Genomic DNA, 54,629 nt, shown 5'->3' with positions numbered 1-54,629 from the left:
TGCGGCTCGCTCCGGCTCGTCACGCAGAGTTTCGGCCAAGGCCCGGATGAGGCTTGCGTCCTTCCTGGCGGCTTGGACTTCAACCCGTACGAGACCACGCGCTGCCGCGCGGCGGCGATGAGTCCGGGTTGCCTTTCGCTGAGACTTCGTTGCCACTGCTCACCTCAATTTCCGGTAATATAACCGGAAATATGCGTTTTGTCCAATTCGTGGCGTCGCGGCTGCCCCAAAACAAAATCCCCCGGCGGAGCCGGGGGCATCGTTATGATCTCTCGCTGATATCTTCGAGAGAAATCAGGAAACCTTGAGGTTCTCCGCGGATGTCTTGCCGCGGTTCTCCACGAGGTCGTATTCAACTACCTGGTTTTCATTGAGGGTAGAAAGTCCGGCACGCTCGACCGCCGAGATGTGGACGAATACGTCCTTGTCGCCGCCGTTCGGCTTGATGAATCCGTAGCCCTTGGTTGGGTTGAACCATTTGACGGTGCCCTTTTGTGGCATCCTCAGTCTCCTCCGCTAGATACTAAAAAGACGCGGCCGCTTTTCGCGTGCCACGTCACAAACGGGCTTCCGGAAGTCTGTTCGAGTCTTGAGCCTGTCGCGAAACGCACAGCCGAGCGGCCAATTCCGATTGTGTACGATATTCCAACACGAAAACCGTGCGCTCGCAAGCTGCGTGCAAACTTCAAGACTGCGCAGGAAATGGCCGCCCGCAATTTGTGACCTGTGGCAGCGGAACCACAATTGGAGGAATCACCCCGGCGAAAGCACGCGGACCGGTTGACCCCTCGTGGCAGTTCAGCACAAATCGTCGCACCTGCTCGCCCTCCGCGTTGTATTTTTGCGGGCCGCCATTTTGCTTCGGGAATAGTCGTCATGTGCTGCACTCAGCAGCCACAAGGGATACGGCAGACGATCGGGCTGGACCGTGTCCGCCGGATCGTGACGGCGATCGCCATGACGCTCGCGGTTGTTGCGATGCTGCCGGCGACCGCGGCCTTGGCGCAGACCCCGACGCCGACTTCGTCTCCGACGCCAACGCCAACGCCGACGCCCACCCCGACACCGTCCCCTTCGCCGTCCCCGGGCACGACGTCGACCAATGCCAACCAGTCAGCCGGCAACAGCACGCTCAATCTGGGTTCGAATTTTCTGGAGCGGCTGGGCGGTCAGGCCTCGAACGGCGTCAACCGGGCCTCCCGCACCAATCCCGGCGGCGGCGGTGCGTCGGAGAATGCGGAGGATCCGCGCTACCGCACCTGGTTCGAGGGTTACGGCATATCGGTCCGCACCGATCCGCAGGGTGATTTCGTCGGTGACAAGCGCACCACGTTCGGCGGTGTCGCCGGCTTCGGGGCGCGGGTCGCGCCAGGCGTCAACCTCGGCTTCTCCGTCGACCAGAGCCACACCGACATCGGCGTGCCGCTCGCGCTTCAGTCGGCGACACTCGACCTGACGCAGATCGGTTTCAACGGTTCCGTCGACAAGGGACCATGGACCTGGGCCTTCGCGCTGGTGCACGGTTTCGGCAAGGTCCATTCCAGCCGTGATACCGGCTTCGGCCTTGCCGTCGCGGGGTATCACGCCACAGTCGACGGTGCGCTCACCGAGATCAACTATTACTGGACCAAGGATCAGATGCGCATCGTGCCCAAGGGCGCGCTTGAATATGTGCGCGCCACTAGCGCGGCGTTCCAGGAAGCCGGGGGACTTGACCCACTCAACGTCGGCTCGAGCGCTATCTCGCGTGCGCGCGTCATGATCGGCGCCGAGGTCGGGCGTTACTTCATTTTCGATCGGAAAATCCTGGACCTCTCGGCCTACGGCAAGTTCGTCGACAATTTTTATCAGGACCTCGGCTCGGTGCAGGTCAGCCTCGGGACCCAGAACATCATCGTCCCCGGCATCGGCGAGAGCCGTTATGGCATGGACGCTGGCGCCTCCGCCTCGCTCAGCCTGAGCAATACCGCGCGGCTGTATGTCAATTACGACGGCAAGTTCCGCAACGAGCTGACATCGCACCAGGGCACGGTCGGCTTCGAATATCGGTGGTGAAGGAACCGCTCCGTCCCACTCATGTCGGCGTCGCCGCAACGTATCCGGACAATCCAAAGCCCTCTCGCGCCGCCGTCATCATCGGTACCAACGCGTTCGGATGGATGAAATCGTTGCGAAAGCAGGGATGGGTTTTGGGATCGAAGATCTTCTTCAGCCAGTCGACCACGATCTTGTGCCGCTCGGAGGTGCGGAACTCCTTGTGATAGGTGAGCCAGAGGTCGGCGTGGTGGCTGACGTCGAGGTCGACAGCGACGAGCGGCGCGCCGAGCGCGATCGACACCGTCGGCAGGAAGCCGATGCCGGCGCCGCGCTCGACCGCGTAGAGCACGCCGACGGACGAGTTGGTCTTGATCCCGACAATGCCTTCGAGCGATTTGAGCCCGAGCACGCGCGCATAGGCGCTGTCATCGACCTGTGGCGAGCTCTGCTTGATGATGCGATGGTTCGGCAATTCGGCAAGCGTCGCAGGCACGCCGTAGAGATTCGCATATTCCCTGGAGACGAAGGGGTAGATGTGCAACCGGCCGAGCTTGGCGACGATGAGATCGGGATTGGTCGGTGGCTCGAGCTGGATCGCGATGTCCGACTCCAGTCGTGCGACGTCGGCCTGCTCCATCGCACAACGCAAATCGACGGTGATCTTGCGATAGGTCTTCTGGAAATCGATCAGCCGCGGCAGAATCCAGAAATTGCCGGGACCTTCCGTCACCGCGACCCGCACGGTGCCCGACGTATCGTTCGATGCGCGTGAGGCGCGGCGGAAGACGTTGAAGGCGTGACGCTCCATATGCGCGACGTCGGCGATCATCGCGGTGCCTTCGTCGCTGAGCGTGAGCCCGCTCTGGTCACGCAGGAAAAGCTTGCAACCGATGCTCTCTTCGAGCCGGTCGATCCTGCGCATCAACGTGGTGGAGGTGAGCCCGAGCTCTTCGGCAGCGTTGCGGAAACTTTTAAACTTCGCGCAAGCTAAAAACAGCTTCAAATCGTCCCAGGACGCATTTAGCGCTTCTTCATGGTGCTGCATCATTGCAGCACCCCGGTGCAATACTTGCTGCATACTCCTGATCTCCAACCGCTAAGCTTCCGCTCGTTGCGGCGTACAAAACCCCTGAACGATAACGATAGAGGGACGACATGAGTATGGAAAGGGGCTCGTTTGCCGCGAGGCATGATTTCGATGCCTTGCCGCTCAGCCCCGAGGTGGATGTCCGCTGCGCGCATTTTTCCGAAATCGGTGCGCTTTCGGATATGGCGCACCGGCTGGTGCCGGGTGTGCAGATCGGGGCGGTTGAGCTTGCACGATATTTCGCCTTCGATCCGCAGAGCATCCTGACCTTCACCCGGAACGGCACTCTGCTGGGCGGCATGGCCTTCCTGTTCCTCAGCGATCGCGGGCATGACGCATTGCTGCTCGACGATATCTGCCTGACCGCGCCCGACACGCGCCATCTGGCCGCAGCGAATGAGGAGGTCTCTGCGATCTACATCTGGGCGATCGCCGCGACCGGCCGCGGCATCGCCGGTCTTGGCAAGGCTGCGGCTCATCTTCGCCAGATAAGGTTTCGCGACGCGGACTGCTATGCGCAGCCGTCAACCGTGGCCGGACGCGAAATCATGAAGGCGACGGGCTTCGAGCCGATCGCGAGCTTTCAGCCGGACCTCTGGTGTTACGAGCGACCGTGGCATCGGCAGCCGATGCGCATGCCTGGCGCGATCATCCAAGCAAGGAGTTTTTCAGATGCACGGCACTAGGATTCCTCTCGCCAAACCTGACTCCCGTGCCATCACCGTCCGCCTCGCGCGCGATCCGAGCGACCTCATGCTGGTCACGGCCATTCGCTCAGCGGTCTATCTTGCCGAGCAGGATTGCCCGTTCGAGGAGGAGTTTGACGGCAATGACATGGTTGCCGCGCATTTCATCGGCTATATCGGCAACGAGCCGGCGGGCTGTTTGCGGGTGCGCTTCTTCGGCGACTTCGCCAAGGTGGAACGGCTTGCGGTGCGTCACCAGTATCGGCGCTCGCGCCTCTCGTTCAAGCTGGTGCAGGCCAGCATCGACTTCGTGAAGCGCAAGGGGTTCCGTAAGATCTACGGCCAGGCGCAGGACCGGCTGGTGGACTTCTGGGCTCATTTCGGCGCCAAGCCGCTCGGCCATAACAGGAAGATCACCTTCTCGGACTTCTCCTACACGGAGATGCTGCTTGAGATCGAGCCGGGACCTGACGCAATCACGCTGGACAGCGATCCCTACGTGATCATCCGTCCCGAGGGCGACTGGGATCGTCCGGGCGTGCTGGACGCCTCGGCGGGGCGGGCGGTGACCTCGCCGCTGCGCGACCTCGCGCTCGCTGACCGCTGAAACTGGTGCAGCTCTGCGCAAGACAATGCTGGTCTCCCACGACGATCCGCTGGTCCTGGTCTGCGCGGACCTCCAGGCGGAATATCTGATCCCGGGGCGTCGCCACGTCATTCTTGACGGCGACACCGCAATCATGCACTGCCTGCAGTTGCTGGCGCTGTGGCGGAGCAACCTATGGCCGGTGATGCATCTGAAACGGGTTGCGGAGGCGGCCTGGTTCGATCCGTCATCCAGGCTGACCGATTGGATTGCAGAGGCCAAGCCCCGGCCGGGCGAGATGACGTTCGAGCACGCGTTGCCATCGGCTTACAGTTCGTCGCGTTTCGCCGACCACATGTCCAGCTTACGTCACGTGCGCTGCGTGATGACGGGCTTTTCCCTCGACGAGACCATCCTGGCCACCGTGGTCGAAGGGTTTCATCGGAGCCACCGCTATCGGGTGCTCGACGATGCCGTGGCTTGCTGGCAGCCGGTCACAGGCGAGGCGGCCGTCTACAAGCAGTCGGTGGTGAGTGTCATCGGCAATTTTGCTACTGTCCAGTCCAGCGCCGAATTGATCAGAACCAGCGGCGCCGTCGCGTTTAAAGCGCGATGAGATCAGTTAGGATGAATCGTCATCGCGCGTTAGGTTATTGTTTGAGCATGATCTCCGCGCAAACGCGTTTGTCGCGAGGGAAAACCGCTTCGCACTTTTCCGGATCATGGTTTAGGCGGACGCGATCGGCGGATGGACAGGCGGGACATTGTCACGGGGAAACGATCTCAAGGAGCTGGCGAGCGATCTGTCGCGTGCCCTCGAGGCGGCGCGCCGGATCGGTCTGCCCACGACCGTCTATTTGTTATCGATGGCCCTGGTCGAGGTGAGGGAAGCCATCGATGCTGCCGGCGATGACAACGACGGTGCGGCCTGACGTTGGCGTGCCAGCGGCCGAAGCGATCTCGTCAGGATCGACCGACAGCGCGCATCAGGATCCCTGATGCCTCGGCGCCGTCGTTATTGGCCGCGTAAGCAACAAACTGATCAGGCCGCACCAGGATCAGCTGCGCCTCGTATGTTTCGCGGCCGTCTGCGGCGGTATCCCTGATCACCTTCAGCGGGATGCCAAGCCCTGCGGCGGCTCGCTCGAATGCGGCCCCGGTGGTGCTTTCAGTCAGATCGATCAATGTGAAGCCGCTGCCGAGTTCCTCGAAGACGTTCTTGCCCGACGACAGAGATTGCGGTGCCAGATGATGGCCGGCGCGCGCGGCAGGGGTGTGCGAGCCGATCGCGCTGCTGACGCCGTCGGGTGGGCCGAATACGATCGGCGATCCCTCGTAGTTCGGCTCGAAGGCGTTGACCTCCGCGCGCGCGCCGGAATGTCGTGCGCGCCAGGCAGCCTCGAAATCCGCCCGATCCCGCGCCGGATCATGCTGCCGCAAAAAATCACGGTCGCGGAAGATCGATGCCTCGATGAAGTCGCGTGCGGTGGACGCGAAGACCGGGCGGCGCTCGGCGTCGTAGCTGTCGAGCAGACCGGCAGGGGCCCAGCCTTGCACGGTTGCAGCGAACTTCCACGCCAGATTGACCGCATCCTCGAAGCCGCTGTTGATGCCATAGCCGCCATAGGGCGGATGGCTGTGCGCGGCGTCTCCGGCGACGAAGATTCGGCCTGCGCGGTAGCTGTCGGCGAGCGTGAAACGCAGATCCCAGAATCCGATGTGCTCGAATTCGACGTCGAATTCCGCGCCTGCCGCCTCGTGAAGCAGGCGCCGGAAATCGAAATTGTCGCGGGTGGTACCAGTGGGGACGGGGGCGTGGAAGAACCAGGTGGTGCCAAGATCGACCCTGCCGAAGAATTTCCAGTAACCTTCGAGGTCCGGATGCAGCACGTTGTAGAATGACTTGCCCGGATACCTGCCGAGCAAGCGATGCAATTCGGTGGAACGAAACACCAGGAGGACCATCAGGCGATCGTGGTCGGCGCGGGTCTGGGTGATACCCGCCTGCTCGCGCACGATTGACCGGCTGCCGTCGCAGCCGACGACGTAATCGGCACGCAAGCTCTGCTTCGTCCCCTCGCGGTTGACGATTTCGATGACGACGCCGTCGGCTTCAGACCGCACCTCCTGACAAATCCATCCATAGCGCAGGTCGATGGCGGGAAGCTGCGCTGCCCGTTGCCGCAGCACGGTTTCGGTTGCGTATTGCGGCAGGCGCTCATTGTCGGTGAAGTAAAACGGCCGAACCAGTTCGCGCTGGAGCCAGTTGTAGTTGTATCCGCTGAGCAGCGTGCCGTGGCTGGTCATTCCGCCGATGCCATAATCGGGTGGAATGGTGCGAGCCGCCCGCAGCGCCGCCTCCGCGCCCCAGAAATGGAAATGCTCCATCGTTCGCTGCGTGAGGTTCTGCCCCTTCGGGATCGGCTGCGGCTGCTCATAGCGCTCGACCACGATGGTCTTGATGCCGCGCTGGCCAAGTCCTATCGCCAAGCCCATCCCGACCGGTCCGCCGCCGACGATCACGACGGGCGCCTCGTTGTTCGCCTGAGCCTGTGTCACGTCGCTTCCCCGTACCTGTCGTCGCACCCGGCGCGACTGTTTGTTCAGATGCGGCGTGAACGACATTTCGTCAAGTTAAATCTCAAATAATGAGATTACATGGCATCGTCTTCAGCCGCGGCTGAGATCTGCCGGGCGGCTTCACGGACCTCCGAACTGATGCGGTCGATCAATTCGCCATTGGCATGTTGTCCGCCGATCGTGATGCAGAGACTCGCGATCGGGTAGCTTGCGTCGAGAATCGGCGCGGCAATCCCGACAGCGCCGGCCGTCACTTCGCCGAAGGCAACCGCAACGCCCGCGCGACGCACGCGCTTCAGCGCGGCCATGATGTCGTCGGGCGTGTCGCCGAAGCCGACGCTGCGCAGATCATCGGCGTAGCGCGTGACCAGCGGCATGAGGCGTTGCTTGGGCAGGAAGGCCATGATCGATCGCGCGATCGCGCCACGTCCCATCGCCATCGGTCTGCCGCGCGGATAGCTGCTCGCCGGCGCAGCGGCGGATGCAATCGAGGCTACACACAGCATTTTGTCGCCATACCAGCGCACGATGAGCGCTGTGCCGGGATACGTCGCCGAAAGGCGCTCCAGGTGTGGCGTGGCGGTTGCGATCAGCGGATCGGAGCGGCGGCTGAGATAATCCATCTCGACCACGCGGGGGCCGAGCGCGAACCGCCCGTTGCGCGTCGGCATCACGAAGCCGCTGTCTTTCAGGCTCTTCAGGTAGCGATACAGCGTCGGCCTGGTGTAGCCGAGCTCCGTCATGAGTTCCTCGGGCGACCATTGCGGACGTGTCTCGGTGAAGAGATCGAGCAGGGCAAGGACCCGATCCTGACTGTTTGCCTTGACCAATGTCGGTGCGATCCAGCTTCGCGTCTGACCGTGTTATCGGCGTTCGGGGAGGCCGCAAAACAGCGAAATCATCGCCGCTTGCGCTAACAATAATCTCACTATAAGAGATTAATGAAAGAAAAATAGTGCAGGGATGACCGGGGAGGGCGCCCACATGGCCGTCACAGCAACGGGCGAGGTCGTATCCGATGCGGTCGACGTTCCCGCCTTTGTCGACCGGCAGCCGGTCGGTGCCTTTCAGCTGCGGGTGCTGCTGGTGTGTGCCGCGGTGCTGTTCATCGACGGCTTTGACACCCAGGCGATCGGCTATGTCGCCCCTGCGGTGGCGCAGGAGTGGAAGCTTGCGCGCGCCAGCCTCGGGCCGGTGTTCAGCGCAGGGCTTCTCGGTCTCATGATCGGCGCGCTGATTTTCGGTCCGATGGCCGACAGGATCGGCCGTCGCCGCATCATCCTCGCGAGCACGCTGGTGTTCGGCATTGGCACCTTGCTCACCGTGTTCGCGCCGGATGCAAATTGGCTGATCGCTCTGCGTCTGCTGACCGGGCTCGGGCTGGGCGGTGCGATGCCGAACGCCGTCGCGCTCACCTCCGAATTCAGCCCCCATCGCCGTCGCGCCACCCTTGTGATGATCATGTTTGCGGGCTTTTCGATTGGTGCGGCCCTGGGCGGGCTGCTCGCCGCCGCGCTGATTCCCGCCTTCGGCTGGCGCTCGGTGTTTCTGGTCGGCGGCCTCGTGCCGCTGCTGCTGCTGCCGTTCCTCTTCAAGGCGCTGCCGGAATCGATCCGGTTCCTGGCGATGGTCGGCGGCCGCGACCACGAGGTGGGCAATCTCCTGAAAAGGATCGCCCCGAATACGTCCTTCGCCGGCGAGGTGAAATTCGTGGTGCAGGAGCCGAAACTGGCGGGCCTGCCTGTCGCACATCTGTTTGCGGAGGGGCGCGGCTGGGTAACTCTGCTGCTCTGGATCGTGTTCTTCATGAGTCTGCTCGATCTCTATCTGCTGTCGAACTGGCTTCCCACCGTGCTGAACGATCTCGGCGTCTCGGTGTCGGCCGCCGCCGCGATCGGCGCCATGTTGCAGGTTGGCGGCGTCGTCGGCACCTTCACGCTCGGCCATTTCATCGACCGCTTCTCGTTTTGCGCGCTTTCGTTGACCTATTTCGTCGCCGCAGGTGCGGTCACAGCGATCGGGCTGGTCAGCCATTCGATCGTCCTGGTCACGATTGCGATCTTTGCATCCGGATTCTGCATCGTCGGAGGGCAGATCGCCTCGAACGCCTTGACGGCGACCTTCTATCCGACGGCGATCAGATCGACAGGCGTCGGATGGGCGCTCGGCATCGGCCGCATCGGCTCGATCGTGGGGCCGCTGGTCGGCGGGGCAATGCTGGCCCGCGAAATGGGGGCGCAGCCGCTGTTTGCCGCGGCGGCGGTCCCGGCGCTGGTGGCCGCGGGGGCGGCCTTTATGTTGGCCCGGCGGAATTAGCCGCGGGCCGGCCATATGCGGCAACGCCAGCGCTGCTTTCCTGCAACGCTCATGTGCGCCTGCTGTCAACGAAATGGCGTTGCAAGTTGCGGCGCAGCGCAATAGCCAAGGTATTGACGTTTTGTTTGGACAAGCCTCGTCTTCGGATGGAGGCTGCGTCACGATGTCCGATGACGCACCAGCTAGGGAATCCCCGCGATGACGATGCTGCCCAATTCGCAAGAAGCCCGCGATGTGGCCTACCAGCTCCACGCGTATACCAACGCGCGCGCCCATCAGCAGGCGGGTCCGCTGGTGATCGAGCGCGGCGAGGGGCCCTACGTGTTCGACGCGTCGGGCAAGCGCTATTTCGAGGCGATGGCAGGCCTGTGGAGCGTCGGGCTCGGCTTCAACGAGAAGCGGCTGGTGGAAGCCGCGCACAAGCAGATGCAGGCGCTGCCATTTTATCACACCTTCTCGGCCAAATCGCACGGGCCCTCGATCGACCTCGCCGAGAAGCTGGTCGCGCTCGCGCCTGTGCCGATGAGCAAGGTGTTCTTCACCAATTCAGGCTCGGAGGCAAACGACACTGTCCTCAAGCTGATCGCCTATCGTTCGAACTCTCTCGGCCAGCCGCAGAAAAAGAAGATCATCAGCCGGATGCGCGCCTATCACGGCGTCACCATCGCGTCGGCGAGCCTCACCGGCCTGCCCAACAACCACCGCTCGTTCGACCTGCCGCTGCCAAATATCCTGCACACGGGCTCGCCGCATTTCTACAAGGACGGCGCGCCCGGCGAAAGCGAGGAGGCGTTCGCGACGCGCCGGGCCGAGGAGCTCGACGCGCTGATCCAAAAGGAAGGCCCTGAAACGATCGCCGCCTTCTTCGGCGAGCCGGTGATGGGCGCAGGCGGCGTTATCGTGCCGCCGGCGACCTATTGGGACAAGATCCAAGCCGTCCTGAAGAAGTACGACATCCTGCTGATCGCCGACGAGGTGATCTGCGGCTTCGGCCGCACCGGCAGGATGTTCGGCTGCGAGACCTACGGCATCAAGCCCGATGTCATCGTGGTCTCCAAGCAGATCACCTCCAGTTATTTCCCGCTGTCGGCGATCATCATGAACGACCGCATGTTCGAGCCGATCGCCGACGAGAGCAACAAGATTGGCGTGCTCGGCCACGGCTTCACCGCGGGCGGCCATCCGGTCGGCTCGGCGGTTGCGCTCGAAAATCTCAAGATCATCGAGGAGCGTGGTCTGGTCGCACATGCCGCCGAGCTTGGCGGTTACATGCAGGGCAAGCTTCGCGAGCTCACCAGCCATCCGCTGGTTGGCGAGGTCCGCGGCGTCGGCATGATCGCGGCGCTCGAGCTCGTGCTCGACAAGGGCCGCAAGACGGCAGCGGCGACGCCGGGGGCCGTCGGCGGCATCGCGAGCCGCATGCTGCAGGAACGCGGCGTGATCGCGCGCAACATGCTCGACGCCATCGCCATCTGCCCGCCGCTGATCGCCAGCAAGGCCCAGATCGACGAGCTCGTGGCGGCGATTACCGGTGTGCTTGACGACATGAAGGGCGAAGTGGCGAAGCTGCCGCCGGCGTAGGGGCACGCTGCTGCGTCACATCCGTCATTGCGAGCGTAGCGAAGCAATCCAGAGTCTTTTGCTTCGCTACGCTCGCAATGACGATGGAGAGCGCGGAGGCAGTTTCGGCCTACGCCCGCTGAACCCCGATCACGCGGCCCTTTTCGATCGCGAGCGCGAGCTCGCCGCGCTTGAGCTTCAGCGCGGCCTCGCCGAACAGCTCGCGGCGCCAGCCGCGCAGGGCCGGTACGTCGGCGTCGTCATCGGCTGCGATCTCCTCAAGATCGTCGACGGTGGCGATCACCTTGCTCGCCACCGCATGGCGCTCGGCGGTCATGCGCAGCAGCACCTTCAACAGCTCGACGGTGGCCGCGCCATTGGAATTGTTGCGCGGCTTCTCCAGCTTCGGCAGCGTCGAGAAATCCCGCGCCAGCCCGCGCTCGACGGCAGCGACGATGTCGGCGCCCCATTTCGATTTCTCAAATCCCTTCGGCACCGAGCGGAGATGCGCGAGCTTCTCCAGCGTGTTCGGCGCATGGGTGGCGATGTCGGTGATGGCCTCGTCGCGCAGCACGCGGCCGCGCGGCACGTCACGGCTCTGCGCCTCCTGCTCGCGCCAGGCGGCGACTTCCATCAGCACGGCAAGATCCTTCGGCTTGCGCACCCGCGTCTTCAGCCGTTCCCAGGCGCGCTCGGGGTGGAAGTCGTAGGTCTTGGGCGAGGTCAGGATCTCCATCTCGATGGAGACCCATTCGCTGCGGCGGCGCTTCTTCAGATCGGCGTCGAGCGCGGCGAACACGTCGCGCAAATGCGTGACGTCGGAGACCGCGTAATGCATCTGCTCCTTGGTCAGCGGCCGGCGCGACCAGTCGGTGAAGCGGTGGGTCTTGTCCGGGCGGTGGCCGGTGACCTTCTCGACCAGGGCGTCATAGGCGATGCTGTCGCCATAGCCGAGCACCATGGCCGCCACCTGGGTGTCGAACACCGGGTGCGGGATGATATTGGCCTGGTGCCAGATGATCTCGATGTCCTGGCGCGCGGCGTGAAACACCTTCAGCACGGCCTCGTTGCCCATCAGCTCGAAGAACGGCTTGAGGTCGAGGCCCTCGGCCAGGGTGTCGATGACAACAGCTTCCTCGGGGCTAGCCATCTGCACCACGCACAACAGCGGGTAATAGGTGGTCTCGCGCAGGAACTCGGTATCGACAGTAATGACGGGGTGCTTGGCCAGCCGGCTGCAGGCAGCCGCAAGGTCAGCGGTGGTGGTAATCAAATCCATGAACGGCCCATGACACTTGGTATCAGCCGTTCTGCCGAAAGCGCTGTGATGTCAAGGGGCTCTAAGCGAATTCGAGCCTTGCATTGGGGCCAGAATCGTTCCTTTCCGACGAAATTCCTATTCGTAGCGGACCCGCTGCGAGGATTTGCGGGCGCAGGGCAATGCCACGACCAGCACGCACATGGCGACCAGAGCCAGTCCCAGGAACTCGAAAACCAACAAATCCACGGCAATACCCCTCAGGAAACATTGCTAGACTTGTCTGGGGTGCGTTGAGGGTCTGTTAATTGCAATGGTTACCGGCGGCGGGCTGGGCCGGATGGTGGACGGGGGGTTAACGGGGACTTACCCCAGACGCATTCGGCGCCCCGAGGGACGGAGCGCCGATGTTTGTTCGCCGGTCCAGACCGCCTTACGGCAGCTTCAGCGACGTTTCCGCATTGTACGGCTTCAGCGTCTCGTCGGCGGCCTTCTGCGCGGCGGCGAGGGCTTCCTTCGGCTGCTTCTTGCCGTTCAGGACCAGCATGACCTCATCCTCGAGATTCTTGCGGACCGGTACGGTCTTGTAGGTCGCGAACCAGGGCTTGGCGACGTCGAGCTGCTCGACCGCGGTCTTGGCGTCCGGGTTCTTGCCCAGGAAGTCGACCATGTCAGGCGTCTTGTAGGCGGCCATGTTGGGCGCGAAATAGCCGGTGGCGCGGCTCCACCAGGCGCTCTTCTCGGGCGAGGTCATCCACTTGATCAGCGTCCAGGCGGCCTTCTGCTTGTCGGCTTCCACGCCTGCCGGAATGATCAGCGAGGCGCCGCCGATCGGCACGGCGTTGCGGACGTTGCGCGGAATGAAGGCGACCTTGTAGTTGAACTTGGCATTCTCGCGCACATAGGTCAGCGAGCCCGTCGACAGCATCATCATCGCGGCGTTGCCTGCAATGAAGGAGGTGCTGACGGCCGGACCAGGCGTGGCGCCGGGCGGGTGGACCTTGTGCTTGCTCACGAGGTCGCTCCACCAGGTCAGCGCGCCCAGCATCGAGGGCGTATCGTAATAGACCTCGCCGCCGAACTCTTCGTTGTAGTAGCGCCCGCCATTGCTCATGGTGAGCGTCTCCATCATCCAGCCGCAATAATCATAGGCGCAGGGGATCGTGATGCCCCATTGCGTGACCTTGTCGCCCTCGCGCTTGGTCAGCTTCTTGGCCCAGTCGGTCAGCTCGGCCCAGGTTTGCGGCGGCTTGCTCGGATCGAGCCCGGCTTCCTTGGCCTTGTCGGCGTTGATGTAGAGCAGCGGTGTCGAATTGTGGAAGGGCACGCCATAGACCGAGCGGTTGATCACGGCATTGCCCTGCAGTGCCGGGAAGAACTGGCCCAAGAACTTCTCTTTGGTGGTGCCGTCTGCGGCGATCAAGGAATCGAGATTGGTGAGCTCGTTCTCGATCTGCATGTCGAGCAGGAAGTTCGCCGACATGATCACGGCGGCCGGCGGCTTGCCGGCCTTGATCGAGGCGCGCGTCTTGATCAGCGTGTCGTCATAGGAGCCGGTGTAGACGGCCGTTGCCTTGACGTCCGGATGGGTCTCGTTGAACTCCTTGATCAAGCTGCCCATGTCGCGGGCGAGCTTGCCGTCGACGGGCACGGGGAAGAACAGGTCGATCTCGGTCGGACCTTCGCCGGCGAGAGCCGGGAAGGCCAGTGTGCCTGTCAAGGCACTTGCCAGAGAACCTGCCATGGCAAGGCCAAGCATGAGCCTGCGGGAGAACAGCATCGGAAAATCTCCTATTTGATGCCTGAGGTGACGAAAGAGCTGATGAAGCGCTTCTGGAAGATCAGGAAGGTGATGAGCAGCGGTGCGATCACCATCAGCGTGCCGGCGGCAATCGTGCCCCAGGCCTGCGTGCCTTCCGCTGTTGCGGTGAAGACCGAGAGGCCGACCGTGAGCGGCCGCTTGTCAGGCGAGTTGATCACCATCAGCGGCCACAGGAAGTCGTTCCAGTGGCTGGTCACCGAGATGATGGCGAAGGCCGAGAAGCTCGGGATCGACAGCGGCACATAGATGTGGCGGATGCGCTGGAATAGGCTGGCGCCGTCGATCAGCGCGGCGTCTTCCAGCTCGGTCGGGATCGCTTCGAACGCCTGCCGCATCAGGAAGGTGCCGAAGGCGGAGGCGAAGAACGGCATCATCACGCCGGCGAGCGTGTCGTAAAGGCCGAACTGCGCGATGATGCGCAGGTTCGGCACGATCAGCAGCACCGGCACCAGCATCAGCTGCATCAGGAACAGATAGAAGATCAGCGTCTTGCCGGCGAAGTCGAGCCGCGCGAACGCAAACCCTGCCAGTGTGATCGTGACGAATTGCACCAGCAGGATGCCGGTGCAGATGATGGTGGTGTTGAGGAAGTAGCGCGGGAAGTCGCCGATCTCCCAGGCATCCCTGATATTGTCGAGCGTCGGCTTCAGGCTCGGGATCAGCTCGGCCATCAGATTGATGCCATCGGAGGACGGGCGCAGCGTCGCCACGCCCATCCACAGGAACGGGATCAGCCAGGCGAACGCGAGCAGGACCGTCAACAGGAAGCCGAGTTTGGGCGTGATCTCGTTGCGGGTGGCGAGCGGGGCGTCCTTGTAGAGACGATCGATCAGCTTCATGGTCCGCCCTCGCGGTTGGCCATGGTGCGGAACGACAGAGCAGTGAGCGCCATCAGGGCGGCGAGGGTCAGCAGCGTTGCCGCCGACGCCATGCCGATGTCGTAGTGCTCGACGGCTTGTTGGTAGATGTAGAACAGCACGAGATTGGTCGCGTTCGACGGGCCGCCCTTGGTCATGACAAAGACATGGTCGACCTGCGTCACCGCATTGAGCGTGGCGATGACGGTGACGAAGAGGAAGGTGGGCTTGAGCTCCGGCAGGATGATGTAGCGCAGCCGCATGACGGGACCTGCACCATCGAGATGCGCCGCTTCCATGACATCCTCAGGCACGGCCTGAAGGCCGGCCAAGAAGAACAGCATGTAATAGCCGGCGTTCTTCCAGATCGTGATGATCATGATCGCGTAGAGCGCGATATCGGGGTCGCCGAGCCAGTTCGGCAGCACCGGCAGCAGCCGGCCGATCTAGTAATCGAGCAGGCCGACATTGGGCAGGAAGATGAACAGGAACAGCGCGGATGCCGCGACCATCGGGATCAGCACCGGCAGGAACAGCGCGGCGCGCAGCGCGCTGGTCACCACATTGGTCCGCGCCAGCGCCAGGGCGAACAAGAGCGCGAGGCCGATGCTGGGGATCGCGGTGCCGACGGCGTAGATCGCATTGTTGATGACGGCGCCGGTGAAGGCGGGGTCCGCCAGCACCGCAGCGATATTGTCCAGGCCGACGAAGCGAAGCGGCGCCTTTGGCGTGGCGCGCTGATAGAGCGCATCGATGACCACGCGGCCCATTGCGCCATAGGTGAACAGCGCGAGGAAGATCAGCGAGGGCAGCAGCAGCAGATAGGCCGGCAGCGAAGCTTTGAGGCGGGCAATGAACCGCGTCACGATATGCAGCCGCGTCGGCACTGATGCCACGACCGGAAGAGCCGCGGGTTCTGCGAGGCTCATGTCATCGCGCCGGGAAATTGAGCGCATAGTCGCGGCCGTCCACGCCCGCAGGTGGGTCGAAGGGGAAGCGCAGACTGGTGTCGAGGAAGTCGTGACTGTGCACGACGAGATTGTCGGCGTCGATCAGCACCACGCCATAGGCCGGCGGCTCGTGGCTGGCGAGATGGTCGGCGGCGTTGGCATCAAGCTCGAACCAGACCTGGTGGTTGGTACCGCGTAGCGTCGAGAACGGGATCTTGCCATAGCTGCCGAAGATCGGCCGGTGCACATGGCCGAAGAAGAGATGGCGGATACGGGCGCGGTAGGGCGCGATCACCTCGGCAAACTCGGCGCTCTGCTTCAGCGCAATCTCGTCCATCGCGTGCACGCCGACCGGGAAGGGCGGATGATGCATGAACACGACGAAGGGTTGGTCGGCGGGCGCGGCGGAAAGCGTCTTCGCCAGCCAATCGAAGCGCTTGGCGCACATCTCGCCGGCATGGCTGGTCTCGTCCAGCGTGTCGAGGAAGACGAAAAGGCCATGCTCGGTGGTGCGGGTACCCTGCACGAAGCCGTTGGGATCGCGTGGCGCGGCCTTCAGCCCGTCGAGGCAGGCGACGCGCTTGTCGTGATTGCCGACCATCGCAATGTAAGGAATCTTCAGCGCCGACATCGCCTCGGCGAAATTGGCGTAGGATTCAGGCTCGCCCCAATGGGTGAGGTCGCCGGTCACCACCGCGAAGGCGGCATCGGCCTGGTGCTTGTTGACGTCGGCGATCGCCGCATCGAGCCGGGTGCGCGGGTCGAGGCCGTAGAGCTTCAGCCCGGGGTTTGCGAGATGGGTGTCGGTGATGTGGATGAACTTGAAGGGCATGGCGCGCTTTGTCGGGGCTTCTGGAGGACGGGCGCCTCCGGCAGGACGGCCCTGGCAGGGCGTTAGTGCGCGTGTGTTTCAGTTTGATGACAGTGGTTCCCGAGCGCATCCAATTCCACAGGAAGCCGTAGTCAGGCGCGAGAACGGTAGGGTGGATTAGCGAAGCGTAATCCACCCTGTGAGCCAACTAAAAGTTGTGCTAGTTGTCGTCGATGTCCAATTATCGCCGTGCATTCATTCGTGGAGGATGCTGGTTCTTCACGGTAAATCTGGTTGACCGGCGGAGGTCGCCGCAACGCGCCAGAGCCATCCCTTCGACATAGATGCTTTCGTGCTTCTCCCGGATCATTTGCATGCCGTCTGGAAGTTACCACCGGGCGACGCGGATTTTTCGGTCCGTTGGCGATTGATCAAGACACGTTTCGCTAAAGCGCTCCCGGCGAATGAACGACTAAGCACAGTCCGCGCCGCACGAAACGAACGCGGCATCTGGCAACGCCGGTTCTGGGAGCATCTCATTCGTGACGAGGCCGATTACGCGCGCCATGTCGAGTATGCTATTTCAACCTGGTCAAGCACGGGCAGGTATCCAAAGTGAGTGACTGGCCGTACTCGTCGTTTCATCGCGATGTGCGGGCCGGATTGTTTCCCGAGGATTGGGGCGGAGATATCAAGATCGCAGGGGAGTTTGGCGAACGGGCGTGAATGTCACGATTACTTGTGGGGTGGATTGGCGAAGCGTAATCCACCTCTTACTTTCCGTTTGGCGAGAGAAGAGTTGGATTACGCCTGCGGCTAATCCACCCTACGCATCGAGCTTGTCGCTACGTCCCGCAGAACGTCTGCAGCACCCGCTGATCCGGCAACGGCGGATCGGCGTACGCGGCATACTCCGGCTGGTCCTCGTAGGGCTTGGCCAGCACCTTCACCAACTCCTCGAACGGTCCATAGTCGTCGTTGTTGACGGCAGCCTGGATCACGGCCTCGACGCGGTGGTTGCGCGGGATGAAAATCGGGTTGACGGCGTGCATCGCGGCTCGCCGTTCGGCCGGGGCATGCGGCTCCAGCGCGATGCGGGCGCGCCAGCGGCCGGCCCATTCGTCGAAGGCTGCGGGCTCCATGAACTGCGCGCGCACGTCGGTGCCGTCGTCGCCTGCAGCATCGCCGAGCTTGCGGAAGGTGAGGGTGAAGTCGGCCTGGTTCTTGGCCATGGCATCGAGCAGGTCCTGGATCAGCGCCTCGTCGCCGTCACGCTCCGTGAACAGGCCGACCTTCCGGCGCAGGCCGGCCTGATAGGCCGCGCTGAACTGATCGGAGAACGCGCCGAGAATATCCTGCGCTTCCGCGACCGCCTTCTCCTGGTCGTCGGAGAACAGCGGCAGCAGGCATTCGGCAAGACGCGTCAGATTCCACAAGCCAATGCGCGGCTGGTTGGCGTAGGCGTAGCGGCCCATCTCGTCGATCGACGAGAACACCTGCGCCGGGTTGTAGGCGTCCATGAAGGCGCAAGGGCCGTAATCGATGGTCTCCCCGGAGATGGAAGAGTTGTCGGTGTTCATCACGCCGTGGATGAAGCCGACCAGCAGCCAGCGTGCGATGAGCTCAGCCTGGCGTTCGACGACGCCAGCGAGCAGGGCGTGATAGGGCCGCTCGGCGTGAAGCAGGTCAGGATAGTGCCTGGTGATGACGTGATCGGCGAGCTGGCGGATCGCATCAGTGTCGCGGCGGACGGCGAAGAACTGGAAGGTGCCAACGCGGATGTGGCTGGAGGCGACGCGGGTCAGCACCGCGCCGGGCAGCGCGGTCTCGCGGATGACGTGCTCGCCGGTGACGACGGCGGCGAGCGAGCGCGTGGTCGGAATGCCCAGCGCATACATGGCTTCGCTGACGACGTACTCACGCAGCACCGGGCCCAGCGCGGCGCGGCCGTCGCCGCGGCGGGAGAACGGGGTGGGGCCAGAGCCCTTGAGCTGGATGTCGCGGCGGACGCCTTCCCGGTCGATGACCTCGCCGAGCAGGATGGCGCGGCCATCGCCGAGCTGGGGCACGAAATGCCCGAACTGGTGACCGGCATAGGCCATGGCGATGGGATCAGCGCCGGCGGGAACCGTTTTCCCGGCCAGGATCTCGGCCCCCTCGGGGGTCTCCAGCACATCAGGATCAAGCCCGAGCTGGACCGCCAGCGGCCGGTTCAGCTTGATCAGCCGGGGCGCGGATACCGGGGTCGGCGCGACGCGGGCAAAGAAGCTGTCCGGCAGGGCCGAATAGGAGTTCTGGAAGGGGAAATGGACCGTCATGGGCTCAAGATAGGGCTGGAACGCCTGATGGCAAAGGCTTGAGCCCAAATGGCCCAAAAAGGGTCCTTCGGGGTCCAAAACAGGCCGTTCCTTTGGTTGCTGCTTTGGGCCTCGTCGGGTAAACCCTGCCGCAACTTCGGACCGGTCGTTTCAGGCGGTCCGATTCGTATCCTCCGACATTGATTTTGGGACGACCATGCATCGCTACCGGTCACATACATGCGGCGCGCTCCGCGAGAGCAACATCGGCGAGACCATCCGCCTCTCGGGCTGGGTTCATCGCGTGCGCGACCATGGCGGCGTGCTGTTCATCGATTTGCGCGACCATTACGGCCTGACCCAGTGCGTGGTCGACCCGGACTCGCCGGCGTTCTCGCTGGCCGAAAAGCTGCGCTCGGAATTCGTGGTCAAGATGGACGGCAAGGTCCGCCGCCGCCCCGAAGGCACCGACAATGACGATCTGCCGACCGGCAAGGTCGAGGTTTATGTCAGCGAGATCGAGGTGCTGGGCCCGGCCGGCGACCTGCCGCTGCCTGTGTTCGGTGACCAGGAATATCCCGAGGATATCCGCCTGAAGTACCGCTTCCTCGATCTGCGCCGCGAGAAGCTGCATCAGAACATCATGACGCGCGTCGAGATCATCAAGTCGATGCGCCGGCGCATGGAGGGGCAGGGCTTCTTCGAGTTCAACACGCCGATCCTGACCGCGTCTTCGCCGGAAGGCGCGCGCGACTTCCTGGTGCCCTCGCGCATCCATCCGGGCAAGTTCTATGCGCTGCCGCAGGCGCCGCAGCAGTACAAGCAGCTGCTGATGATGTCGGGCTTCGACCGCTACTTCCAGATCGCGCCCTGCTTCCGCGACGAAGACCCGCGCGCCGATCGTCTGCCGGGCGAGTTCTACCAGCTCGACGTCGAGATGAGCTTTGTCACGCAGGAAGACGTGTTCGCGGCGATGGAGCCTGTCATCACGGGCGTGTTCGAGGAGTTCGCCAAGGGCAAGCCGGTGACGAAGAACTGGCGCCGCATTCCGTTCGCCGAGGCGTTGCGCAAATACGGCAGCGACAAGCCTGACCTGCGCAACCCGATCGAGATGCAGGACGTCTCCGAGCATTTCCGAGGGTCAGGCTTCAAGGTGTTCGCGCGCATGCTCGAGGACCCCAAGAACCAGGTCTGGGCGATTCCCGCGACCGGCGGCGGCAGCCGCGCCTTCTGCGACCGCATGAACTCGTGGGCGCAGGGCGAGGGCCAGCCCGGCCTCGGCTACATCATGTGGCGCGAGGGCGGCGAGGGCGCGGGTCCGCTTGCGAACAACATCGGGCCGGAGCGCACCGCCGCGATCCGCGCGCAGCTCGGCACCAAGGAAGGCGATGCCGCCTTCTTCGTTGCCGGCGACCCTGATAAGTTCTGGAAGTTCTCTGGGCTCGCCCGCAACAAGGTCGGCGAGGAATTGAACCTCACCGACAAGGAGCGGTTCGAGCTCGCCTGGATCGTCGACTTCCCGATGTACGAGTACAACGAGGACGACAAGAAGGTCGACTTCTCGCACAACCCGTTCTCGATGCCGCAGGGCGGACTCGAGGCGCTGAAGAGCCAGGATCCGCTGACCATCAAGGCGTTCCAGTACGACATCACCTGCAACGGCTACGAGATCGCCTCGGGCGGCATCCGCAACCACGTGCCGGAAGCCATGGTGAAGGCGTTCGAGATCGCAGGCTACGGCGAGCAGGAAGTGGTCGAGCGTTTCGGCGGCATGTACCGCGCCTTCCAGTACGGCGCGCCGCCGCATGGCGGGATGGCCGCGGGCGTCGACCGCATCGTCATGCTGCTCTGTGGCACCACGAATCTGCGCGAGATCTCGTTGTTCCCGATGAACCAGCAAGCCATGGACCTGCTGATGGGCGCGCCGTCGGAAGCCACGGCCAAGCAGCTGCGCGAGCTGCACATCCGGGTGAACCTGCCGCAGAAGTGAGGCTGTTGCATTTCCTCCGCGTTCGCCAAGGCGGATGCGGAGGAAAGCTGCCTCCAAACCGTCATTGCGAGCGGAGCGAAGCAATCCAGAATCTTTCCGCGGATGCGAGTCTGGATTGCTTCGCTCCGCTCGCAATGACGGGGAGAGAGTTGTGTCTCCCCTACAGCCCCGTCGACGCCTCCATCCTGAACTGCGCCAGCGCGACGATCGGCTCGTTGTTCAGGACGTCCATGAGCTGAAGCACCGGCACCTTGCCAAGCGGTGTCAGCTTGATTGTGAGCGTTTGTCCCGAGGTCTCGACGAAGCTCGCGATCGCGTCCACCGCGGGCTTGGCATCGATATTGGAGGCCGCAACTTTCTCGCCTTGCGCCCGGATCATTTCAACGATGGCGCTGCGCGCGGCGTCGCGACTGACGTTCTGCATCCGGGCGAACTGCGCCACCACCAGATCGACGACGCCGCTGTCATGGAGGGAGAGCTCGATCGTGCCGGTCTCGATCTGCATTGCCTGTCCCGTCACCTGCGCCGGATCGAGCGAGAACATGTCGCGGGACACGTTGGCGAGTGCAAGACGCGCCTGCGCTCTGGCGATGCCTCCAATGTCGAGGGTCGCCGGCGCGAGCACGAGGCTGTTGGATTGCTGGGTCCAGGCGGCGCCTAGATCGAGGTCGATCGCGAGCTTGTCGATGCCGGCGGCGAGCAACGGAAGCTGCTTCGGATCGGATGCATCGGTTGGCGTGACGAATTTCGCAACCACATGCGCTTTGCTCGGAATCGAGCCGATCAGCTGCCCCCAGTCCAGGCTCACGGTGTCGACCGTGACCAGCTTCCTGGTGTTCTTGAAGGGCGCAACGACGCCCTTCAGCTCCGCGCCTGCGAGCACGCCGAACAGCCCGAGCATCTGATCTGGCGAGGGGGCCCGCCCGGGAGTCGCGATGCTTGCCGTCCAGCGAAGCAGGCTGGGGAGGCTGAATGATTTGAGCGCGAAGCGATCCATCTTGAATTGTCCCGCGGGGGCGGGAGCATCGAGACCTTCCACCGCGAACTCGCCCTCTGCATATTTGATCGCATCGAGCTTCGCAGTGCCCTGCGGCGTTGTGGCCGACAGATTGCTGATCTCGGCCTTGCCGACACGCAGGCCCTCGTAAACACCAGCGATCTTCTCCATCAGCTCGCGGCTCTGCGCCGGCGTCGGAGGCGCCGAGCTATCCTTCGGCAGCAGGGCGAGCAGCTCGCCGGGGCGGAATTTCGACGGCTGATAGCCGATGTCTTCGACGATGATCCGTCCGACCTGGGCGCGCACACCTTGGGTCGATGTCAGCGCATAGCTTCCGGTGGTGACTTGGCGATAGACGCGGCGGTAGGTCTCGTCATTGGCCTTGGCGGGATCCAGAGCGGCAATCACCGCATTCGCATCGAAGCCGTCGATGACCATGTCGGAGAGCTCGCCGGTCAGCTTGTCGGGCCGCGACGGTTGCCGCGTGGTGATGGCGAATACGGCGTGGTCCAGCTTGGCCGTGTCGATCTTGCCGCGGTTGATGTTGCGGATCGCCAGTCCGGAATAGGTGATATCCACGTCCCCGGTGACACCTGTGCCGGTATTCATCGCGACGCTCAAGCTCGGAACGGTGACCGAGGCGGCGGTGACGTCCGCAAATTGCTCAAGCGTGAAGCGATAGGCGTCAAGAACCGACTCGGACGCGGGCGCACCCTGCACGCGCGTGGGACCGGAGTAATTGGTCAACGTGGCTTGCGGGATCTTGTAGCTGCCTTTCAGGCCGGCAGCTCCCGCTTCGCCTGAGATCGCCAGCTCCACGCCGGCGATCTCGATCGTGCCGGCCGAGACATGCGCATCGTCGGTCTGGCCGACACCTGCCGCCTTGATACGGGCGGCCTTGAAGCCGGCAATGGGCGAGCGCCCCGGCTCGACATTGATGTCCTCGATCGTCAGCGTCCGGCTCGGCAGGTCGAAGCCGATCCTGCCGTGGCTCGCCTTGCCGCCACCGCTGCGGATCTGCTCGAAAGCCGCCTCGATCTCGGCGGTGACGCGGTGCTGGACGTAGAGGTTGAAGCCGAACCATCCGCCCGCGACGAGCACGGCTGCTACGATCAGGCCGATCAGGATCCGCTTCATTCCCAGCTCCAGTTGCTCATTGTGCGCTGCGCAACCTGCCATATTCGGGAAATGTCGCAAGGTCTAGGGAAAGCTAGCGCTGTCAGATATTTGACTGATGGCCCTGTTGATGGGACCGCAATCGGATGTTGCCACCGGGCCTTCGGCCGTGCTTCATCCGGGTTTCCACGACCCGGAAATAGCGTCCGCTTGGACGATCGCTCCGGATGATGCATTTTGAGGCCGGTAACGCGAGGCAAGAGACCGCATGTCGTCCTATTCCGATGATCTCCACCAGGCGGCGCTGGCCTATCACCGACTGCCGCGCCCCGGAAAGCTCGAGATCCAGGCGAGCAAGCCGCTCGCCAACCAGCGCGACCTCGCGCTTGCCTATTCTCCGGGCGTTGCCGCCGCCTGTACCGAGATCGCCAAGAACCCGGCGGAAGCCGCGACCCTGACCACCCGCGCCAATCTGGTCGCGGTGGTCTCGAACGGCACGGCCGTGCTCGGCCTCGGCAATATCGGCCCGCTGGCCTCCAAGCCGGTGATGGAGGGCAAGGCGGTCCTGTTCAAGAAATTCGCCGGCATCGACGTGTTCGACATCGAGATCGCCGCCGACACCATCGACCGCGTGGTCGAGACGGTGGCCGCGCTCGAGCCGACCTTCGGCGGCATCAATCTGGAAGACATCCGTGGTCCGGAATGCTTCGAGATCGAGGCGCGGCTGAAGGAGCGCATGAAGATCCCGGTCTTCCATGACGACCAGCACGGCACCGCCATCATCGTTGCCGCCGCCATCACCAACGGTCTGAGGCTGAACGGCAAGAAGCTGTCGGAGGTCAAGATCGTCGCGTCGGGGGCAGGGGCGGCGGCGATCGCGACGCTCAACCTGCTGGTGTCGATGGGCGCGCAGCGCAAGAACATCTGGGTCTGCGACATCGACGGCCTCGTCCATGAGGGCCGCAACACCTCGATGGACCGCTGGAAGGCGGTCTACGCGCAGAAGACCGACAAGCGCACGCTGGGCGACGTCATCGGCGGCGCCGACATCTTCATCGGCCTGTCGGCACCGGGCGTGCTCAAGCCCGAGATGGCGAAGGCCATGGGCGAGAAGCCCCTGATCATGGCGCTGGCCAATCCGACGCCCGAGATCATGCCGGAAGAGGCGCGAAAAGTGCGTCCCGACGCCATGATCTGCACCGGTCGCTCCGACTATCCGAACCAGGTCAACAACGTCCTCTGCTTCCCCTTCATCTTCCGCGGCGCGCTCGATGTCGGCGCCAGCGCGATCAACGAAGAGATGAAGCATGCCGCGGTCGAGGCCATCGCGCAACTCGCCCGCGAGGCGCCGTCGGATGCCGTCTCCCAGGGCAGCCTCGATACCGGCGAGGCTGGCGGCTTCGGTCCGGGCTCGCTGATCCCCAGCCCGTTCGACCCACGACTGATCCTGCGTATTGCGCCGGCGGTGGCGAAGGCGGCGATGGAATCCGGCGTCGCGACGCGTCCCATCACCAATTTCGACGAATATCGCGCGCTGCTCGAGCGCTTCGCCTTCCGCTCCGGCCTCGTCATGAAGCCGATGTTCGCCAAGGCCAAGACTCAGCCGGTGCGCGTGATCTACGCCGAAGGCGAGGACGAGCGCGTGCTGCGCGCCACGCAAGTGGTGCTGGAGGAGAAGCTGGCGACGCCGATCCTGGTCGGCCGCCCCTCCGTGGTCGAGGCGCGCATCAAGCGCTTCGGCCTGTCGATCAAGGCGGGCAAGGATTTCGATCTCGTCAACCCTGAGGACGATCCGCGCTATCGCTCTTACGTTCAGTCCTATGTCGAGGTCGCCGGCCGTCGCGGCGTGACGCCGGATGCTGCGCGCACGGTGGTGCGTACCAACAACACCGTGATCGCCGCGCTCGCGGTGACGCGCGGGGAGGCCGATGCGATGCTTTGCGGCGTCGAGGGCCGCTACATGAGCCATCTGCGCCATGTCCGCGAGATCGTCGGCTTCTCGCCCGGCGTCAGCGACTACGCGGCATTGGCGTTGCTGATCACCAGCAAGGGCGCGTTCTTCATCGCCGACACGCAAGTGCGGCCCAATCCGAGTGCGGAAGAGCTTGCCGAGATCGCCTCGCTTGCCGCGGTCCACGTCCAGCGCTTCAACATCAAGCCGAAGATCGCCTTCGTCTCGCACTCCGATTTCGGCAGCTACGACACCGACTCCTCGCGCAAGATGCGCCGGGCGACCCAGCTCTTGAAGGAGAAGCACCCGGAGATCGAGGCCGACGGCGAAATGCAGGGCGACACCGCGTTGTCCGCCGCGGCGCGCCGCATGGTGCTGCCGCACTCCAAGCTGGAGGGCGAGGCCAACATCATGATCATGCCGAGCTTGGATACCGCCAACGTCGCCTACCAGATGATCAAGTCGCTGGCGGACGCGCTGCCCGTCGGCCCCATCCTGATCGGCCCGGCGCGGACAGCCCACATCCTGACGCCCTCGGTCACCGCGCGCGGTATCCTCAACATGACGGCAGTTGCCGTGGTGGAAGCGCAGGAGCGTGCGGCGCGGCAGCAGCCGACGCTGTTTACTTAGCGGTCGTGCTCCACGAACTCGTCATGCCCGGGCTTGTCCCGGGCATCCACGTTCTTTTTGCGGCAAAGGTAAGTCGTGGATGGCCGGGTCAAGCCCGGCCATGACGCCGAGAGAGTGGTGGCCGAATTCGTTCCGGTCGGTTCGATTCCGCTAGGGAGCGCCAACGCGCGCCCCAACACTCTTGAATAACTTCCCGTTTTCCATTTCCGCGTTTGAAAACCGCAAACGGACTCATCATAATCTCCCAGCGCGTTAGCGTTTTGCCAAGAGGCCGACCATGCCAGCGTTCGTGACTTTCGGGCGAATCCTGTTCGCCGTGCTGTTCATCTACACGGGCGCCACCAAGTTCTTCCCCCTCCAGGCGACGGCCGACTTCATCGCCGGCAAGATCGTGGTGCCCGATGTGATCGCGCCTTATGCCAAGCAGGTGGAGACCGCGACTGCGATGACCACTCCGCAGCTGCTCGCGATCGCGCTCGGAGGGCTCCAGATTCTGGCGGGATTGATGATCGCGCTGAACTTCGGTGCGCGCTTCTTCGCGATGCTGATGGTGATCTACATCGCTGTGTCGACCGTCCTGTTCTCCGATTTCTGGAATCAGAGCGCGCCTGAGAACGCCGCGGTGGTGATCGACGCGCTGAAGAATCTTTCGATCATTGGCGCGCTGTTCATGATCATGGGCTACGGCCGCGCCACGCGCTCGGTCGAGACCGCCTACGGCGACGTCTAAAGCGCTAGCCCCGCCGCCACGGCGTTACGGTGACGTCATGCGCGGCGTCGAGCATATAGGGTGTCCCCGCAGTCAGCCCGTGTGACGTCAGCACGTCGTGCGGCGTTCGCCGGGGCACGTCGACGAAGCAGCCTTCGCCGCCGGGTAGCCGCACATGCGGGGCTTCCGACAGCCAGAAGGTGTCGTAACGGTCCATGAACATGTCGAACACGACCGGGCCGCCAATGATCGCGACCCGCCCCGAGGTAACATCGGCAAATGCGCAGGCCTCCGCGAAGCTCGCATGCTCCGGATTCCACAGCGTCGCGTTCGGCATCTCGGGATCGACGGTGAGGGCCTTGATCTTGCGGGTCAGGATCAGCCGCTTGCGCTTGGGCGAGTTCGGCTGCCCCTCGTGCGAGTTGCGGCCATGCACGATCAGCGCAGCACCATCGAGCGCCTGCTCGAAGAACAGCTTGTCGCCTCTAAACTTCAGGCTGTCGGGCATGACATGGCTGGCGTCGGCAAGCATGCCGTCCGCCGAGACGATGACGTAGCCTTCGAAACGGAACGACAAATGACGACTATTCGGAAACGGTCGTCACCACGGAATTGACCGGGCGCGTGCTGACTGTCGGCAGCTTGACGTCCTTCATCAACTGCTGGTCGTATTCGGGCAGCGAGGCCACCGGCGCCTTGGCGCGCATCGCCACCACCTTGTAGCCGCCGGCCTTGAGGCGGTTCAGCAGCTCGGGCAGGGCTTCCGCCGTGTGCTTCTGGAAGTCGTGCATCAGGATGATGCCCTTGCCCTTGGTCTCGAGCCTCTTCATCACGGTCTCGATCACTTTCTCGGGCTTCGAGGCCTTGAAGTCGAAGGAGTCGATGTCGCAGGAGAAGATCGCAACGTTGCGGTTGCCGAGATAGGTGACCATCTCCGGCGGATGCTGCAGCGCCGGGAAGCGGAAGAACGCGGCGGGCGAGATGCCGCCGAGTGCCCATTTCACGGCGCTGATGCCCTTCTCGATCTCTTCCTTGCGCTGCGCTTCGTTCAGCTTCTTGTCGTTGAGATTGGCGTGCGACCAGGTGTGGGTGCCGACGGTGTGGCCGGCGGCGTAGACCTGCTTCAGGATCTCCGGCTCGTAGGTGGCATGCTTGCCGATCGAGAAGAAGATGCCGGTGGTGCACTGGTCGGCGAGCGCCTTCAGCACGGCAGGCGTGTTGCGCGGCCAGGGACCGTCGTCGAAGGTCAGGACGACCTCCTTGTCGCGCAGGAAGTCGAGCTCCTTGAAATGCTCGAAGCCGAAGCCGGGGCCACCCGTGGTGTCGATTTCCACAGTGCGGGCGACGCCCAGCGCGTTCGGATTGTTGCAGGCGGCGCGCGCCGGCTGCGGCGCCTGTTGCGGCGGGGGCGGGAAGGCTGCGCTCGGTTGCGCAGCAGCTGCCGCCGGGGCCGCGGCTGCCGGAGCTGCCGCCGCAGCCGGTGCTGCCGCGGGTTTTGCAGCCGGTGCTGCTGCGGGCGCGGCCTGGGTGGCGGCTGCGGGTTTTGCAGCCGGGGTCTGCGACCATGCCGCGCCTGTCAGCGCAACAGACATCGCGCTTGCCAAAATCAGTTTTGCCGCCACACGCATGGTGTTGTCCTCGAGATTGATCCCGTTGTTCCGCCGTGGCTTTTCGCCTGCGGCAAAACCTTCCTGCCCCTTATCACCTTAGCCTAGATGGTGCTCCATCCCCATTGCAACGGCTGTTTGGCCCTTCGCTGCAATTGTGCCCAACCGCGTTGCGGCGGATACGGTCAACTGTCGGCCAATGCCCGGGCTATCGCGGTTTTGACGCGCGTGTCGGCAGGCTCCACGGCTGAAGGAAACACCTCGGCGATATAGCCGTCGCGGCCGATCAAGTATTTGTGGAAGTTCCACTTCGGAACCTCCCTTGGCCGCGCCTCGGCGGCCCATTTGTAGAAGGGATGGGCCTTCGCCCCTGACACGACCGCCTTGGCAGCAATCGGGAAGGTAACGCCGTATTGGTGGTGCGCGGTCTCCGAGATCTCGCTGATGCCTCCGGGCTCCTGGCCGCCGAAATCATTGGAGGGCACGCCGATCACGGTGAGGCCGCGCTCGCGAAACTCGCTCCAGATCTCCTGCAGCCCTGCATATTGCGGCGTGTAACCGCACAGCGAGGCCGTGTTGACGACCAGCAGCGGTTTACCGGTGAAGGCGGCGAGGCGGATGTCGTCGCCGGACAAAGCCGGAAATGAGAAGGCGTAAGCGGAAATCCGGCTCATGCCGCCGTCGGCCCGCGCGCGCGTTGCCGATGCGGCTGCAGCGAGCAGCGCAGTGGTGAGCATGGTCCTGCGGCTCAACATGGCGGCGTCCCCCGTATGTGATGCGGGGCGGAGCTTACCTCGCCGATGCGACGGGCTCGCTCAACACCGCGTTATCTGACGCGGCGACGCTGTCAGTACAGGCGGACGATGAAGTCGGTGCCTTCGCCGGTTTCGCCCTGGTTGATACCCTGGTCGGACACGATGACCGAGGCGCCTGACGTGAGCATCTCGTTGATCTTCGCCATGGCCTCGGCAGGGATCGTGATGCGATCCAGTGCCTCGGCCGGGCTGTCGGGCGTCACCACAGGCCTGGCGGCAACAGGGATCACGGCAGCGCCACGCTGCCGGCGCAACAAATGACCGTCGTCCTCGCGCGCGGCGGCGCGGACGGTGACAGGCAGCGATACCACCGACCAATGCAGCGCATTCGAATCGGTTTTGTCGACCTCGGCCGTGAAGACGTGCGTGCCGAGCGGCCGGTCGCTGGCCGCGATCGTGACGGGCACATCGAACATCGGCGCGAAGTTCTGCCGCACGTAGAGCTTGGAATCCTTGCGGCTGATGAACACCGCAATCTGACCGGTCCGCTTCGGCATATCAGGCTTCACTGAAGGCGCGGGATCGGCGATGCGGGTCTGATCCTTCTTCGCATCCGGCGAAGCAGCTTGCGCGGGCGCAGCCGTTGTCGCGGCCGCGTCGGGCTTGTTCTCGGTCGCCGCCGTGTCAGCCTTGGCGGGCTCGGACTTGGCGGGCTCGGACTTGACCGGCTCGGACTTGGTGGGGTCGACCTTGTCTGCCGGCTTCTCGTCCGGCGTCGTCTTGGCCGCGTCCGCAGCGTCAGTCGGCTTTGCTTCGGTGCTCGCCGCGTCAGCGGGCTTGGCAGCGTCGTCCGTCTTCGCCGCTTCGTCGCGAACCGGCGCTTGACCCGTGGTCACATCCGACATCACGGTATGGCCCATCGTGGAGCGCAGCTCGAGCATGCCTTCTGCGCTGGCTGTCTTCCTCTCCAGAGATTTGGTCTCGACGGGCTTTGCGTCCGTGACCGTGGTGTCAGGCGCGCCCTTGTCCGCCTTGTCGCCGACGCTGGTCGGCGGCTCGAGGCTTGCTGCGGGCTGCGGCGGGACGCGCAGGGAAGCGAGCATCGGATGCGAGAAGCTTTGCGGCGTCAGCTGGCCCGGCGTGACGATCACGCGCGCGCCCATCTTGGTCCAGTTCCACATCTTGACCGCGAACGCCATCGGCATGCGGATGCAGCCGTGCGAGGCCGGATAGCCCGGCAATACGCCGGCATGCATGGCGACGCCGGACCAGGTGATCCGCTGCATGTACGGCATCGGCGCGCCGCTATAGATGTTGGAGTGGTGGAATTTGTGCTTCTGGATGACGCTGAACACACCCATCGGCGTCGAATGGCCCTTCATGCCTGTCGACACCGGCGACTCGGCGAAGACGCCCTTGGAGTCGTAGATCGTCACCTTCTGCCGCTCGATCGAGACGACGATGACGAGCGGGCCTTGCGGCTTCGCGCCGGTCTCTTTCTCGCCGACGGTCTCTTTCTTGGTCTTTGCGGCTGCCGAGCCGCGCTTCTGCGGCTTCAGTCGCGGCTCCGCCGGATAGCGCTGTTGCGGGGCGTAGTACGCGCCCGAATAGTCCGGATAATAATAGAATGCTGCTTCCGCCTGGCTGGTCGTTCCGATCGCACCCGCCGCCGCCAAAATCGCGGCCTGCCACAGCCATGCCGGCGCGGCGGAGAAGGGGGACCCGTTCACGCTATTCATTCCTCGAATCCACAATCCAAATCAGACGTTAGTGTCGCAGAGGGGATACGCGTTCACCAGCACGGTAGTTCTGCGGTCCGCTACATTTGTTCAAGACGTAACAAAAAAGCCTCACGGAGCGGTAAACGGCGGCCGCGCCCGGCCTGCTGTCACCTTCCTGTCGGGACCTCCCATGCCTACATTGCCAGGACTTGTTACCGGAGAACTTCATGTCATCCCGTTTCCCCGGTCTTTCCGGCATCCGCTTGAAAGGCCTTGCTTTAGTGCTCCTGGCTCTGGCCGTTCCTCTGGCTTGCGCATCGGCCGCCGACGAGCCTGATCTGATCTTCCGCCGGTCCACGGTGTTCAAATGGATGAGCCCGAATGACAAGCTCGCGACCTATGGTCTCGACGACCCCGAGGTCGAGGGCGTGGCCTGTCATTTCACGGTACCGGAGAAGGGTGGCTTCAAGGGCTGGCTGGGACTTGCCGAGGAGGTCTCGGACATCTCACTTGCCTGCCGCCAGGTCGGCCCGATCAAGTTCAAGGAGAAGATGGAACAGGGCGACGACATGTTCCGCAGGCGCCGGTCGCTGTTCTTCAAAAAGATGCAGATCGTGCGCGGCTGCGACGCCAAGCGCAATGTGCTGGTCTACATGGTCTATTCGGACAAGCTGATCGAGGGATCGCCGAAGAATTCGACCTCGACCGTTCCGATCATGCCGTGGGGACCGGCCGACGCGAACGTCCAGAAATGCGGCGACTTCTTTACTCAGTGACGCGCTTGCGTTCACTCAGCCGTGGGATCGCGCTTCATGCGCGGTTTCATCAGGTGCGAGCCGCTTAGCCGCACGAAAGCCTGCGGCGCGGCCTCGTAGCCGCGTCCTGATTGCAGAGCCATCGCGCCGGGCGAACCGGTACGGTCGCCGATCTGCCGATCGGCGCGATCCGTAGGCTGCGCCTCCTCGCGCACCGTTGCGCGATCTTGCGCCATCATGATGGCCATCCCTCGATATGTGCCCTGATAGTGACGGGCCGTTCGGTTTCGAAGGCTCGGTCGCGTGCGATCGATTCTCGGTTCATCGGGGCGCCGGCCCTCGTTCGCCGACCTCTTCAGCAGAAAACCGTAAAATGCATGTGAAGCGCTGACGTCGCCGATATGACCGCTTCGCCTCCAGTGACGCAGACGGTCGTTCTCATGCCGGTTGAAACCATCAATCGCTCCATCTGAAATGATTGATGTTTTCGGCAGATTGTTTCGTCGCGCCGTGAGCGACGAAACAATTCTCGCCGGGAACGAAACCATTCTGGGCTTTGGGCGCATCACGGAAGAAACCGCTGATGGTTATCAGGGTGACAACGACGACGGCGGAACCGCCGGCCACGCAATTCGGAGACATCCCATGCGCGCGCTCAGCTTCATCCTTGCTTTCGGTTTCGTGCTCGCCGGTTCCTCGTTGGCCGGAGCACCGGACGGCAATCTGCCCGGCATCGGGACTTTCCAGTACAGCGGCTCGCCGATCTCCACCACGGCGCCGCAGCCGATCGTTGTGGCGGCGCGCTTCTGATCTCCAACAAAAAACCAGCCCGCAAAGGCGCCATCATGTATCTTCGTTTCTGCGCCGCGGCGTTCCTGTCCGTTCTGACCATCAGCTCCGTTCAGGCTCAGGTGCGCTCACCGAGCCGGTTGCCGGATCCGCGCAGCGAGTTCGTGAGGCAATGTGCGCCGCGCATGCTCGGGCGCTGGGAGCACCCGGAAGAGGTCTGCGGCTGCCTGCATGATCACGCGGCTGCCGTCGTCGAGGATCGCGACCTGCGCGAGGCGCTGCTGCGCGGCATCAGTGAGACCGGCGTTCCCACGATCGAGACCGATTGGGTGCCGGCCGCCAAGCAAGGCGAGATCGGGGCGACCTTCACCAAGATCGCCAAGCCGACCTTGCAGTGCATGTTCGACCCTGCGAAATCCTAAGGTCTCACCTCTACTTCGGACCGAACCGCGGCACGCAGGATGCCGTTCGTGCGACGCCCTTGTCCGTCATCTTCGAGCCGCGAACTTCCTTGACCTGTCCGGCCGGGCAGGTTCCGTCATCCACCTGCACGCGCTGGCCGAGCTTGAGGTCGACGATATCCTGCTCACGCCCGACCGTGGTCGCGTAGGCCGCCGAGGCGAGCGCGGAGGAGATCAGGAGCGCGAGGCAGGCTGCACGGCCTGTTGAGGCGGCGGGTGACATGATGAGGGGATCCCGGAATCGATTCCGCAATGTTAGGCAGCAGCCACTGATTCTGATACTGAACCTTCGTCAGGCCCGCCGGGCCTGACGGCCCTTGGTTTGCAATCTGGCACGCGATTCCTTCGCGAGTCGTTCGGCGGCAGCGACGAGCTGTGGAACCGCATGCCCTGAAAATCCCAGCACGAACCCGGGCAGGGGCCGCGTCCGCGCATAGGTCTCGGCGAGCAGCCAGCCTTCCGCGCCTGCCGCGTGCTTCGCTTCAGCTGCGACCACTGGGGCAACCGACGGATCGAACCGGGCCACGAGATGCAGGCCCTGCGACGGCACCGGGACCGACAGCGCACCACCTGACGCGGCTTCGAGCGTTTCGGCCAGCGCATCGCGCGCTTCACGGTAGAGCTTGCGCACCCGCTTCAGATTTGCGGCGAATGCGCCTGAGTTAAGCATGTCGGCGACCGCGCCTTCCAACAGCGTGGCGGGGAAGCGGTCGAGCGCGGCGCGCGCGGCCGTGACGTCGCCGATCAGGCGCTCGGGCAGGGCGCAATAGCCGATGCGCAGGCCCGGAAACAGCGTCTTGGCGAAGGTGCCCATGTAGATCACGCGCTGGAGGTGATCGATGCCGGCAAGCGACATCAGCGGCGCGCCGTCATAGCGAAACTCGCTGTCGTAATCGTCCTCGAACACGAAGGCGCCGGCCTGCTTCGCCCAGTCCAGCAGTTCGAGCCGCCGCGGCATCGACATCTGCACGCCCAGCGGAAACTGGTGCGACGGCGTGACATAGGCTGCGCGCGCACCTGGTGCGGCGGAGCGGCCCCTCGCGACTTGCAGACCGTGGGCGTCAACGGGAACGGCGACGGTACGGTAACCGCATTGCGCGATGGTCTTGCGCGCCGTGGGATAGCCTGGATCCTCGCACCAGACTTGATCATTCGGTTTCAAGAGAGCGCCCAGCACGATACGCAGCGTGTGCAACGTGCCCGACGTCAGCATGATCTGGTCGGGGTCGCAGCGCAGGCCCCGCGCCGAGAGCAGATGATCGGCGATCGCAACGCGCAGCTCATTGCTGCCGCGCGGGTCGCCGTAGTGCAGATGCTCGCTGCCAAAGGCGCGCATCCGTCGGCCGACAAAGGCGCGAAAACGTTGCACCGCGCGCTCGTCAATATGGGTACAGCCGAGCGAGAGGGCGCCTTGTTTCGGTGCCTCGACGATCACCTTCGGCTTCTTCGATGCGACGGCGCGGGCCGGGATGCGCGCGGCGACAAAGGTGCCGGAGCCAACGGTTGCTTGCGCAAACCCGTCGGCGATCAGGCGCTCGTACGCCGTGACCACCGCATTGCGCCGAAAGCCGGTCTGCTTCGCCAGCGTGCGCGAGGGCGGCAGCGGCTCGCCCGACTTGACGAGGCCGCCGACGATCATCTCGCACAGCGCCTGGTACAGCCGGTGCGCCGAGGACGCGCCGGCTGTGATGTGCGGGCCGGTGAGATCGAGCGGCAGCTCGGCCTTCCCAAGGGAATTGGTCGGAATTTTTTGCATGGAATTGGCACTATCGCAGACCAAATGCGCGGCTACAACTGGTCTGGAACTGTTCCAGACCCGACAGGAGCGGCCGTGAGCCAGACCGAGAGCCCAAATTCCTATCCGACGTCGGCGCGCAACCAGGTGAAGCGCCGGCACGACCGCGGCTTCTACGATCACGCCACCGTCCACCGCATCCTGGATTCCTCGATGTTGTGCCACGTCTCCTATGTGATCGACGGTCAGCCCTATTGCACGCCGACCTTCTTCTGGCGCGAGGGGACCAAGCTCTACTGGCACGGCTCCAGCGCCAGCCGCATGCTGCGCAACCAAACCAAAGGCGAGCGCGTGTGCCTGACGGTGGCCCATCTCGACAGCCTCGTGTTGGCGCGCTGCGGCTTCAATCATTCCGCCGACTATCGCGCGGTGATGGCGTTCGGCACCGCCTATCTCGTCACCGATCCCGTCGAGAAGGAGCGCGCGGTGGTCGCGATGGTCGACCGCTTCTTCCCGGATCGCACCGCGGGCCTGCGAGCCGGCAATATCCAGGAGATCAAGGCGACCTCCTTTATCGCGATGCAGATCGAGGAGGCCTCGGCCAAGATCCGCGCCAAGGGTGTCGCCGACGACGAAGAGGACTACGAACTGCCTATTTATGCTGAGCGCATTCCGGTTCGCACCGTTCTCGGCGCGCCCGAGCCGTGCCCGCGGCTGCTCGATGGCGTCACGCGTCCTGCGACGCTGAATGGCTATTCCGAGGGCCGCCTGCTCGAAGATGCATTGCGGGATGCTTATTTTGTAGAGTACCCCAACGGCTGAAATCGGCTAGCTTGCGCGCTCCTTAGACCAATCGGATGCCGGGAGTTGCCTGATGGATGCCGAAACGCAGCAGAGGATTCTTGACGCCGTCGACGCCGGCTTCGAAGCCCAGCTTGCGACCACGCGCGATTTCGTCGCGATCCCTTCGACCCGCGGGGCGGAGGGGCCGTGCCAGGACATGATCGGCGACTTGCTGCGCGCACGCGGCTACGAGGTCGACGATTGGCACATCAATGTCGACGACTTGAAGGATCTGCGCGGCTTCGGGCCGATCGAGCATGATTTCTCCAGGGCGCGCACGGTGGTCGGTACGTATCGTCCGTCCACCGAGGCGGGCAAATCGCTGATCCTCCAGGGCCATTGCGACGTGGTGCCCGCGGGACCGCTGGAACTGTGGGATTCGCCGCCGTTCTCACCCGTCATCAAGGACGGCAAGATGTTCGGCCGCGGCGCCTGCGACATGAAGTCGGGCACCATCGGCGCACTCTATGCGCTGGATGCGATCAAGGCGGCCGGCCTGAAGCCGACGGCTCGGATCCACTTCCAGTCTGTCATCGAGGAGGAGAGCACCGGCGTCGGCGCGCTCTCGACGCTGCAGCGGGGCTACCGGGCCGATGCCTGCTTCATCCCCGAGCCGACCGGCGGCAAGATGGTGCGCGCGCAGGTCGGCGTGATCTGGTTTCGCCTTCGCGTGAAGGGCCATCCCGTCCACGTCGCGCATGCCGGCTCGGGTGCCAACGCGATCATGGCGGCGTACCATCTGATCCAGGCGGTGCAGAAGCTCGAGATCGAATGGAACGAGCGTGCCAAGGCCGACCGCCACTTCAAGACGCTCAACCATCCCATCAATTTCAACCCCGGCATCATCAAGGGTGGCGACTGGGCTTCCAGCGTCCCGGCCTGGTGCGACGTCGATTGCCGCATTGCCGTGTTGCCGGGTTGGTCGATCGCCGACCACCAGAAGGAGATTCTGGCGTGCATCGCGGCGGCCTCGCGTAATCACCGCTTCCTCGCGAACAATCCGCCTGATGTGGAATGGTCCGGCTTCCTGTCGGAAGGCTATGAGCTGACAAATTCGGCGGCGTCGGAAGCGGCCTTCGGCAAGGCCTTCAACAAGGTTTATGGCGGAGCGGTCGAGGACCTCGTCTTCACCGCGCTCACCGACACCCGCTTTTACGGCCTCAACCACGGCATCCCGAGCCTGTGCTTCGGCGCCAGCGGCGGCGAGATGCACGGCTTCAACGAATTCGTCGATCTGGAATCGCTGAAGAAGACGACCAAGGCGATGGCGCTGTTCATCGCCGAATGGTGCGGGGTGGAGAGGGCGTAGCGGCCTCTCCGCGTCATCGCGAGGAACTCTTGCGACGAAGCAATCCAGACTGTTGCTGCGGAAACAGGACTGGATTGCTTCGCTGCGCTCGCAATGACGGTTGGTCTTGGCTGGAGCGCCGGTCGCCCGAAACACGGGCCTATCCAAATCCTTTAAGCTTAAAAGAAAGACTAGGATGCCGCCCTGACCGGTGGCAGACTGGCGTTCGGTTCGCTGAACGAGTCCCCGGGGGAGTCACGATGCGCGATTGGGATGATGCTTACGCCAATTCGGCCCATATCCCGGGTTCGGACAAGATGCCGGCGCAATGGGCGGAGCGGGCGGCGGCCTACCGGGCCGGGCTGAAGGATTTTCGCCCTGACATCGCCTACGGCTCCGCCGAGCGTCAGAGTTTCGACCTGATCCTGCCCGACGGCGACAGCAAGGGCCTCGTCGTGTTCGTGCACGGCGGCTATTGGATGCGCTTCGACAAATCGGCCTGGACGGATCTTGCCGAAGGCGCGCGGCACCACGGCTGGACCGTGTGCCTGCCGAGCTACACGTTGGCGCCGGCGGCGCGCATCTCCGACATTACGGCAGAAATCGCCGCCGCGATCGCGAAGGCCGCCTCGCTCGTCGCGGGACCGATCCGGCTCGCCGGCCATTCGGCGGGCGGCCATCTCGTCACGCGCATGCTGTGCGACGACAGCCGGCTCGAGCCTTCAGTCTTCAACCGCATCGCCGGCACGCTTTCGATCAGCGGGCTGCACGATCTGCGCCCGCTGCTGAAAACGAGGATGAACGAGACGCTGCGCATGACCATGGAGGAGGCGACATTGGAGAGCGCAGCGCTGCATCTGCCGCGCGGGCATTCGCCTGTCACCGCCTGGGTCGGCGGCAGCGAGCGGCCGGAGTTTATCCGCCAGTCCGACCTGCTGGCCAATGTCTGGACCGGCTTTGACGTGCCGACGCGGCTCGTCGTCGATCCCGGGCTCAACCATTTCACCGTGATCGACGCGCTGAAGGATCCGTCCTCGCAGATCACCGCGCGCCTGATCGGGCTCGACTAGCGGGCAGGGATGATCGATCGAAAGGGCCTGTCATGACGTCCAGCGATTACGATCCCTCAAACGAAGGTGCCGAGACCGACTTCGCCCGGCGCATGTCCTATGGCGATTATCTGTCGCTGGACGCCATTCTCGGCGCGCAGCATCCGCTGTCCGAAGCGCATGACGAGATGCTGTTCATCATCCAGCATCAGACCACGGAGCTGTGGATGCGTCTCGCGATCCATGAGCTCAGCGCCGCGCGCCGCGCCATCGCCAGGGACGAGGTGGCTCCGGCCATGAAGATGCTGGCGCGAATGTCGCGCATCTTCGAGCAGCTCAACAACGCCTGGGACGTGCTGCGCACGATGACGCCCAGTGAATATACCCGCTTTCGCTCCCAGCTCGGCCAGTCCTCCGGCTTCCAGTCGCGGCAATATCGGCTGATCGAATATCTGCTCGGCAACCGCAATCACGCCATGCTGAAGCCGCACGCGCACGACGCGGAAACGACAAAACTGCTCGAGGCTGAGCTCGCGACGCCGAGCCTCTATGACGAGGTGCTGCGGCTTGCCGATCGCCACGGGCTCAAGATGCCGGCCGCCGTGCTGGCGCGCGACGTCCGCGAGACCCACAGCTTCAGCGAGGGCGTGCTTGACGCCTGGCGCGAGGTCTACCAGGCGCCGGAGACGCACTGGATGTTGTACGAGCTTGCCGAGAAGCTGGTCGATTTCGAGGATTATTTCCGGCGCTGGCGCTTCAACCATGTCACCACGGTCGAGCGCGTCATCGGCTTCAAGCGCGGCACCGGCGGCACGGGTGGCGTCAGCTATCTGAAGCGCATGCTCGAGGTCGAGCTGTTTCCCGAACTCTGGCGCGTGCGCACGATTCTGTAGGGATGTCCATGTCCAGGCTTTGCGTCTACGTCGACACCAAGGCGCTGTTTCATCTGCCCGAGGGTATGATCTATCTCGACGGCAATTCGCTCGGCGCATTGCCGCTTGGCGTCGCCGAGCGCGTCAACCGCGTCATCACGACGGAGTGGGGCGATGAGCTGATCCGCGCCTGGAACAGCGCAGGCTGGTATGCCCAGCCGCGCCATGTCGGCGATCGCATCGCCCGGCTGATCGGCGCGGAGGCCGGCTCGGTGATGGTCGGCGATACGCTTTCGCTCAAGGTCTACCAGGCACTCGCCGCTGCGCTCGACATGAACGCCTCGCGCAAGGTCGTCCTGTCGGACACCGGCAATTTCCCGACCGACCTCTACATGGCGGAAGGCCTGATCGCGACGCTCGGGCGCGGCCATCAGCTGCGCCTGGTGGCTCCGGAGGAGATCGAGGCTTCGCTGTCGGAAGAGGTCGCCGTCCTCTACATCACCGAGGTCGACTACCGCACCGGCCGCCGTCACGACATGGCGAAGCTGACGGCGAAGGCGCGTGCGCTTGATATCGTCACGGTTTGGGACCTCGCGCATTCGGCCGGCGCGCTGCCGGTCGATCTCGCCGGCTGCGGTGTCGATTTCGCTGCGGGGTGCACCTACAAATACATCAATGCCGGCCCCGGCGCGCCGGCGTTTCTCTACGTCGCGCCGCGTCATGCCGATGGTGCGCGTGCGGCGCTCTCCGGATGGATGGGCCACGCAAAGCCGTTTGCGTTTGAGCTTGGCTACGCCGCCGCCAGCGGTGTCGAGCGCATGCGCGTCGGCACACCCCCGGTACTGGCGATGGCGGCGCTGGAGGCTTCGCTCGATATCTGGGATCGGGTTGACATCAAGGAGATCCGCGCCCGCTCGTTGGCACTCGGTGATCTCCTGATCGCGCAGGTCGAGCGCCGTTGCCCATCCCTGAAGCTCGTGACCCCGCGCGCGCACGAGCATCGTGGTTCGCAAGTCTCGTTCGCCTTCGCGGGCGGTTACGCCGCGATGCAGGCCCTGATCGCGCGCGGCGTCATCGGCGATTTCCGTGCGCCCGATATCATGAGGTTCGGCATCACGCCGCTCTATATCGGCGAGAGCGAGATCGTCCGTGCGGCCGAGATCATCGAGGAGGTGATCGCAGGCGGGCTCTGGCGTCGGCCGGAATACCAGGTCGTGAATGCAGTGACGTGAAACACGAAGCCTCTCCGGCGTCATTGCGAGGAGCTCTTGCGACGAAGCAATCCAGAATCCCTCGGCGCAGGCAGTCTGGATTGCTTCGCTTCGCTCGCAACGACGATGGAGGGATGGTCGGCGCGTCCCTGCCGGGGGAGCGCCGGCGTCACGGCAACCATTACCTCAGACGTCATTGCTTTGCCGCGCGAAGCCATTCACGTTGAGACAACAATGAATTGGGAGGAGATCCGATGACGCCGCTCGAAAAACTCAAGGCGATGAAAATGCCGTTCGCCGAGCTCAAGGGCGTCGAATTCGTCGAAGCCGGGAAGGATCGCGTGGTCGCGCGGATGATCGTGCGGCCCGATCTCTGCACCCTGCATCACACCATCCACGGCGGCGCGGTGATGGCGCTCGCCGATTCCGTTGGCGCAGCGGCGACCGTGATTAATCTGCCTGATGACGCCAAGGGCACGACGACGCTGGAGAGCAAGACCAACTTCATTGGTGGCGCCAAGGAGGGAACCACTATCATCGCGACCGCGACCCCGGTTCACCGGGGGCGCCGGACCCAGGTCTGGACCACCCGGCTGGAGACCGAGGACGGCAAGCTGGTGGCCGTGGTGACCCAGACGCAGCTGGTCCTGTAAGACTACGGGGCTTTGATTTTGTTAACGAATTGGTCGTTCCCGATGCCGGAAACTTGAGCAGGTTCCCGTCTTGATAATTTTGTTGCGACGCACAATATTGGGGCCCTAGGGATTCGAACGCCTCCTCGAGGGACACCAAGAGGAGTTTTGACGTGACACTTGATGAGACCGTTCGCGCCACGTCCGTTCCGGGCTATGTGCGGACCCTGAGCCAGCAGGAAGAATTGCCGCTGTTGCGCGATCATCTGCTCAGGCTCGATGCCGGAAGCCGGCACGACCGCTTCAACGGTTTTCTCGACGACAGTTTCATCGAGCGCTACGCGGCCCGCTGCGCGGATGATGGCACCGTGATCGTTGCCTACATCGTCGACGGCGTGGTCCGTGGTGCGGCTGAGCTGCATCCGCCGGAGGGCGATTCGCTGCCCGAAGTCGCTTTCAGCGTGGAGGCCTCCGCCCGCCGCCAGAACGTCGGCACCGTGCTGTTCAGCCGCCTGATCGCGGAAGCGCGCTGGAAGGGCTTCAAGAGCCTGCGCATCACCACGGGCGCGGAGAATCACGCCATGCGCGCGCTCGCCAGGAAGTTCGGCGCGAACCTGCAATTCCGCCATGGCGAATCGACCGGCACGATCGACCTGACCAAGACGCCCGAGGACGAGCTTGCGGATCTCGCCTCGGCGCCGTTCAAGGCCGGCCGCGCGCTGCTCAGCTTCAACTCGACCTGCTGGAAGCTGATCTCCAGCATGTACGGCAATCGCGCGGCCTGACGGCAAAGGCCTGAATCAAAAAGCGGACCGGCGAGGCCGGTCCGCTGTTTTATTGAAGCAAGAATGTGAGGCCTTAGGTGCCGGTGCGCTTGTCGTTGCCGAAGCGGCGGACGACGCGGCGCTCGACCACGACAGAGCGCTGCGCGCCCTGTTCGCCGGCGATCACGCGCGTCGCGGTGATGCGGCTGTTGGTGCGGGCCTGCTTCTTGACCTCGGCCTGAACGATTTCCAGTGGCATCCCCATCAGCGCGGCAGCGATCTCGGCCTGCTGCTCCTGGTCGTCGGTGATGCCGACGGCAGCGAAGATCGCCTCATCCAGCGTGGGCGGATCGTGGCGCACGCGCCGCGTGCCATATTTGGTATTCCAATCTGCGCTCATAACGGCCTCATTTTGATGCCGGATACGTAGTGCCCTACATGTTGCATTGCAATATGAAATTGGTGTGGCAGCTCAGCTATGCACCGCTTGGGCGTCACAGCGGTGACGGGGCACCGATCTCAGGGCGTTGCTGCGGCCAGCGTTTCAGCGCCGCATGTCCAGCCGGCGTAAGCGCGTAGATTCCCCGGTCGGCGCGCTCGAACCAGCCATACACATTGTTAAGCAAGATCTTGCCGGCATCGGGACAGCGCTCGCGCAGTTCGCGCACCCGCCTTGGGCCTGCTGCGAGTTCGGATGCGCAGGCCAGCGCCTGCTGCCGATAGGCCGTCATGATCGGCGCGCGGGAGCTGCCGCCGAGCACGGGATCACCCTGGCGGCGCTGATGTTCGGCGACCAGCCGCGAGCGCGTCTTCGGCTCGCGGCGCGGGGCCGCTGTCGGCGGCTTCACCAGCACCTCGACCTCGCCCTTATCGGTTACCCCGAGCATGCCGAAGCCGAGGCGGCGACACAGATTGCGATAGCGCGCATCGCTCTCGCGGCCCTTGCCGCGTGCGGATATTTTTGCCGCGATCCAGATCTCGTCGCCTGCCGGCGCACGATCAACTGCTTGCAGGATCAGCTCGAGATTGAAGGCGAGCTTGAGCTCGCCGATCACCACGACAGGCGGATCGCCGGCGCTCAGGCCGACGAGATCGCAGCCGCGGATCTCGCCCTTCACGTCGAAGCCGAGGCTTTCGAGGAATCGTTTGACGGGGAGGTAGAGCGCGGTTTCCAAGGTGAGTTTCCAGTCGGAGAATCAATTCCCCGTAGTCTAGCCCGGATCGGGATCGAGGCCGGCGAGCATTTGCCCGAACGCGGTCAAGCCAGCTATATCCTCACGCGGGGAACAGGGCGCTCGCATATGACGATCAGGAACGGGCTTTATCACATCCGGATCGAGTTCCTGGATAGCGTCCAAGGCGGCAATCAGGGTGTCATGGTGCTGCGCGACGGCACCATGCGCGGCGGCGACTCGTTTTTCTTCGCTTATGGCAGCTACACCTCGGCCGACGGCAAATGGAAGGGCGAGCTGACCAACGAGGAGCATTCGCCCTCGTTCGACGAGCGCCCGGTGTGGGGCCGCAAGGTCGTGACCATCGGCTTCAGTGGCACCTATACCGACGAGACCGCCTATGGCGAGGGCATTGCGCTCGCGGGCAAGCAGAGCATCCGCTTCAAGGGCAATCTTCGGCTGCTGGTGCCGGATTGATCACACCCGACCGCTCACCGGAATCAGCGCCCCGGTGACGCCGCTCGCGGCGTCGCTGACGAGGAACAGGATCACCTCGGCAAGCTCCTGCGGCGTCACCCATTTGGCGAAGTCCGCTTTCGGCATGTCGGCGCGGTTGGCCTTGGTGTCGATGATCGACGGCAGCACCGCGTTCACCGTGACCTTGCCCTTCCATTCGCTGGCCAGTGCCTCGGTGAGGCGGTGCACGCCCGCCTTCGATGCCGCGTAAGGTCCCATGCCGGAGCCCGCCTGAACCGCGCCCATGGCGCCGATATTGACGATGCGGCCGGCCTTTGAGGCAGCAAGGTGCGGGAGCGCTGCATGCGAGGTGTTGAGGGCCGTCAGCAGATTCAGCGCGTGCATGCGGTGCCACGTCTTGAGGTCGCCGTCGCCGACTGTCTCGAAGGCGAAGCCGCCGGCAATGTTGATCAGCGCGTCCAGTCTGCCGAAATGCTTCGCGGCAGCCTCGACCGCTGTCTTCGCCTGCGCTGCATCGGAAAGGTCGACGCCGCCGATCTCGATGCGCTCGGTCGTGGCCGGCATTTGTGAGGGCGCATAATCGATGCCAGCCACCAGTGCACCGCGCGACCGTGCGACGTCGGCGACCACCCTGCCAAGTGCGCCGAGGGCGCCGGTCACGACGATGACTTTTCCCTGCACGGTTCCCTCCCTCGCCTCTATTCGCGCCGACTATTGCGCGAGGCCAGTTGCAGTTGCAATGGCGCCGGCATCAAGGCTGGGCTATAAATGCAACTTTAGATCGTTCGAGGAGGCTGTTCATGCCCGAACCTTTTCCGTCCATCGAATTTCCCTCTGCGATCGTCGACCTGAAATATCCCCTGATGCGGCTCCGGCAAGCCTTCGATGGAAAGGGCGTGGTGCGGATCGTAGCCATGGGGTCGTCGTCGACGGCCGGACGAGCCGATGTCGTGCCTTATCCCTATCGGCTCGAGATGTATCTGCGGCAATATTTCAAGGACGTCCTGCATCGGACGGATATCCGGATTGACGTGCTCAACCGGGGGATTGGCGGACAAGAGGCGACCGAGGAGCTCGGGCGGTTCGAGGCCGATATTTTTCCCGATGACCCCGCGCTGGTGATCTGGCAGGTGGGAACGAATGCGGTTTTTCACAACGACCAATATGACGTTGACGTCGTTGCCGGGAACATCAGGAAGGGGCTGGCGCAATTGCGTGCCCGCGGCTTCGAGGTCGTGGTGATGGACCCGCAATATACGACGAAGATGCTGTGGGATGATCGCGCCGAGCTGTCGGACAGAATGGTCCGGCTGATCCGCGATGCGGCCAATGACGCCGGAGTCAATCTGTTTCAGCGCTGGGCCCTGATGCGGCATTGGCACGTGCAGAACAAGGTGTCGTTCGAGCAATTGGTCGATGTGACCGATCCCGACCAGCTGCACCAGAGCGACTGGAGCACCATGCAAGTCTCACTCGCTTTCAAGGATGTCATCATCAAGGCTGCGGGGGTGACGGCGTGAGGGGCCGCCGCCATCACGTTTGCAGATAACGCTCCTTCAGCGCGATCCGCTCGGGCGCGCCGAGCTTGAGGCCGTCGTGCAAATAGGCCTCGACATCGCCATAGTCGTCCCTGACCGCATCGAAAGCGGCCGCGAGAAAGGAGGCGTTGACCGAGCCGATCGCGTCGAGGACGTCGGCGGGCAGGTCGGAGACGCTCGAGGTGTCGCGCTTGTAGTGGCGGTTGGTGAGCAGATAATCCTCGGCAATGACGTCGTCGGGAACGCCGAGCGCATGCAGGATCAGGGCGCTGGCGAAGCCGGTACGGTCCTTGCCGGCGGTGCAGTGGATCACGAGCGGAGCGCGGTCCTCCAGCAGATGGCCGAACAGCATGCGGAAGCTATGCGTGTTGTGGCGGACATAGTTGCGATAGGACTCCCGCATGATCTCGAGCGCGACCTGCCGAGTGAGCGCGTCCCTGGCGAGCGCGGCGCGCAGCGAAGCCACCACCGTCGGCTCGATCGGCAGCGAATGTACGGTGATCTCGTTGACGACGCACATGCCAGCGGTCCGCTCCTCGACGCCGCGGAAGTCGAACGCGCTTTTGACGCCGAGTGCGCGAACGATTTCGATGTCGGCGGCGGTGAGCTGGCCGAGATGGTTGGAGCGGAAGATATGGCGCCAGCGCGTGATGCGGCCGTCACGTGTGGCGTAGCCGCCCAGGTCGCGAAAATTGCTGGCGCCTTGCAAGGCAAGGTGACGGGCAGGGGAGTCTGACATCGGAGCCGCTTTTGTTATGTTGCCGAGGGATCATTACAGGGGGCGATCATGGGCCGGCACAAGGCTGTTCTTTTGGGGATCTCCATACTGACGGCGGGACCGTCAGGCGCGGGGCACGCCGACGCGCAGACGTTCCGGACCTATCGCTGCGTCGATGGCACGCAGTTCATCATTGGTTTTTATGACTATGACACCCGCGCCTTCCTTCAGATCGACGGCGAGCCGGTCACGCTTGCCAAGCGCCTGACGGTATCGGGCATGCGCTATTCGGGGGCGGGCATCACGCTGAGGATCGACAAGAGCGGAGCCACCACCGTCAAGCATTTGAAACGGCCGGTCACGGCCTGCGCGGTGATCGAAAAGCCCGCCCTTTGAATGGACATCCGGACAGAATCAAAAAGGGTCGAAACCTCGTTGTTTCGACCCTTTTCAAGCTTCCGTCGGGCACTCGAAAGAGCGCGGCGGTCTCAAACTGGACACTGGCATTAGCGTTCCCATTTGGGCTTTGCTTCGTCGACCGCGTCCTGGTGGTACCAGCTGTCGCTGCAGATCGAGGCGTTCGCTGGAAGCGAGGCGTGATCGGCAGGAAGGCGTGGCTCGCCATAGCGGCGCCCCGCGAGAGCCGCGCGGCCCCCGGCAGGGAATTGGTAGATCTTCGCAGATCCGTAACTTAGACCATTATTCATCATTGCGATTGCTCCTGGGTCGAAGCGACTTGGCCTCCATGGTGCGCCCGACTCGTTCTGATGTGGTTACTGGAATCTCCATATCGGCCTCGCACTCCCAAAAGCAAAGTGCTGAAAACGATATCAGTTTCCGCCCAATTATTGGGCAGGTGGCTATCTGCACCCCCTAAGGCACCGGGCCGATGACTAACGTCTGGGCCGTTCCAAAGGTTGCTAGGCAGGACGGGGCGGCTTTTCGAAAGTTGCTGGACGTTGATGCGTGTTTGATCGGCAACCTCAGGCAGGGGGCCTGCCTGCTTCAAAATCGGGCGTTTTCCGCGGGATTTTTGCAGTGCAGCTTCACGAGAAGGTGCGCCTCTATGACGCATGCGGCTGGGGACGTTTTTCCGTCGGCTGGACCGACTCCGGCGCGGTGGAAAAGCTTCCGCGCTGCGGCTTTTTGGCACGCAACATGCTTGTGGAGGGCCGGCCGATGATGGCCGGGTACAAACGTGCGGGGCTCTCAACCCCACCTTTCGCATCATCTACAGAGAGGCTCAATGACCAAGTATAAGCTCGAGTACATTTGGCTCGACGGATATACGCCGACTCCGAACTTGCGCGGCAAAACCCAGATCAAGGAATTTTCGTCGTTTCCGACGCTCGAGCAGCTTCCGCTTTGGGGCTTCGACGGCTCGTCGACCCAGCAGGCCGAAGGCCACAGCTCCGATTGCGTGCTGAAGCCGGTCGCCGTGTTCCCGGACGGTGCCCGCACCAATGGCGTGCTGGTGATGTGCGAAGTCATGATGCCCGATGGCAAGACCCCGCATCCGTCCAACAAGCGCGCCACCATCCTCGACGACGCCGGCGCCTGGTTCGGCTTCGAGCAGGAATACTTCTTCTACAAGAACGGCCGTCCGCTCGGCTTCCCCGAGTCCGGCTATCCGGCGCCGCAGGGCCCGTACTACACCGGCGTCGGTTATTCGAACGTCGGCGACGTTGCCCGCAAGATCGTCGAAGAGCATCTCGACCTCTGCCTCGCTGCCGGCATCAACCATGAAGGCATCAACGCGGAAGTCGCGAAGGGCCAGTGGGAATTCCAGATTTTCGGCAAGGGCTCCAAGACCGCTGCCGACCAGATGTGGATGGCCCGCTACCTGATGCTGCGTCTGACCGAGAAGTACGGCATCGACATCGAATTCCACTGCAAGCCGCTCGGCGATACCGATTGGAACGGCTCGGGCATGCACGCCAACTTCTCCACCGAGTACATGCGTACGGTCGGCGGCAAGGAGTACTTCGAGGCGCTGATGGCCGCCTTCGACAAGAACCTGATGGACCACATCGCCGTCTACGGCCCGGACAACGACAAGCGTCTGACCGGCAAGCACGAGACCGCGCCGTGGAACAAGTTCAGCTACGGTGTGGCTGATCGTGGTGCCTCGATCCGCGTTCCCCACTCCTTCATCAACAATGGCTACAAGGGCTATCTGGAAGACCGCCGTCCCAACTCGCAGGGCGACCCATACCAGATCGCTTCGCAGATCCTGAAGACGATCTCGTCCGTGCCTGTCGACAAGAAGGCCGTCGCCTAAGATCCTCCCGGCCGGGACCTTGGGGGCTTGGTCCGGGTTGGCTTTCAATCCGCCGGGGCTGCGAAGCTCCGGCGGATTTTCGCGTTCTGATGACAACGCTTGGTGTGGGTCTGGCTTCTATGCCGGGGTGAAGTCTGTCCATGTCGGCCGAAACCGGGATAGAGTAGTCGTCAGGATGCGCGCGGAGCCGGGGACACGGCTGGTGTTTGAAGGCTTCTACAAGGTGCGGTTTCAGCTCGGCGACGCCGTCGGCCGGAGCGTGATGCATGCCGGCAATGGCAAGATGCTCGGCGGCAATTCGGCGTTCGCCCATATCGGCACCTACGAGAAGACCGAAGGCGGCGTCGACATCATCATCAAGACCGTCCGCCACAACCCCGATCCGAATTACCGCGCCATGGCCGGCACCGACGATGCGACGCTGATCGCGAAAGGTTTTGCGGACGGCGATCTCTACCGCTTCAAGGGCGAGCTGAAAGAGCTGCCCGGCGTGCCCTTCCAGTCGGTGATGACACCGATCACGGAGGAGGAGGTGCCGATCGCCGGCGGGGTCGGCGAGGCCGGCATCACCGATGGTCTCTATTCGATCCACCTGCGCATGCTCGACGGTGTCGACGGCGGGCTCACCGGCGTGATGCTGCTCAACCGCGGCCGCATCCTCGGCGGCGATGCTTCGTTCTATTACCTCGGCAGCTACACCGCCGCGAACGGACGCTGGAAGGGGCAGATCCTCAACCAGGAGCACACCCCGGCCAAGGACGATCCGATCTTTGGCGGCCACGAGGTCGGCATCGGGTTTGCCGGCACCTATGATGGCGATCAGGCGATGCTGGAAGCGACTGCACTGGCCGGCAAGCGCAGCCTGCGCCTGTCCGCCACGCTCAAGCTGATGCATCGCGCCTGATCGCTACAGGGGAAATTGCTCATGGAAAAAATCCGCATGCTCTCGACGCTCGGCCTGATGGGGGCGATGCGCAGCCTGTCATCCGCGTTCGAGGCCGCAACGGGCATTCACGTCGATGCCGACTTTGCGCCGACCCTGGCGCTGCTCAGGCGCCTGCGCGCCGGGGAGGCGGCCGATCTCGTCATTCTCACGCGTGAAGGGCTCGACGAGGTGATCGGCGAGGGGCGCGTGATCGCGGACAGCGCGGCCGACCTCGCGCGCTCCTATGTCGGCCTCGCCGTGCGGGCCGGGCAGCCGCATCCCGATATTTCCAGCGAAGCCGCGCTGCGCAAGGCGCTGCTCGCGGCCCGATCCGTCGCCTATTCACGGCTGGGTGCGAGCGGCGTGTACTTCGCCCAGCTGATCGTGCGGATGGGCATCGGCACCGAGATCAACGCCAAGGCCACCATCGTCGAGCAGGGCTTTACGGCGGAGCGGCTCGTCAGCGGCGAGGCTGATCTCGCCGTGCAGCAGATCAGCGAGCTGAAGCAGGTCGGCGGCATCGAGGTGATCGGCCCGGTCCCGCACGAATTGCAGACCCCTGCCGTGTTCTCCGCCGGCCGCATAACGGATGCGAAGCAGGCCAAGGCGGCCGATCGCCTGCTGCGCTATCTCGCATCCCCCGAGGTCATGCCCGTGCTGCGCCGGTCTGGACTCGAGCCTTGAATTCGCCGGCACGCCGACGCAACGTGACGGCCATGCGAACCTGTCTCTTGGCCATCCTCTTCGCTCTTGCCGCGCCGGTCGCCGCGCACGCGCAATCGGCCGATCTCGTGCTGTGCGACCGTGTTGCCGCCGATCCCAGCGATCCGGACAAGCCGACCGACGTGAAAGGCGTGTCTGAGATCGCGGCGGCCGACATCACGACCGCCATCAAATTCTGCAAGCAGGCGTCCGCATCGTCGCGCCGCGCAATGTTTGCGCTTGGGCGCGCCTATGCGGCGAACCGGCAGACGGCGGAAGCGCTCGCTGCCTGGCGCAAGGCCGCCGACAAGGGCTCCAGCGCGGCGATGGTGGAGCTCGGTGTCGCCTATGGCACCGGCTCCGGTGTTGCCAAGGACGAGGCGCAGGCGCGAACGCTGTTTGAGAAAGCGGCGCAATCAGGCAATCCCCGCGGCGTCTCCAACCTCGCCGCGCTCGGCAGCGCCGGTGGCGGAACGCCGGCCGATCCGGCGCAGGCGCGCACCCTTCTGAGCAAGGCCGCCGAGACCAATGCGGAGGCGCAGTACCAGCTCGGCCTGCTGCTCTCCAATGGCGATGGCGGCGAGAAGGATGATGTCGCGGCGCGCGCGCTGTTCGAGAAGGCGGCCGCGCAAAACCATCCCGGCGCGCTGGAGCGGATGGGCGCGTTCGCGCAAGAGGGGCGCGGCGGTCCGAAGGACAAGGACGCCGCCAAGGCCTATTACGAGCGCGCGGCTGCGCTCGGCGACGAGGACGCCAAGAAGGCGCTGGAGCGGTTGCGCTGCCCCTATGCGATCAAGGACAAGCAGGGCAGGCTCGTCACCACGCTTTGCTTCTAGCGGACGACGAGGCCGCTCTTGATCGAGCGCAAGGTGGCACGGCCCGGCGGGCCTAGATTGCGTCTCCATTGGAATGGAGACGTGCGATGAAACTGTGTCGTTGGATAGTCGTGTTGGCCTTGATGGGAGCGGCCACGGCCGTGACGGCGCAGGATCTCAAATCGCCGTCGGCGGACCAGTACGTGCCGCGGCTCGGCGACATCATGAGCGCCGCACAGACGCGCCACCAGAAGCTGTGGCTGGCCGGCAAGGCGCAGAACTGGGAGCTTTCGGCTTACGAGCTGCGCCAGCTCAAGGCGAGCCTGGTCGAGGCCGCCTTGCTCTATTCCGGCATCCCTGTCAGCAATGTCACGACCCTGGAGCCGGCGCTGCAGGCGACGTCCGACGCGATTGCGGCCAAGGACGGCCGCAAATTCGCAAAGGCCCTGGGTGATCTCACCGAGGGCTGCAACGCCTGTCACCGGTCGATGGGACGCAGCTTCGTCGTCATCAAGGTTCCCGCAGACCCGCAGCCGTTTGCCAATCAACTGTTTGCGCCACCGGCGAGGCCATGACGGAACGGACCGCGTGCAGCACAGTTTGACTGGCAAGTCCACGCAGGAGGCGCAACCATGATCCGCAAGCTCGCATCCGGCGAATACCGGTTGTATTCGCGCAAGGTGAATCCCAAGACCGGCAAGCGGCGCAATCTCGGCACCTTCAAGAGCCGCGCGGCGGCCGAGAAGCACGAACGCGAGGTGCAGTATTTCAAGCGTCATTGACGGTTCTCGAATGTCGCACGTGCGTCAACGCAAAAGTCGAAAACAACCCCATGCACAGTAGGCAAGTGGTTGAAAGGCCGAGCTCCTGAACGACTTTTGCTGATTTTACGAAATTTGCTTGATCCGTCGGGCAAAACAGGTGCATGATGGCACCTTGGCAGGATCGGTTCCGCAAGCCCCTGCGCGGAAAAGCCTGGTGGCATCGATGCCGCGACGATGCTAGGACCCGGCGATTCCTTTTGATTTTGCGAGTTCACGATTTTGCTCAACGGGCTCTACAAGGTTGAATACGGCATCAACGGCGCCTTCGGCCGCAGCATCATGTGTCTGCACGACGGCAAGATGCTGGGCGGCAATTCCGCCTTTGCGCATCTCGGCAGCTACGTGGTCAGGGACGGCGTGATCGAAGCCGAGGTCATCACGGAGCGTTATAATGACGATCCCAATTTCAAGCCGTTGATGGGCGCCGACGTCACCACGATCAGGGTGCGCGGTCGCACCGAGGGATCGACCATCCTGCTGGAGGGCAGGGCGGATGCGATGCCCGACGGCGTGTTCTGGGCCAACCTCGCCCTGCTCGACGACGCCGCGCTGCCGCCGCGTGGCACGATCGGGCAACGCAGCATCGCCAACGGGCTCTATGCGATGCAGCTGCGCGCACTCGACGGCGTCGATGCAAGCCTTTCCGGCGTGATGCTGCTGCTCGACGGCCGCATTCTCGGTGGCGACGCGTTCTTCTACTATCTGGGCTCCTATTCCTCGGTGGACGGCCGCTGGAAGGGCGAGATGCTCAACCAGGAGCACACGCCGGCGAAGGGCGACAATCCCGTCTTCGGTGGCTACGAGGTCGGGATCGGCTTCTCCGGAAGCTGCACGGAGGACGGCGGCGAGCTCGAAGGCATCGCGCTCGCGGGAAAGCGCAGCCTGCGGTTGGCAGCATCGCTCAGGCTGATGCGACGCGTGTAGGGAGCCTGATCCACAGGCGGACCAAGCCGAGGCTCAGTTCGATTTTGTCGAGTGAAGTCGGCTCGGGTCAAGCTGCGAAGAAATTCAAGACGCAAAGTGTAGCGGCGGAATCATGCCATAGTGACGAGGTCAGCTCCAGCTAGCGAACAGTTGAATGGGACCTCACGTCAGGATCGATCCTCGCCGTCTTCTTGATCTCCTCGCTGTCGCAAGACACGGCTCATTCAGTGCGGCCGCGGCGGCGTTGAACGTCTCGCAACCCGGGCTGTCGCGCAGCATCGCTTTGCTCGAACGGGAAGTTGGAGCGAAGGTGCTCGAGCGCGGTCGACAGGGCGCGCAGCTCAACGCGATGGGGACGGCGCTCATCTTTCATGCCGAAGCGTTGGAAGCGATTCTGGAACGCGCCCGGGAAGATACACGTCTGAGAAGCTTCGGCCTCGAAGGATCCGTCAAGCTCGGCGTGACACCCATCACTGCCGCCGGAATTGTTCCACGTGCGCTCGAAATCCTGGTCAAGGCCGCACCAAAGATCCACGTTTCCGTCACCGAAGGCCTCGACAGCGAAATCGCCGAAATGCTGCGGCGTGGCCATGTCGATCTTGTCGTGAGCAGGATCGGGGGCGGATCGGGCTATCAGGAGTTGGCAGAAGAAGAACTCTTTCGATCCGACTGGGGGCTTATCACCCGCCCGGATCATCCCATCGCGAGGCGCGCGAGCGTCCGGCTCTCGGATCTCAAAGACGTGCGTTGGGTGCTGCCCGCCGGCGGCAGTGCGTTCAGGCAGCAAATGGAGCGCGTGTTTGCCAGCTCAAACCTCGGCTGGCCGACGCAGAGTATCAACACGAACTCGATCCTCGCCATCAAAGCCATCGTCATGAGCACGGATTGCGTATCGCTGATGGCGCGAGAACTCGTCGGGGTCGAAGTGGCGGCTCGTCGCTTGTGCATCATCGCGCTGAAAGGCGTCGAGAACCAGCGGCCGGTCGGCGTGATGTGGAGACGCAACGAAACCTTGTCGCCGGTAGCTGCGCGCGTTCTCGAAATCCTGCGCAGGATCTCGAAGGACGAGCTCGCCGTCCGAAAGCGCGTGGAGTTGCCCAAGAAGGGCGGTCGCTGAGTCGTATAACAAAAATGCATGGTTTTCGAAAAAGATCGTATTGGACGCATAGATAGCCGCTGACTACGGTCTCTCCCAAGGGAGGAGAACAAGATCGCCGAACACGCGGGATACCAATCCCGCCGCGATCTTGAACATCTGGCCCGCCGGTTTTGGTCGTGCGGAGATCGATCTTATGAAGCTTGCGACATTCAAAGTGGGGCAGGAGCAGCTCGTTGGCGCCTTGGAAGGGGACGAGCTGGTCGTCCTCGATGTGCCCAATATGCGAGCGTTGTTCGAGATGGGGCGCCGGTCCAGGAATTTGCCCAGCGCGCCAAGACGACGCGCCGTTTCGCCTTGAAAGATGTCAAGCTGCGGGCGCCGATCATCCCAAGGAAGATCTTCCATACCGCAGGCAATTACGCCGAGCACGCGCACGAAGGCGATCGGTCGAACTGGGTGGCGGCGATCAAGCCCTGGATTGTATTCTTCCAGAACGTCGATGCGATCATCGGACCTGACGATCCGATCATCTACCCCGAGCATCTGACCAAGGAACTCGACTACGAGATCGAGCTCTGTGTCGTGCTCGGCAGGTCCGGCAAACATTTCAGCGAGGCCGAGGCCAAGGACTACATCGGCGGCTACGTGATCTTCAACGATATCACCGCCCGTGACATCCAGCGGCGCGAGATGGAGTCGGCGAATTTCAGCTTCTCCAAGTCGATCGACACGTTCTGCCCGTTTGGGCCCTGGATCGTCACCGCCGACGAGATACCTGACCCGTACAATCTGAACATCGAGCTGCGCGTCAACGGCGAGAAGCGGCAGGTGTCGAACACCAGCCACATGTCGGTGACCCTGCCCCAACTGCTGTCCAAGTTTTCGCCGGCAGGTTTTTCCGCGGGCGATATCCTCACCACCGGCACCGTCTCCGGCGTTGCCGCGTTCAGTGCCAACCCGCAGGCCTGGTATCTCAAACCCGGCGACGTCATCGAAGCCGAGATCGAAAAGATCGGCATGCTCCGTAACCGGGTGATTTCCTGGGAGGAGGGGCATGGCGTGCCTGCTCCGGCGTTCCAAAAGTTCTGAGGTGCGGGTCATGATTGATCGATCGAGGATATGGACCGGCTCTCTCAACGAAACGGCTCTTGCCGGCAGGCCCAAGCCATCCGCGGGCTTCTATGACACGACCCTCCGCGACGGGGAGCAGGCAGTCGGCGTGGTGTTCGGCGTCGAGCAGAAGCTGGAAATCGCAAAGCTGGTGGACGGGCTCGGGGTCGGACGGATAGAGGCCGGTTTTCCCCGCGTGTCCGGCGAGGACAAGGAGGCCATCAAGGCAATTTCCGCCGCCGGTCTGAAGGCGGAGCTCTGGGGCTTTGCGCGCGCGATCATCGAGGATGTCGCCGCGGTCGCTGATCTCGGCTTGAAGCATCTGGTGATCGAGGCTCCGATTTCCGACGCGAAGCTCGGCGCTCTCGAGGTTGCGCGCGAGACCGTGCTGAACCGCATCAAGGATGCGGTCGCCTTCGGTGCAAGGAACGGCCTCAATGTTGCTTTTTTCGGCGTCGACTCGACGCGCGCGGATCTGGACTTCCTCGAGACCGCCTACAAGACGGCGATCGAGGCCGGCGCAAAAGAGCTGGCGATCGTCGACACGCTCGGCATCGCCTGTCCGGAAGCCGTGGACTTTCTGGTCCGCCGCGTAAAATCGTGGGCCGGGACCGTTCCGGTCCATTTTCACGGCCACAACGATTTCGGCCTCGCGACGGCCTGTGCGGTTGCGGCGATCAATGCGGGCGCGTCCTGGATCCACGGCACCATCGACGGCATCGGCGAGCGAGCCGGCAACGCCAATCTGCCCGAGATCGCGCTGACCCTGGAGCTGCTCTACGGAATCCAGACCGGCATTGATCTTGCGCGCGTGCGCGATGCATCGAAACGCCTGCGCCAAATCGCCTCATATGAGCTCGAGCCCTGGAAGGCGGCCGTCGGCCGCAACCTGTTCATCCGCGAAACCGGTGCGGTCGCTGCGCAGTTTCACATTCCGCAGGCGATCGAGCCCTATTCGTCGGAGCTCTTGAACACGTCCCGAGGCATCGTGCTCGGGAAGAAGAGCGGCGCCGCCTCGATCGCCATCAAGTGCAGCGAGCTTGGCATCGAAGCTCCCCCGGGAGCGCACGCCAGGCTTCTGGCGGAGGTGAAGAAACTCGCCATGGCGAAGCGGCGGCTGGTCAGCGATGCGGAATTCCTGGAGCTCGCCCGGCAGGTCTCCTGACCGCGCTCAATCTTGATTGGAAACGCCGATGAAGAAGTTCGCTGAAAGGAAAGTCCTGGTGACCGGCGCGGGTCGGGGGTTCGGCCGCGCCCTGGCGCTGGCTTTCGCTCGGGAAGGTGCTGACGTTGTCGTGCACTACAACAGCTCGGCCGCGGGT

General features: G+C 63.6%; 58 protein-coding genes and 2 pseudogenes (2 of these 60 cut by a window edge). 36 read left to right on the top strand and 24 right to left on the bottom strand.

The window, feature by feature from the left end; all coding sequences use genetic code 11:
- Both ACNJX9_RS23605 and ACNJX9_RS23600 read right to left on the bottom strand, forming a co-directional pair.
- A protein-coding gene (locus tag ACNJX9_RS23605) for a hypothetical protein (protein ID WP_439404425.1) crosses the window boundary here: on the bottom strand, positions 1–39 show its 5' end (the start). Its footprint begins 147 nt before the window's first position; only the first 39 of its 186 coding nucleotides appear in the window; its start codon is at positions 37–39; the stop codon falls past the left edge of the window.
- 255 nt (positions 40–294) lie between these two features.
- The gene (locus ACNJX9_RS23600; protein WP_057757870.1) at positions 295–501 is read right to left on the bottom strand and encodes a cold-shock protein; all 207 of its coding nucleotides are present in this window, start codon (positions 499–501) and stop codon (positions 295–297) included.
- A gap of 375 nt (positions 502–876) precedes the next feature.
- Here ACNJX9_RS23600 and ACNJX9_RS23595 point away from each other — a divergent pair, with 375 nt between their 5' ends.
- Positions 877–2,055 (top strand): autotransporter outer membrane beta-barrel domain-containing protein, encoded by a 1,179-nt coding sequence (locus ACNJX9_RS23595; protein WP_439404423.1) that lies wholly within the window; start codon positions 877–879, stop codon positions 2,053–2,055.
- 19 nt (positions 2,056–2,074) lie between these two features.
- On the opposite strand, the gene ACNJX9_RS23590 is transcribed toward ACNJX9_RS23595, so the two are convergent.
- Positions 2,075–3,115, bottom strand: a complete 1,041-nt coding sequence (locus tag ACNJX9_RS23590; protein WP_439404421.1) for a LysR family transcriptional regulator — start codon at positions 3,113–3,115, stop codon at positions 2,075–2,077.
- Between the two features lie 77 nt (positions 3,116–3,192).
- On the opposite strand from ACNJX9_RS23590, the gene ACNJX9_RS23585 reads away from it, so the two are divergent.
- From ACNJX9_RS23585 to ACNJX9_RS23570, 4 genes are all read left to right on the top strand, one after another.
- On the top strand, positions 3,193–3,810 hold the full coding sequence (locus ACNJX9_RS23585) for a hypothetical protein (RefSeq protein ID WP_057757862.1): 618 nt from the start codon (positions 3,193–3,195) through the stop codon (positions 3,808–3,810).
- Positions 3,797–4,417 carry a GNAT family N-acetyltransferase gene (locus ACNJX9_RS23580; protein WP_439404418.1) on the top strand — a complete coding sequence of 207 codons (621 nt, stop codon included), beginning with the start codon at positions 3,797–3,799 and terminating at the stop codon, positions 4,415–4,417. The genes ACNJX9_RS23585 and ACNJX9_RS23580 overlap by 14 nt, the downstream gene beginning before the upstream one ends.
- Before the next feature lie 25 nt (positions 4,418–4,442).
- The gene (locus tag ACNJX9_RS23575; protein WP_439404417.1) at positions 4,443–5,012 is read left to right on the top strand and encodes an isochorismatase family protein; all 570 of its coding nucleotides are present in this window, start codon (positions 4,443–4,445) and stop codon (positions 5,010–5,012) included.
- Between the two features lie 148 nt (positions 5,013–5,160).
- Positions 5,161–5,328 (top strand): hypothetical protein, encoded by a 168-nt coding sequence (locus ACNJX9_RS23570; RefSeq protein ID WP_167354017.1) that lies wholly within the window; start codon positions 5,161–5,163, stop codon positions 5,326–5,328.
- A gap of 31 nt (positions 5,329–5,359) precedes the next feature.
- On the opposite strand, the gene ACNJX9_RS23565 is transcribed toward ACNJX9_RS23570, so the two are convergent.
- Positions 5,360–6,955: an FAD-dependent monooxygenase gene (locus ACNJX9_RS23565; RefSeq protein WP_439404415.1), complete on the bottom strand. Its 1,596-nt coding sequence runs from the start codon at positions 6,953–6,955 to the stop codon at positions 5,360–5,362.
- Positions 6,956–7,050: 95 nt separating this feature from the next.
- Entirely contained in the window at positions 7,051–7,806 is a 756-nt protein-coding gene (locus tag ACNJX9_RS23560; protein ID WP_439404414.1) for an IclR family transcriptional regulator, read from the bottom strand.
- Between the two features lie 154 nt (positions 7,807–7,960).
- Between ACNJX9_RS23560 and ACNJX9_RS23555 the strand changes: the two genes are divergently transcribed.
- Together ACNJX9_RS23555 and ACNJX9_RS23550 are read left to right on the top strand one after the other, a co-directional pair.
- Entirely contained in the window at positions 7,961–9,292 is a 1,332-nt protein-coding gene (locus ACNJX9_RS23555) for an MFS transporter (RefSeq protein ID WP_439404413.1), read from the top strand.
- A 198-nt stretch (positions 9,293–9,490) separates the two neighbouring features.
- Entirely contained in the window at positions 9,491–10,873 is a 1,383-nt protein-coding gene (locus ACNJX9_RS23550) for an aspartate aminotransferase family protein (RefSeq protein ID WP_057757848.1), read from the top strand.
- Positions 10,874–10,982: 109 nt separating this feature from the next.
- Here ACNJX9_RS23550 and rnd read toward each other — a convergent pair whose 3' ends face one another.
- The 5 genes and pseudogenes from rnd to ACNJX9_RS23525 form a co-directional block, all read right to left on the bottom strand.
- Positions 10,983–12,131, bottom strand: coding sequence for a ribonuclease D (rnd, locus tag ACNJX9_RS23545; RefSeq protein WP_057757841.1), 1,149 nt, complete (start codon positions 12,129–12,131; stop codon positions 10,983–10,985).
- 412 nt (positions 12,132–12,543) lie between these two features.
- Positions 12,544–13,890 carry an ABC transporter substrate-binding protein gene (locus tag ACNJX9_RS23540; RefSeq protein WP_439404410.1) on the bottom strand — a complete coding sequence of 449 codons (1,347 nt, stop codon included), beginning with the start codon at positions 13,888–13,890 and terminating at the stop codon, positions 12,544–12,546.
- Positions 13,891–13,901: 11 nt separating this feature from the next.
- Positions 13,902–14,771 carry a carbohydrate ABC transporter permease gene (locus tag ACNJX9_RS23535; protein ID WP_057757823.1) on the bottom strand — a complete coding sequence of 290 codons (870 nt, stop codon included), beginning with the start codon at positions 14,769–14,771 and terminating at the stop codon, positions 13,902–13,904.
- Positions 14,768–15,718 (bottom strand): annotated as a pseudogene (locus ACNJX9_RS23530) (carbohydrate ABC transporter permease). Before ACNJX9_RS23530 ends, ACNJX9_RS23535 begins: the two are co-directional and overlap by 4 nt.
- 1 nt (position 15,719) lies before the next feature.
- Positions 15,720–16,571 carry a phosphodiesterase gene (locus ACNJX9_RS23525; RefSeq protein WP_439404408.1) on the bottom strand — a complete coding sequence of 284 codons (852 nt, stop codon included), beginning with the start codon at positions 16,569–16,571 and terminating at the stop codon, positions 15,720–15,722.
- Positions 16,572–16,783: 212 nt separating this feature from the next.
- Here ACNJX9_RS23525 and ACNJX9_RS23520 point away from each other — a divergent pair.
- Positions 16,784–17,276: pseudogene (locus tag ACNJX9_RS23520) on the top strand (REP-associated tyrosine transposase).
- A 119-nt stretch (positions 17,277–17,395) separates the two neighbouring features.
- Here the strand turns inward: ACNJX9_RS23520 and ACNJX9_RS23515 are convergent.
- A complete protein-coding gene (locus ACNJX9_RS23515; protein ID WP_439404406.1) occupies positions 17,396–18,868 on the bottom strand; it encodes a protein adenylyltransferase SelO in 1,473 nt (490 codons plus the stop codon).
- 196 nt (positions 18,869–19,064) lie between these two features.
- Here ACNJX9_RS23515 and aspS point away from each other — a divergent pair, with 196 nt between their 5' ends.
- Complete coding sequence (gene aspS, locus ACNJX9_RS23510; RefSeq protein ID WP_057757812.1) at positions 19,065–20,837, top strand: aspartate--tRNA ligase; 1,773 nt, start codon at positions 19,065–19,067, stop codon at positions 20,835–20,837.
- 160 nt (positions 20,838–20,997) lie between these two features.
- Here the strand turns inward: aspS and ACNJX9_RS23505 are convergent, their stop codons facing one another.
- Positions 20,998–22,971: a hypothetical protein gene (locus tag ACNJX9_RS23505; protein ID WP_439404404.1), complete on the bottom strand. Its 1,974-nt coding sequence runs from the start codon at positions 22,969–22,971 to the stop codon at positions 20,998–21,000.
- Between the two features lie 247 nt (positions 22,972–23,218).
- Here ACNJX9_RS23505 and ACNJX9_RS23500 point away from each other — a divergent pair, with 247 nt between their 5' ends.
- Positions 23,219–25,531, top strand: a complete 2,313-nt coding sequence (locus tag ACNJX9_RS23500) for an NADP-dependent malic enzyme (RefSeq protein WP_057759009.1) — start codon at positions 23,219–23,221, stop codon at positions 25,529–25,531.
- Positions 25,532–25,808: 277 nt separating this feature from the next.
- Positions 25,809–26,261 carry a DoxX family protein gene (locus ACNJX9_RS23495; RefSeq protein ID WP_057757810.1) on the top strand — a complete coding sequence of 151 codons (453 nt, stop codon included), beginning with the start codon at positions 25,809–25,811 and terminating at the stop codon, positions 26,259–26,261.
- A 4-nt stretch (positions 26,262–26,265) separates the two neighbouring features.
- Here ACNJX9_RS23495 and ACNJX9_RS23490 read toward each other — a convergent pair whose 3' ends face one another.
- From ACNJX9_RS23490 to ACNJX9_RS23475, 4 genes are all read right to left on the bottom strand, one after another.
- The gene (locus ACNJX9_RS23490; protein ID WP_057757806.1) at positions 26,266–26,817 is read right to left on the bottom strand and encodes a dihydrofolate reductase; all 552 of its coding nucleotides are present in this window, start codon (positions 26,815–26,817) and stop codon (positions 26,266–26,268) included.
- Between the two features lie 7 nt (positions 26,818–26,824).
- Positions 26,825–27,868, bottom strand: a complete 1,044-nt coding sequence (locus tag ACNJX9_RS23485) for a polysaccharide deacetylase family protein (RefSeq protein WP_271602983.1) — start codon at positions 27,866–27,868, stop codon at positions 26,825–26,827.
- A gap of 164 nt (positions 27,869–28,032) precedes the next feature.
- A complete protein-coding gene (locus ACNJX9_RS23480) occupies positions 28,033–28,602 on the bottom strand; it encodes a glutathione peroxidase (RefSeq protein WP_439404401.1) in 570 nt (189 codons plus the stop codon).
- A 92-nt stretch (positions 28,603–28,694) separates the two neighbouring features.
- A complete protein-coding gene (locus ACNJX9_RS23475) occupies positions 28,695–30,341 on the bottom strand; it encodes a L,D-transpeptidase (protein WP_439404399.1) in 1,647 nt (548 codons plus the stop codon).
- 209 nt (positions 30,342–30,550) lie between these two features.
- Here ACNJX9_RS23475 and ACNJX9_RS23470 point away from each other — a divergent pair, with 209 nt between their 5' ends.
- Positions 30,551–31,099, top strand: coding sequence for a CreA family protein (locus tag ACNJX9_RS23470; RefSeq protein WP_057757796.1), 549 nt, complete (start codon positions 30,551–30,553; stop codon positions 31,097–31,099).
- 11 nt (positions 31,100–31,110) lie between these two features.
- On the opposite strand, the gene ACNJX9_RS23465 is transcribed toward ACNJX9_RS23470, so the two are convergent.
- On the bottom strand, positions 31,111–31,326 hold the full coding sequence (locus ACNJX9_RS23465; protein ID WP_439404397.1) for a hypothetical protein: 216 nt from the start codon (positions 31,324–31,326) through the stop codon (positions 31,111–31,113).
- A 226-nt stretch (positions 31,327–31,552) separates the two neighbouring features.
- Here ACNJX9_RS23465 and ACNJX9_RS23460 point away from each other — a divergent pair, with 226 nt between their 5' ends.
- Complete coding sequence (locus tag ACNJX9_RS23460; RefSeq protein ID WP_439410255.1) at positions 31,553–31,888, top strand: hypothetical protein; 336 nt, start codon at positions 31,553–31,555, stop codon at positions 31,886–31,888.
- Positions 31,889–31,923: 35 nt separating this feature from the next.
- Positions 31,924–32,289, top strand: a complete 366-nt coding sequence (locus ACNJX9_RS23455; RefSeq protein ID WP_057757791.1) for a hypothetical protein — start codon at positions 31,924–31,926, stop codon at positions 32,287–32,289.
- Between the two features lie 10 nt (positions 32,290–32,299).
- On the opposite strand, the gene ACNJX9_RS23450 is transcribed toward ACNJX9_RS23455, so the two are convergent.
- Entirely contained in the window at positions 32,300–32,551 is a 252-nt protein-coding gene (locus tag ACNJX9_RS23450; RefSeq protein ID WP_057757788.1) for a DUF6719 family protein, read from the bottom strand.
- Between the two features lie 69 nt (positions 32,552–32,620).
- Complete coding sequence (locus ACNJX9_RS23445; RefSeq protein ID WP_439404395.1) at positions 32,621–34,084, bottom strand: PLP-dependent aminotransferase family protein; 1,464 nt, start codon at positions 34,082–34,084, stop codon at positions 32,621–32,623.
- A gap of 75 nt (positions 34,085–34,159) precedes the next feature.
- Between ACNJX9_RS23445 and ACNJX9_RS23440 the strand changes: the two genes are divergently transcribed.
- The 7 genes from ACNJX9_RS23440 (at position 34,160) to ACNJX9_RS23410 (ending at position 40,743) form a co-directional block, all read left to right on the top strand.
- A complete protein-coding gene (locus ACNJX9_RS23440) occupies positions 34,160–34,885 on the top strand; it encodes a pyridoxamine 5'-phosphate oxidase family protein (protein WP_439404393.1) in 726 nt (241 codons plus the stop codon).
- 52 nt (positions 34,886–34,937) lie between these two features.
- Positions 34,938–36,215: an ArgE/DapE family deacylase gene (locus ACNJX9_RS23435; RefSeq protein ID WP_439404391.1), complete on the top strand. Its 1,278-nt coding sequence runs from the start codon at positions 34,938–34,940 to the stop codon at positions 36,213–36,215.
- 239 nt (positions 36,216–36,454) lie between these two features.
- Positions 36,455–37,264, top strand: coding sequence for an alpha/beta hydrolase (locus ACNJX9_RS23430; protein WP_439404389.1), 810 nt, complete (start codon positions 36,455–36,457; stop codon positions 37,262–37,264).
- 32 nt (positions 37,265–37,296) lie between these two features.
- The gene (kynA, locus tag ACNJX9_RS23425) at positions 37,297–38,136 is read left to right on the top strand and encodes a tryptophan 2,3-dioxygenase (protein WP_057757772.1); all 840 of its coding nucleotides are present in this window, start codon (positions 37,297–37,299) and stop codon (positions 38,134–38,136) included.
- An 8-nt stretch (positions 38,137–38,144) separates the two neighbouring features.
- Positions 38,145–39,347 (top strand): kynureninase, encoded by a 1,203-nt coding sequence (kynU, locus tag ACNJX9_RS23420; protein ID WP_439404387.1) that lies wholly within the window; start codon positions 38,145–38,147, stop codon positions 39,345–39,347.
- 233 nt (positions 39,348–39,580) lie between these two features.
- Entirely contained in the window at positions 39,581–39,979 is a 399-nt protein-coding gene (locus ACNJX9_RS23415; RefSeq protein ID WP_439404385.1) for a PaaI family thioesterase, read from the top strand.
- 152 nt (positions 39,980–40,131) lie between these two features.
- Positions 40,132–40,743 (top strand): GNAT family N-acetyltransferase, encoded by a 612-nt coding sequence (locus ACNJX9_RS23410; protein WP_439404383.1) that lies wholly within the window; start codon positions 40,132–40,134, stop codon positions 40,741–40,743.
- A 73-nt stretch (positions 40,744–40,816) separates the two neighbouring features.
- On the opposite strand, the gene ACNJX9_RS23405 is transcribed toward ACNJX9_RS23410, so the two are convergent.
- Both ACNJX9_RS23405 and ACNJX9_RS23400 read right to left on the bottom strand, forming a co-directional pair.
- Positions 40,817–41,122, bottom strand: a complete 306-nt coding sequence (locus ACNJX9_RS23405; RefSeq protein ID WP_200468134.1) for a hypothetical protein — start codon at positions 41,120–41,122, stop codon at positions 40,817–40,819.
- Between the two features lie 94 nt (positions 41,123–41,216).
- On the bottom strand, positions 41,217–41,897 hold the full coding sequence (locus ACNJX9_RS23400) for a DUF2161 domain-containing phosphodiesterase (protein ID WP_439404381.1): 681 nt from the start codon (positions 41,895–41,897) through the stop codon (positions 41,217–41,219).
- Between the two features lie 126 nt (positions 41,898–42,023).
- Here ACNJX9_RS23400 and ACNJX9_RS23395 point away from each other — a divergent pair, with 126 nt between their 5' ends.
- Entirely contained in the window at positions 42,024–42,371 is a 348-nt protein-coding gene (locus ACNJX9_RS23395; protein WP_057757757.1) for a GrlR family regulatory protein, read from the top strand.
- Here ACNJX9_RS23395 and ACNJX9_RS23390 read toward each other — a convergent pair whose 3' ends face one another.
- Positions 42,372–43,052 carry an SDR family oxidoreductase gene (locus tag ACNJX9_RS23390; RefSeq protein WP_057757753.1) on the bottom strand — a complete coding sequence of 227 codons (681 nt, stop codon included), beginning with the start codon at positions 43,050–43,052 and terminating at the stop codon, positions 42,372–42,374. It lies immediately after the preceding gene.
- A gap of 119 nt (positions 43,053–43,171) precedes the next feature.
- Here ACNJX9_RS23390 and ACNJX9_RS23385 point away from each other — a divergent pair, with 119 nt between their 5' ends.
- Entirely contained in the window at positions 43,172–43,891 is a 720-nt protein-coding gene (locus ACNJX9_RS23385) for an SGNH/GDSL hydrolase family protein (RefSeq protein ID WP_057757750.1), read from the top strand.
- Positions 43,892–43,904: 13 nt separating this feature from the next.
- On the opposite strand, the gene ACNJX9_RS23380 is transcribed toward ACNJX9_RS23385, so the two are convergent.
- Complete coding sequence (locus tag ACNJX9_RS23380; RefSeq protein ID WP_439404379.1) at positions 43,905–44,648, bottom strand: tyrosine-protein phosphatase; 744 nt, start codon at positions 44,646–44,648, stop codon at positions 43,905–43,907.
- Positions 44,649–44,696: 48 nt separating this feature from the next.
- On the opposite strand from ACNJX9_RS23380, the gene ACNJX9_RS23375 reads away from it, so the two are divergent.
- Positions 44,697–45,023, top strand: coding sequence for an MliC family protein (locus tag ACNJX9_RS23375; RefSeq protein ID WP_439404377.1), 327 nt, complete (start codon positions 44,697–44,699; stop codon positions 45,021–45,023).
- A gap of 110 nt (positions 45,024–45,133) precedes the next feature.
- Here ACNJX9_RS23375 and ACNJX9_RS23370 read toward each other — a convergent pair whose 3' ends face one another.
- Positions 45,134–45,337, bottom strand: a complete 204-nt coding sequence (locus ACNJX9_RS23370; RefSeq protein ID WP_220003446.1) for a DUF2735 domain-containing protein — start codon at positions 45,335–45,337, stop codon at positions 45,134–45,136.
- Between the two features lie 256 nt (positions 45,338–45,593).
- Here ACNJX9_RS23370 and ACNJX9_RS23365 point away from each other — a divergent pair, with 256 nt between their 5' ends.
- The 12 genes from ACNJX9_RS23365 to ACNJX9_RS23310 all read left to right on the top strand — a co-directional run.
- A complete protein-coding gene (locus tag ACNJX9_RS23365) occupies positions 45,594–45,887 on the top strand; it encodes a hypothetical protein (protein ID WP_439404375.1) in 294 nt (97 codons plus the stop codon).
- Complete coding sequence (locus ACNJX9_RS23360; protein ID WP_057757742.1) at positions 45,874–46,908, top strand: glutamine synthetase beta-grasp domain-containing protein; 1,035 nt, start codon at positions 45,874–45,876, stop codon at positions 46,906–46,908. The genes ACNJX9_RS23365 and ACNJX9_RS23360 overlap by 14 nt, the downstream gene beginning before the upstream one ends.
- Positions 46,909–47,110: 202 nt before the next feature.
- Positions 47,111–47,812, top strand: a complete 702-nt coding sequence (locus tag ACNJX9_RS23355; protein ID WP_057759003.1) for a GrlR family regulatory protein — start codon at positions 47,111–47,113, stop codon at positions 47,810–47,812.
- A 21-nt stretch (positions 47,813–47,833) separates the two neighbouring features.
- Complete coding sequence (locus ACNJX9_RS23350) at positions 47,834–48,517, top strand: substrate-binding domain-containing protein (RefSeq protein ID WP_439404373.1); 684 nt, start codon at positions 47,834–47,836, stop codon at positions 48,515–48,517.
- Positions 48,518–48,549: 32 nt separating this feature from the next.
- Complete coding sequence (locus ACNJX9_RS23345) at positions 48,550–49,371, top strand: tetratricopeptide repeat protein (protein ID WP_057757736.1); 822 nt, start codon at positions 48,550–48,552, stop codon at positions 49,369–49,371.
- Positions 49,372–49,457: 86 nt separating this feature from the next.
- Positions 49,458–49,925, top strand: a complete 468-nt coding sequence (locus ACNJX9_RS23340; protein WP_439404371.1) for a hypothetical protein — start codon at positions 49,458–49,460, stop codon at positions 49,923–49,925.
- Between the two features lie 57 nt (positions 49,926–49,982).
- Positions 49,983–50,132, top strand: a complete 150-nt coding sequence (locus tag ACNJX9_RS23335) for a hypothetical protein (RefSeq protein ID WP_007609497.1) — start codon at positions 49,983–49,985, stop codon at positions 50,130–50,132.
- Positions 50,133–50,393: 261 nt separating this feature from the next.
- Complete coding sequence (locus tag ACNJX9_RS23330) at positions 50,394–51,098, top strand: GrlR family regulatory protein (protein WP_271602957.1); 705 nt, start codon at positions 50,394–50,396, stop codon at positions 51,096–51,098.
- A gap of 154 nt (positions 51,099–51,252) precedes the next feature.
- The gene (locus ACNJX9_RS23325) at positions 51,253–52,215 is read left to right on the top strand and encodes a LysR family transcriptional regulator (RefSeq protein WP_439404369.1); all 963 of its coding nucleotides are present in this window, start codon (positions 51,253–51,255) and stop codon (positions 52,213–52,215) included.
- A 336-nt stretch (positions 52,216–52,551) separates the two neighbouring features.
- Positions 52,552–53,286: a fumarylacetoacetate hydrolase family protein gene (locus ACNJX9_RS23320; RefSeq protein ID WP_439404367.1), complete on the top strand. Its 735-nt coding sequence runs from the start codon at positions 52,552–52,554 to the stop codon at positions 53,284–53,286.
- Positions 53,287–53,296: 10 nt separating this feature from the next.
- The gene (locus ACNJX9_RS23315; protein ID WP_439404365.1) at positions 53,297–54,472 is read left to right on the top strand and encodes a hypothetical protein; all 1,176 of its coding nucleotides are present in this window, start codon (positions 53,297–53,299) and stop codon (positions 54,470–54,472) included.
- 28 nt (positions 54,473–54,500) lie between these two features.
- Positions 54,501–54,629 carry the start of an SDR family NAD(P)-dependent oxidoreductase gene (locus tag ACNJX9_RS23310; protein ID WP_057757722.1) on the top strand. 639 nt of this gene lie beyond the right edge of the window, so the window shows 129 of its 768 coding nt (coding positions 1–129); its start codon is at positions 54,501–54,503; its stop codon lies beyond the right edge, outside the window.

This window comes from Bradyrhizobium sp. BLXBL-03, from assembly GCF_051853015.1.
Lineage (GTDB): Bacteria > Pseudomonadota > Alphaproteobacteria > Rhizobiales > Xanthobacteraceae > Bradyrhizobium > Bradyrhizobium manausense.
This window is presented reverse-complemented; position numbering and strand designations above follow the sequence as displayed.

Excerpts from the sequence above, each read along its gene's own strand:
- ACNJX9_RS23380 (WP_439404379.1), bottom strand. The coding sequence starts at position 44,648 with ATGTCAGACTCCCCTGCCCGTCACCTTGCCTTGCAAGGCGCCAGCAAT.
- rnd (WP_057757841.1), bottom strand. The coding sequence starts at position 12,131 with ATGGATTTGATTACCACCACCGCTGACCTTGCGGCTGCCTGCAGCCGG.
- ACNJX9_RS23460 (WP_439410255.1), top strand. The coding sequence starts at position 31,553 with ATGATTGATGTTTTCGGCAGATTGTTTCGTCGCGCCGTGAGCGACGAA.
- ACNJX9_RS23415 (WP_439404385.1), top strand. The coding sequence starts at position 39,581 with ATGACGCCGCTCGAAAAACTCAAGGCGATGAAAATGCCGTTCGCCGAG.
- ACNJX9_RS23345 (WP_057757736.1), top strand. The coding sequence starts at position 48,550 with ATGCGAACCTGTCTCTTGGCCATCCTCTTCGCTCTTGCCGCGCCGGTC.
- ACNJX9_RS23465 (WP_439404397.1), bottom strand. The coding sequence starts at position 31,326 with ATGGCCATCATGATGGCGCAAGATCGCGCAACGGTGCGCGAGGAGGCG.
- ACNJX9_RS23515 (WP_439404406.1), bottom strand. The coding sequence starts at position 18,868 with ATGACGGTCCATTTCCCCTTCCAGAACTCCTATTCGGCCCTGCCGGAC.
- ACNJX9_RS23430 (WP_439404389.1), top strand. The coding sequence starts at position 36,455 with ATGCGCGATTGGGATGATGCTTACGCCAATTCGGCCCATATCCCGGGT.
- ACNJX9_RS23585 (WP_057757862.1), top strand. The coding sequence starts at position 3,193 with ATGAGTATGGAAAGGGGCTCGTTTGCCGCGAGGCATGATTTCGATGCC.
- kynA (WP_057757772.1), top strand. The coding sequence starts at position 37,297 with ATGACGTCCAGCGATTACGATCCCTCAAACGAAGGTGCCGAGACCGAC.
- ACNJX9_RS23395 (WP_057757757.1), top strand. The coding sequence starts at position 42,024 with ATGACGATCAGGAACGGGCTTTATCACATCCGGATCGAGTTCCTGGAT.
- ACNJX9_RS23385 (WP_057757750.1), top strand. The coding sequence starts at position 43,172 with ATGCCCGAACCTTTTCCGTCCATCGAATTTCCCTCTGCGATCGTCGAC.
- ACNJX9_RS23505 (WP_439404404.1), bottom strand. The coding sequence starts at position 22,971 with ATGAAGCGGATCCTGATCGGCCTGATCGTAGCAGCCGTGCTCGTCGCG.
- ACNJX9_RS23595 (WP_439404423.1), top strand. The coding sequence starts at position 877 with ATGTGCTGCACTCAGCAGCCACAAGGGATACGGCAGACGATCGGGCTG.
- ACNJX9_RS23405 (WP_200468134.1), bottom strand. The coding sequence starts at position 41,122 with ATGAGCGCAGATTGGAATACCAAATATGGCACGCGGCGCGTGCGCCAC.
- ACNJX9_RS23315 (WP_439404365.1), top strand. The coding sequence starts at position 53,297 with ATGATTGATCGATCGAGGATATGGACCGGCTCTCTCAACGAAACGGCT.
- ACNJX9_RS23375 (WP_439404377.1), top strand. The coding sequence starts at position 44,697 with ATGGGCCGGCACAAGGCTGTTCTTTTGGGGATCTCCATACTGACGGCG.
- ACNJX9_RS23370 (WP_220003446.1), bottom strand. The coding sequence starts at position 45,337 with ATGATGAATAATGGTCTAAGTTACGGATCTGCGAAGATCTACCAATTC.
- kynU (WP_439404387.1), top strand. The coding sequence starts at position 38,145 with ATGTCCAGGCTTTGCGTCTACGTCGACACCAAGGCGCTGTTTCATCTG.
- ACNJX9_RS23450 (WP_057757788.1), bottom strand. The coding sequence starts at position 32,551 with ATGTCACCCGCCGCCTCAACAGGCCGTGCAGCCTGCCTCGCGCTCCTG.
- ACNJX9_RS23495 (WP_057757810.1), top strand. The coding sequence starts at position 25,809 with ATGCCAGCGTTCGTGACTTTCGGGCGAATCCTGTTCGCCGTGCTGTTC.
- ACNJX9_RS23455 (WP_057757791.1), top strand. The coding sequence starts at position 31,924 with ATGTATCTTCGTTTCTGCGCCGCGGCGTTCCTGTCCGTTCTGACCATC.
- ACNJX9_RS23600 (WP_057757870.1), bottom strand. The coding sequence starts at position 501 with ATGCCACAAAAGGGCACCGTCAAATGGTTCAACCCAACCAAGGGCTAC.
- ACNJX9_RS23475 (WP_439404399.1), bottom strand. The coding sequence starts at position 30,341 with ATGAATAGCGTGAACGGGTCCCCCTTCTCCGCCGCGCCGGCATGGCTG.
- ACNJX9_RS23435 (WP_439404391.1), top strand. The coding sequence starts at position 34,938 with ATGGATGCCGAAACGCAGCAGAGGATTCTTGACGCCGTCGACGCCGGC.
- aspS (WP_057757812.1), top strand. The coding sequence starts at position 19,065 with ATGCATCGCTACCGGTCACATACATGCGGCGCGCTCCGCGAGAGCAAC.
- ACNJX9_RS23485 (WP_271602983.1), bottom strand. The coding sequence starts at position 27,868 with ATGCGTGTGGCGGCAAAACTGATTTTGGCAAGCGCGATGTCTGTTGCG.
- ACNJX9_RS23590 (WP_439404421.1), bottom strand. The coding sequence starts at position 3,115 with ATGCAGCAAGTATTGCACCGGGGTGCTGCAATGATGCAGCACCATGAA.
- ACNJX9_RS23575 (WP_439404417.1), top strand. The coding sequence starts at position 4,443 with ATGCTGGTCTCCCACGACGATCCGCTGGTCCTGGTCTGCGCGGACCTC.
- ACNJX9_RS23445 (WP_439404395.1), bottom strand. The coding sequence starts at position 34,084 with ATGCAAAAAATTCCGACCAATTCCCTTGGGAAGGCCGAGCTGCCGCTC.
- ACNJX9_RS23580 (WP_439404418.1), top strand. The coding sequence starts at position 3,797 with ATGCACGGCACTAGGATTCCTCTCGCCAAACCTGACTCCCGTGCCATC.
- ACNJX9_RS23335 (WP_007609497.1), top strand. The coding sequence starts at position 49,983 with ATGATCCGCAAGCTCGCATCCGGCGAATACCGGTTGTATTCGCGCAAG.
- ACNJX9_RS23535 (WP_057757823.1), bottom strand. The coding sequence starts at position 14,771 with ATGAAGCTGATCGATCGTCTCTACAAGGACGCCCCGCTCGCCACCCGC.
- ACNJX9_RS23500 (WP_057759009.1), top strand. The coding sequence starts at position 23,219 with ATGTCGTCCTATTCCGATGATCTCCACCAGGCGGCGCTGGCCTATCAC.
- ACNJX9_RS23340 (WP_439404371.1), top strand. The coding sequence starts at position 49,458 with ATGAAACTGTGTCGTTGGATAGTCGTGTTGGCCTTGATGGGAGCGGCC.
- ACNJX9_RS23550 (WP_057757848.1), top strand. The coding sequence starts at position 9,491 with ATGACGATGCTGCCCAATTCGCAAGAAGCCCGCGATGTGGCCTACCAG.
- ACNJX9_RS23350 (WP_439404373.1), top strand. The coding sequence starts at position 47,834 with ATGGAAAAAATCCGCATGCTCTCGACGCTCGGCCTGATGGGGGCGATG.
- ACNJX9_RS23555 (WP_439404413.1), top strand. The coding sequence starts at position 7,961 with ATGGCCGTCACAGCAACGGGCGAGGTCGTATCCGATGCGGTCGACGTT.
- ACNJX9_RS23480 (WP_439404401.1), bottom strand. The coding sequence starts at position 28,602 with ATGTTGAGCCGCAGGACCATGCTCACCACTGCGCTGCTCGCTGCAGCC.
- ACNJX9_RS23525 (WP_439404408.1), bottom strand. The coding sequence starts at position 16,571 with ATGCCCTTCAAGTTCATCCACATCACCGACACCCATCTCGCAAACCCC.
- ACNJX9_RS23470 (WP_057757796.1), top strand. The coding sequence starts at position 30,551 with ATGTCATCCCGTTTCCCCGGTCTTTCCGGCATCCGCTTGAAAGGCCTT.
- ACNJX9_RS23360 (WP_057757742.1), top strand. The coding sequence starts at position 45,874 with ATGACCAAGTATAAGCTCGAGTACATTTGGCTCGACGGATATACGCCG.
- ACNJX9_RS23540 (WP_439404410.1), bottom strand. The coding sequence starts at position 13,890 with ATGCTGTTCTCCCGCAGGCTCATGCTTGGCCTTGCCATGGCAGGTTCT.
- ACNJX9_RS23325 (WP_439404369.1), top strand. The coding sequence starts at position 51,253 with ATGGGACCTCACGTCAGGATCGATCCTCGCCGTCTTCTTGATCTCCTC.